At 35.0% G+C, this 57671-nt stretch carries 43 protein-coding genes and 2 pseudogenes (1 of these 45 only partly in view); 16 read left to right on the plus strand and 29 right to left on the minus strand.

Going from position 1 to position 57671, the window contains the following annotated elements; translation table 11 throughout:
- Position 1: 1 nt before the first annotated feature.
- Entirely contained in the window at positions 2-571 is a 570-nt protein-coding gene (locus SVZ03_11205; GenBank protein MDY6934770.1) for a nitroreductase family protein, read from the minus strand.
- Positions 572-966: 395 nt separating this feature from the next.
- Here SVZ03_11205 and SVZ03_11210 point away from each other — a divergent pair, with 395 nt between their 5' ends.
- From SVZ03_11210 to SVZ03_11230, 5 genes are all read left to right on the plus strand, one after another.
- Positions 967-2061 (plus strand): acyl-CoA dehydrogenase family protein, encoded by a 1095-nt coding sequence (locus SVZ03_11210; protein ID MDY6934771.1) that lies wholly within the window; start codon positions 967-969, stop codon positions 2059-2061.
- Positions 2062-2074: 13 nt separating this feature from the next.
- Positions 2075-3280: an acyl-CoA dehydrogenase family protein gene (locus SVZ03_11215; protein MDY6934772.1), complete on the plus strand. Its 1206-nt coding sequence runs from the start codon at positions 2075-2077 to the stop codon at positions 3278-3280.
- Between the two features lie 628 nt (positions 3281-3908).
- On the plus strand, positions 3909-6914 hold the full coding sequence (locus tag SVZ03_11220; GenBank protein ID MDY6934773.1) for a tetratricopeptide repeat protein: 3006 nt from the start codon (positions 3909-3911) through the stop codon (positions 6912-6914).
- A 30-nt stretch (positions 6915-6944) separates the two neighbouring features.
- Complete coding sequence (locus tag SVZ03_11225) at positions 6945-8642, plus strand: Na/Pi cotransporter family protein (protein MDY6934774.1); 1698 nt, start codon at positions 6945-6947, stop codon at positions 8640-8642.
- A 357-nt stretch (positions 8643-8999) separates the two neighbouring features.
- Complete coding sequence (locus SVZ03_11230; GenBank protein ID MDY6934775.1) at positions 9000-9740, plus strand: class I SAM-dependent methyltransferase; 741 nt, start codon at positions 9000-9002, stop codon at positions 9738-9740.
- Between the two features lie 15 nt (positions 9741-9755).
- Here the strand turns inward: SVZ03_11230 and SVZ03_11235 are convergent, their stop codons facing one another.
- The 11 genes and pseudogenes from SVZ03_11235 to SVZ03_11285 form a co-directional block, all read right to left on the minus strand.
- Positions 9756-10397: a methyltransferase domain-containing protein gene (locus SVZ03_11235; GenBank protein ID MDY6934776.1), complete on the minus strand. Its 642-nt coding sequence runs from the start codon at positions 10395-10397 to the stop codon at positions 9756-9758.
- 193 nt (positions 10398-10590) lie between these two features.
- Entirely contained in the window at positions 10591-11958 is a 1368-nt protein-coding gene (gene dnaB, locus SVZ03_11240) for a replicative DNA helicase (protein MDY6934777.1), read from the minus strand.
- Between the two features lie 3 nt (positions 11959-11961).
- The gene (rplI, locus tag SVZ03_11245) at positions 11962-12405 is read right to left on the minus strand and encodes a 50S ribosomal protein L9 (GenBank protein MDY6934778.1); all 444 of its coding nucleotides are present in this window, start codon (positions 12403-12405) and stop codon (positions 11962-11964) included.
- Between the two features lie 167 nt (positions 12406-12572).
- The gene (locus SVZ03_11250; GenBank protein ID MDY6934779.1) at positions 12573-13457 is read right to left on the minus strand and encodes a DUF2232 domain-containing protein; all 885 of its coding nucleotides are present in this window, start codon (positions 13455-13457) and stop codon (positions 12573-12575) included.
- Positions 13458-13462: 5 nt separating this feature from the next.
- Positions 13463-13669 (minus strand): annotated as a pseudogene (gene rpsR, locus SVZ03_11255) (30S ribosomal protein S18).
- A 302-nt stretch (positions 13670-13971) separates the two neighbouring features.
- Positions 13972-14424, minus strand: coding sequence for a single-stranded DNA-binding protein (locus tag SVZ03_11260; protein ID MDY6934780.1), 453 nt, complete (start codon positions 14422-14424; stop codon positions 13972-13974).
- A 20-nt stretch (positions 14425-14444) separates the two neighbouring features.
- Complete coding sequence (rpsF, locus tag SVZ03_11265; protein ID MDY6934781.1) at positions 14445-14732, minus strand: 30S ribosomal protein S6; 288 nt, start codon at positions 14730-14732, stop codon at positions 14445-14447.
- Positions 14733-15003: 271 nt separating this feature from the next.
- Complete coding sequence (locus SVZ03_11270; GenBank protein ID MDY6934782.1) at positions 15004-15447, minus strand: hypothetical protein; 444 nt, start codon at positions 15445-15447, stop codon at positions 15004-15006.
- Positions 15448-15470: 23 nt separating this feature from the next.
- Positions 15471-16760, minus strand: a complete 1290-nt coding sequence (locus SVZ03_11275) for a trypsin-like peptidase domain-containing protein (GenBank protein ID MDY6934783.1) — start codon at positions 16758-16760, stop codon at positions 15471-15473.
- Between the two features lie 179 nt (positions 16761-16939).
- Positions 16940-17701 carry a hypothetical protein gene (locus SVZ03_11280; protein MDY6934784.1) on the minus strand — a complete coding sequence of 254 codons (762 nt, stop codon included), beginning with the start codon at positions 17699-17701 and terminating at the stop codon, positions 16940-16942.
- Between the two features lie 146 nt (positions 17702-17847).
- Positions 17848-19185 (minus strand): glycerate kinase, encoded by a 1338-nt coding sequence (locus tag SVZ03_11285; GenBank protein ID MDY6934785.1) that lies wholly within the window; start codon positions 19183-19185, stop codon positions 17848-17850.
- A 262-nt stretch (positions 19186-19447) separates the two neighbouring features.
- Here SVZ03_11285 and SVZ03_11290 point away from each other — a divergent pair, with 262 nt between their 5' ends.
- The 3 genes from SVZ03_11290 to argB all read left to right on the plus strand — a co-directional run bounded on the left by SVZ03_11290 (position 19448) and on the right by argB (position 23489).
- Positions 19448-21055, plus strand: coding sequence for a carbon starvation protein A (locus tag SVZ03_11290; protein MDY6934786.1), 1608 nt, complete (start codon positions 19448-19450; stop codon positions 21053-21055).
- 59 nt (positions 21056-21114) lie between these two features.
- Complete coding sequence (locus SVZ03_11295) at positions 21115-22533, plus strand: UDPGP type 1 family protein (GenBank protein MDY6934787.1); 1419 nt, start codon at positions 21115-21117, stop codon at positions 22531-22533.
- Between the two features lie 95 nt (positions 22534-22628).
- The gene (gene argB / locus SVZ03_11300; GenBank protein MDY6934788.1) at positions 22629-23489 is read left to right on the plus strand and encodes an acetylglutamate kinase; all 861 of its coding nucleotides are present in this window, start codon (positions 22629-22631) and stop codon (positions 23487-23489) included.
- 63 nt (positions 23490-23552) lie between these two features.
- On the opposite strand, the gene SVZ03_11305 is transcribed toward argB, so the two are convergent.
- The 3 genes from SVZ03_11305 to SVZ03_11315 form a co-directional block, all read right to left on the minus strand.
- Positions 23553-23990 (minus strand): hypothetical protein, encoded by a 438-nt coding sequence (locus tag SVZ03_11305; protein ID MDY6934789.1) that lies wholly within the window; start codon positions 23988-23990, stop codon positions 23553-23555.
- Positions 23980-24414: a flagellar export chaperone FliS gene (gene fliS, locus SVZ03_11310; protein MDY6934790.1), complete on the minus strand. Its 435-nt coding sequence runs from the start codon at positions 24412-24414 to the stop codon at positions 23980-23982. The genes SVZ03_11305 and fliS overlap by 11 nt, the downstream gene beginning before the upstream one ends.
- A gap of 320 nt (positions 24415-24734) precedes the next feature.
- Positions 24735-25625, minus strand: a complete 891-nt coding sequence (locus SVZ03_11315; GenBank protein MDY6934791.1) for a phosphoribosylaminoimidazolesuccinocarboxamide synthase — start codon at positions 25623-25625, stop codon at positions 24735-24737.
- 457 nt (positions 25626-26082) lie between these two features.
- On the opposite strand from SVZ03_11315, the gene SVZ03_11320 reads away from it, so the two are divergent.
- The 4 genes from SVZ03_11320 to SVZ03_11335 all read left to right on the plus strand — a co-directional run bounded on the left by SVZ03_11320 (position 26083) and on the right by SVZ03_11335 (position 32929).
- The gene (locus SVZ03_11320; protein MDY6934792.1) at positions 26083-26592 is read left to right on the plus strand and encodes a hypothetical protein; all 510 of its coding nucleotides are present in this window, start codon (positions 26083-26085) and stop codon (positions 26590-26592) included.
- Positions 26593-26735: 143 nt separating this feature from the next.
- Positions 26736-29069 carry an MMPL family transporter gene (locus SVZ03_11325; GenBank protein MDY6934793.1) on the plus strand — a complete coding sequence of 778 codons (2334 nt, stop codon included), beginning with the start codon at positions 26736-26738 and terminating at the stop codon, positions 29067-29069.
- Positions 29070-29177: 108 nt separating this feature from the next.
- Entirely contained in the window at positions 29178-30926 is a 1749-nt protein-coding gene (locus SVZ03_11330; protein MDY6934794.1) for a methylmalonyl-CoA mutase family protein, read from the plus strand.
- 257 nt (positions 30927-31183) lie between these two features.
- Complete coding sequence (locus SVZ03_11335) at positions 31184-32929, plus strand: methylmalonyl-CoA mutase family protein (GenBank protein ID MDY6934795.1); 1746 nt, start codon at positions 31184-31186, stop codon at positions 32927-32929.
- A 119-nt stretch (positions 32930-33048) separates the two neighbouring features.
- On the opposite strand, the gene SVZ03_11340 is transcribed toward SVZ03_11335, so the two are convergent.
- Complete coding sequence (locus SVZ03_11340) at positions 33049-34284, minus strand: SAM-dependent methyltransferase (protein ID MDY6934796.1); 1236 nt, start codon at positions 34282-34284, stop codon at positions 33049-33051.
- Positions 34285-34534: 250 nt separating this feature from the next.
- On the opposite strand from SVZ03_11340, the gene hypB reads away from it, so the two are divergent.
- The gene (hypB, locus tag SVZ03_11345; GenBank protein ID MDY6934797.1) at positions 34535-35200 is read left to right on the plus strand and encodes a hydrogenase nickel incorporation protein HypB; all 666 of its coding nucleotides are present in this window, start codon (positions 34535-34537) and stop codon (positions 35198-35200) included.
- A 47-nt stretch (positions 35201-35247) separates the two neighbouring features.
- Positions 35248-36369 carry a glycosyltransferase family 4 protein gene (locus SVZ03_11350; protein ID MDY6934798.1) on the plus strand — a complete coding sequence of 374 codons (1122 nt, stop codon included), beginning with the start codon at positions 35248-35250 and terminating at the stop codon, positions 36367-36369.
- A 183-nt stretch (positions 36370-36552) separates the two neighbouring features.
- On the opposite strand, the gene SVZ03_11355 is transcribed toward SVZ03_11350, so the two are convergent.
- From SVZ03_11355 to SVZ03_11410, 12 genes are all read right to left on the minus strand, one after another.
- Positions 36553-37764: a glycoside hydrolase family 57 protein gene (locus tag SVZ03_11355; protein ID MDY6934799.1), complete on the minus strand. Its 1212-nt coding sequence runs from the start codon at positions 37762-37764 to the stop codon at positions 36553-36555.
- A 29-nt stretch (positions 37765-37793) separates the two neighbouring features.
- Entirely contained in the window at positions 37794-39068 is a 1275-nt protein-coding gene (locus tag SVZ03_11360; GenBank protein MDY6934800.1) for a glycosyltransferase family 4 protein, read from the minus strand.
- A 309-nt stretch (positions 39069-39377) separates the two neighbouring features.
- Complete coding sequence (locus SVZ03_11365) at positions 39378-40010, minus strand: response regulator transcription factor (GenBank protein MDY6934801.1); 633 nt, start codon at positions 40008-40010, stop codon at positions 39378-39380.
- Positions 40011-40068: 58 nt separating this feature from the next.
- Positions 40069-41187 (minus strand): response regulator, encoded by a 1119-nt coding sequence (locus SVZ03_11370; protein MDY6934802.1) that lies wholly within the window; start codon positions 41185-41187, stop codon positions 40069-40071.
- Between the two features lie 5 nt (positions 41188-41192).
- The gene (locus tag SVZ03_11375; GenBank protein MDY6934803.1) at positions 41193-44537 is read right to left on the minus strand and encodes a response regulator; all 3345 of its coding nucleotides are present in this window, start codon (positions 44535-44537) and stop codon (positions 41193-41195) included.
- An 18-nt stretch (positions 44538-44555) separates the two neighbouring features.
- Positions 44556-45383, minus strand: a complete 828-nt coding sequence (locus tag SVZ03_11380; protein MDY6934804.1) for a protein-glutamate O-methyltransferase CheR — start codon at positions 45381-45383, stop codon at positions 44556-44558.
- A 441-nt stretch (positions 45384-45824) separates the two neighbouring features.
- Positions 45825-46760: a hypothetical protein gene (locus SVZ03_11385; protein ID MDY6934805.1), complete on the minus strand. Its 936-nt coding sequence runs from the start codon at positions 46758-46760 to the stop codon at positions 45825-45827.
- 173 nt (positions 46761-46933) lie between these two features.
- Positions 46934-47764 carry a GGDEF domain-containing protein gene (locus SVZ03_11390; protein MDY6934806.1) on the minus strand — a complete coding sequence of 277 codons (831 nt, stop codon included), beginning with the start codon at positions 47762-47764 and terminating at the stop codon, positions 46934-46936.
- An 8-nt stretch (positions 47765-47772) separates the two neighbouring features.
- Positions 47773-48822, minus strand: a complete 1050-nt coding sequence (locus SVZ03_11395) for a DRTGG domain-containing protein (protein MDY6934807.1) — start codon at positions 48820-48822, stop codon at positions 47773-47775.
- Positions 48819-50930: an acetate--CoA ligase family protein gene (locus SVZ03_11400; GenBank protein ID MDY6934808.1), complete on the minus strand. Its 2112-nt coding sequence runs from the start codon at positions 50928-50930 to the stop codon at positions 48819-48821. Before SVZ03_11400 ends, SVZ03_11395 begins: the two co-directional genes overlap by 4 nt.
- A gap of 25 nt (positions 50931-50955) precedes the next feature.
- Positions 50956-52833, minus strand: a complete 1878-nt coding sequence (locus tag SVZ03_11405) for a GNAT family N-acetyltransferase (protein ID MDY6934809.1) — start codon at positions 52831-52833, stop codon at positions 50956-50958.
- A gap of 140 nt (positions 52834-52973) precedes the next feature.
- Positions 52974-53375, minus strand: coding sequence for a response regulator (locus SVZ03_11410; protein ID MDY6934810.1), 402 nt, complete (start codon positions 53373-53375; stop codon positions 52974-52976).
- A gap of 930 nt (positions 53376-54305) precedes the next feature.
- Between SVZ03_11410 and SVZ03_11415 the strand changes: the two genes are divergently transcribed.
- Both SVZ03_11415 and SVZ03_11420 read left to right on the plus strand, forming a co-directional pair.
- The gene (locus SVZ03_11415) at positions 54306-55988 is read left to right on the plus strand and encodes a cache domain-containing protein (GenBank protein MDY6934811.1); all 1683 of its coding nucleotides are present in this window, start codon (positions 54306-54308) and stop codon (positions 55986-55988) included.
- Positions 55981-57399, plus strand: a complete 1419-nt coding sequence (locus SVZ03_11420) for a sigma-54 dependent transcriptional regulator (protein MDY6934812.1) — start codon at positions 55981-55983, stop codon at positions 57397-57399. Before SVZ03_11415 ends, SVZ03_11420 begins: the two co-directional genes overlap by 8 nt.
- A 104-nt stretch (positions 57400-57503) precedes the next feature.
- On the opposite strand, the pseudogene SVZ03_11425 reads toward SVZ03_11420, so the two are convergent.
- Positions 57504-57671 (minus strand): annotated as a pseudogene (locus SVZ03_11425) (integrase core domain-containing protein); it runs 357 nt beyond the window's last position.

Raw genomic sequence — 57671 nt, forward strand, 5'->3', positions numbered from 1 at the left:
TCTAGGTAATGACTCTTAGAATCTGAGGCTCCTTTCTCGAGGGTATGCTTGGTATCTCTTTAGGATAACCTAATATAATCGGCGCTACTATTTTATGACCCTCAGGCAATCCGATCTCTTCTAAAAGGTCATGGGCTCTGATATCAGCGCCCAGATTGATCCAGCATGTCCCCAATCCCCTCGCACTAGCAGACAACATGAAATAGCATGCCGCAAGTGTACAATCTACATAGGTTGACCTATGATTATTAGCACCCACAATCATGATAAGGCTTGGAGAGTTATAGAAGACATTAAAATTTTTATCCTTAAGTATACCCTCATACTTTTTGGAAGGAGATGTTGGATCTTTTTCAATAGAGGAAAGGATATTCTTTTTACTATCATCAGAGAGTCTCTTAATTAAATCTTGATTATTGACAATAATAAATTTCCAGGGTTGCCCATTGCCTGAGCTTGGAGCCAGACAGCTATCCTTTATAATATCCATTATTAAATTTTGAGGAACAGTTCTTTCCTCAAAATCTCTAATGGATCGTCTAATAATTAACAGATCAAAAAAATCAGACATTCATTCCCTCCTTATTTCATAATATATCTTAATAAGAAACTATATCTCAGATTCTTGAGGATAACCTGCAAAAATAAGCTTTCACAATGCCATCCGAAGTGGGAGATAGCACCATAGTCACCTTTTATTGGAAAGTAATCCAAAAAATAATAATTCAAAACAAAAAATCATTGATTGATAAATGTCTTTGTTTACTTTAGGTCATAAGCTTGAAACTTGGTAAATATTTCGGTTTTATATTTATTGACTTATATTTAATATCATTGCTCAAATAATGAACACTATTATACCGAGTCTTAATAATGTAAACCCACTCTTTTTCTCGAAAGCGATAATATTAACTTTCAGGCTTATGCAAATATTTTTAAATTACTAATAGGAATTTGGAGGATTATATGTTTGGTTTTTCAATGTCAGAAGAACAAGCAATAATGAGAGATACCATTCAGAGCTTTGTCAAGGACAATATTCTTGATAATGCTCATGATATGGATGAAAATGGTGAAATAGATGAAAATTATCTCCAAAAGGCATGGGAGCTTGGCATCTCTATTTCGCCAGTTCCGGAAGAATATGGTGGATATGGAATGCAGCACTCTCCAATAATGAATGCTATTGTTCTAGAAGAATTGGCTAGCGGGGAGATGGCTTTTGCCGTAGCGGCTACCCTACCATCGTTATTTATTCAACCTCTTCTGGAGATGGGAACAGATGCACAGAAGAAGAAATACCTTCCAGAATGCTGCGGTGAATCATTTAAGCCCTTCACCCTTGGGATAAATGAGCCCCATTTTGGTTTTGATGTTGTCAATCTTAAGACTACGGCTTCGAAAAAGAATGGTTCCTATATTCTAAATGGAAAAAAATGTTTTGTCCCCTTTGGAGCCGAATCATCACATATGATGATTGCAGCCAATAATAATGGCAAGAATGATCTATTTATTGTAAGTAAGGATAATCCAGGATTAAAGATTGGTGAAAGAGAGAAGAATCTTGGGCTATATTGCTTACGGACATATGAGATAGATCTCGATAATTGCGAAGTGCCTGCGGAAGACCTTCTTGGTGGTGATAATGGTTGTGATTTCGATAAAGTGATTCAAAAATCGAGAGTCGCCATGTCTGCGATTGGAACTGGCATAAGCAGAGCATCATTTGAATATTCAAGAGACTATGCAAAGGAGCGTGTTCAATTTGGAGAGCCGATTGCCCATAGACAGGCAATTGCCTTTATGATAGCTGAGATGGCATATGAAGTTGATGCAATGAGACTAATGACATGGCAGGCAGCCTCAAGACTTGAGGCAGGCAAGGATGCGAAGAGGGAATCCTATTTAGCCAAGTTCTATGTAGGAGAAAAAACTATGTTTGTAGTTGATTCTGGTGTTCAGATATTAGGAGGTCATGGATTCATTAGAGACCATCCGGTTGAGAGATATTACCGAAATGGTCGAGGAATAGCTATAATTGAAGCATTAGCAATTGTATAAAGGAGGCATAAGGATGATAGGACTAGAATTACCAGATAATTTAATTGAAATGAAAAAAAACATGAACAACCTTGCCAAGGATGTTCTAAGACCCATAGCTCGAAAGTATGATGAGCAGGAGCATGTTTACCCAAAGGAATTAGATGTATTCCGTGGAATGACAGGAGCAATGGGAGGTGGCGCTAAAAAGGACAAAGGATCAGGAGAAAAGAAAGCTCCGCCACCTGAAGGTGTTATTGGTCAGAATATGAATGTAATGATTGCTGTTGAAGAGATGGGCTGGGGTGATTGCGGTCTTATGCTTACATTCCCTGGTGCTGGTCTTGGAAATGCTGCAATTGATGCTGTGGCTACTGAAGAGCAGTTGGAGCGTTTTGGGAAAAAATGGGCTGCTATGGCTATCACAGAGGCTGGTTCCGGTTCCGATTCAGGCTCAATTACAACAACTGCAAAGCTTGAGGGTGATGAGTGGGTTCTCAATGGCGAAAAAATATTCGTTACTTGCGCAGATCGCTGTGAGGTAGTTGTTGTTTGGGCAACTGTTGATAGAAGCGCCGGCAAAGCGGGTATAAAATCCTTTGTTGTTGAAAAGGGAACCCCTGGATTTGAGCTGGATCATCTTGAAGATAAACTCGGAATGCGAGCATCGGATACAGGAACAATGGTCCTTAATGATTGCCGAATACCAAAGAATAATATTCTGGGAAGCGCTGAGGTTGTTCAGAGCAAGAGCACCGCAGGCTTTAAGGGGGTTATGAAAACCTTTGATAACACCAGGCCTATGGTAGGAATAATGGCAACCGGAGTTGCAAGGGCTGGGGTCGATTTGACCAGAGAAAAGATGAAAGAGAATGGGATCGCTTTAGATTACAATGAAAATGTTAATAACATATCCAGCATGCAGAGGGAATTTTATCTTATGGAAGCGAATCTCGAGGCAATGCGCCTTCTTGCATGGAGAGCAGCATGGATGGCTGACAATAAATTAGCCAATAGCCTTGAAGCATCCATGTGCAAGGCCAAGGGCGGACGCGATGGGACTAGAATAACTCACAAGTGTTGTGAACTTCTTGGTCCCATGGGTTTTTCCCAGAAAGAACTTGCTGAAAAATGGATGAGGGATTGTAAAATTTTAGATATATTTGAAGGAACCGGGCAAATCCAACATCTTGTTGTTGCACGAAATGTCTTAGGATTATCAAGCAAGGAGTTAAAATAATAAACTTGGATTGTTCACAGTATTTATATACATAAATCCGGTTTGATTTATCAAGTAGATTCACTCAATAATCGAGTAAGAGGTAACATATCCAAAGGGGTTATTTGAAAAATTAAAATATCAAATAACCCCTTTTGTAATAATCTATCCAGTGATTATTACAAAAGAATAAAGGTTATTTCATTTATATCAAATTTCAATATAATTTTTATGATAAGTACTATATAAATGGTATAGGGGTACTCTATTCCTCCCTCCAGACTCGGATTATGCTTCTTTATGAGAAATAACTTTTTATATTATATAATTAAAAAAATGTTGTTTTTTTTCTCGTTAATTCTGTTTATAATCAGAACACAAATGATTAAATCTATATCATTGCCATAATTCATAATATAAATTTTGTTGTTTATTACAAAATAATACCATAATGCACAGAATAGACCTCTATAAGGTCGCCAACTCAACTTGGTCATTTTAGCGTACTGAATTTCTAAAAATGATTAAAATCTGTATTCATTGAAATTAACTTCGATATTTAGCGCTAAAATTCTATCCCCGTTAAAAAGGTGGAATCCAAGGAAGTTCTATTTTTTCAGATAAAAATCAATAGTAAATAATAATAAACATGAAGTTAGTGGGCAAATTCAGCTATCCCGATATCTTTCAAAGAAGAGTGATCTATTTTAATACTCTATTCACCTTTATTACTATTGGGATTATTTACTCAAATATCACTCTCTCATTAAAATACTACTTTCTATATCAACCCATTGCAAAAATTGTCCTTCTCTTGGGACTTTTAGGCCTCTTTTGGGGTATTTTTCTATGTAGAATAATATTCATAAGGATCAAAAAAACAAGACCAGTCTATATACTCTCTGATCTCCTTTTTGTTATGCTCTCATTTTTATTTATATTCAGAAATATAATTATACCTTATAAGCCGGAGGTTCTTATTCATCTTTTTTTCGAGTCAATATACATCATTCCCTTAATCATATTCTCAATAGCTTTTATGGTTGGCATCAAGGTAAACTACTTTTTAAAGATTTTATGCGGAGATTTTGTTGATGATGAGGAAGGTTCAATACTATTTCCATTATTAATTATCATAGGTATAATATCTGGAATTCTTATTGTAACACTATTTAATCATTTTAATCATATAGATCGAAATTATGTCTATGGAATCTTATTATTACTAATTTTTTCTACAATTTTTATTATTAAGCTCCAATATCATGCCTCTCATGTATTCGAGAATGAATTGGAAGGGCATGACAAGTTAGAATCCAATAAACCTGAAAACGGTAGAAGAGATGATATATTCTTCAAATATTTAAACTTTTCGTATATAATAGTCTATTTGTTTCTTGGTATTGAAAGCATTATAAAATACTATGGAAACGCTCCTTATCTCAAAACAGCCTATCTGAGTATTACTCTTTTCTCAATATTTATCGGTTTTATTATTGGAAGAATATCTCGAAAGGCATTTGGATTTATCTATGTTGAAATGATTTACCCGGCATCATTTCTGTTTTTCCTGATTCTATTAATTAAATTTAATAATCAAATTCCCTTTTATATGGGCATTCTACTTTTTGCCCCAGCATCACTCATTTTCGGCTTCTCACTCTATCATACGATTAAGCACGTTATATCACATTATGGACACATTAATAAATATAACATTATTAATATATCCCTATTCTTATTACCAATAATGATACTCATCTCCCTGAATATTATTGATATAACAAATACTTTGTATTATGCCCTTCTAATTACACTTATTTTTATGAATATAATCTTTCCAGGTATTTACTTATTACAGAGTAAAACGAAGGTGTACAAGAAGGCTATCTACATTCTGCTTTCACTAATAGTAATACCCCTGATTTTTCTACAATACTTCTCTTTCAATATTAATATCGATAATAATCTATATATCAATCAAACAACTGGCCTTAATGATGTAAAAAAAATTAATGCCAACAATGAATTCATTGAAGATACTGCTAATGTATATACTAATGGATTGAAGATTTTTACAGCTTCAGATAGCATAATAAAAAACATGAAACGCGCATTGGTACTAATTTCCATGTATTTAAACGAAAAGGATAGAATCCTATTTATCAATGGGTATAACAAATTTTTTAAAAATCCAATAATTGAATATTATAATAATCCATATTGCCTCGATTACATACCAGAAGGATATATGGGAATCCAACAGAAATTATTATCCGATATAGAAACAAATTCAGCAAAAAAGTCAGATATCCTCCTTTACTTAAAACAGAGTGAGTCACCCTTTAACATAATCGTAGACATTCCAAATCTCCTTGATCAATGCATAAATCCCTTCAGATTCTCTGAGGAATATTACAATATTATAACAAAGAATTTAACCCAAGACGGGATATTGATACAAATATATGATCTAAAAAATTGCAGATCAGATTTATTACAAACCTCGCTTCTAAACCTTAATAATACTTACGAATATGGGATAGGATTTTTCTTCTCCCAATATCTTGTTGTTCTGGTATCCCGAAGTGACAAAACCTTTAAAATAACCTGGAAAAATATTGCAGGGATCAATAAACTTATAAAAACTCGTAAGTTTTCAAATCTCTTTTATAGTAACATTCATCTCTTATCACACCTCTTCTTTACAGATATTGATGAAATTAAAGATTATTTAAAATCTGATAAGATGAAAGCCTTCTTCTTTAATTATGAAAAGGCATATGTACTAGATGAGACCTTTCATAGTAAATATATATCTAATAATTATAAATTTTTAAAACTTATTGAAGATAATAAGAGAAATAATCTATTTATTAAATTCATGAAGGAAAAAATTAAAAATGATTACACTTTTCTAACTAAATTAAAGGAAACTGAACTATTCTATACCAATGATCAATTCGAGAAAGAGATAGCATATCTCTTAAAACTTAAAAGAATCGTTGAGAAAAGATCATACTTAAAAAGATATATTTCTAAAAAATTATCACTAAAAGAAAAATATTATTACAGATCAGCATTGAAATATGAAAAAGGGAAGGAATGGGAGAGAGCTGAAACTCTATATAAAGCTATTCTTGCAATAAATAAGGACAATTTTAACGCAAACTACAGGCTGGGGAAACTCTGTATAACCCTTCAGAATCTCGATGAATCATTCCTATATCTACAACACACTATGAAATTGAGAAAGAATGATCCAAAGGTTTTATATCAGATGGGAGTACTTCTCTTCTCAAGAGATAGACCAAAGGACGCGCTTGTATATTTAGAAAGAGCTAAAGAACTTAAAGGTGGAAATCCTTCACTCTTTCTATATACAGGGCTTTGTCATGAAAAACTTGGGGATCTGGATAAGGCAAAGTTGTATTACGAAAAAGCATCTACCTCAGATCCAAACGATATTGAGATTGCATCAAATCTGAAAAGGGTTGAGGGTGAGATTAATGCAAAAAAAGAAAGATGGAAACCCAGAAAATTAAGCAATCAAACAGAAGTTGAGGAGGGGGAGAATATACCCCTTCCAATCAATGAATCTGCAATAGAAGTTCGGAATCAAAATGAGAAAAAAAACCCTACTAAGAATAAGTAAAATTGCACTATTATAATTAGATGAGGTCTTATGAACGGTTGGAGTACTACAATAACAATCCTTGGAGGACTGGGGCTCTTTCTATTTGGCATGAAGATAATGAGTGAATCACTTCAGAAATCGGCAGGAGATCGTCTTAGGATAATATTAGGAAAGGCTACCAGCAACAGATTTGTTGGAGTTATAGTAGGCACTACTGTAACCAGCATTATTCAGTCATCCAGCGCTACTACTGTAATGCTGGTCAGTTTTGTAACTGCAGGTTTGATCAGTTTACAACAATCTATTGGAATTATGTTTGGGGCCAATATCGGCACAACCTTCACAGGATGGCTTGTTGCTATTTTGGGTTTTAAGGTCAAGGTTGCAACCTTTGCTCTTCCTGCTATAGCTATAGGCTTTTTCTTAAGATTTGCAAATAAAGAAAACCTAAAATATTGGGGAGAATTTTTCCTTGGTTTTGGATTACTATTTCTTGGTTTAAATTATATAAGTGGAGCTGTTAATGATTTAAGGAATTCAGAGCAAGTCATGAATGTTATGTCTAAATATAGCGCTGATACAATCTTTTCAGCAATAATTGTAGTGCTTATCGGCGCTGTCATTACAATAATTATACAATCATCTAGCGCTACAATGGCCATGACAATGGCACTAGCTGTAAATGGACTAATAGATTTCCAAACATCATGCGCCTTAATCCTTGGTGAAAACATTGGCACAACAGTAACCGCTCAAATTGCATCAATTGGGACAACTCCAGACGCAAGGAGATGCGCATGGGCTCATCTTCTATTTAATACCTTTGGAGTATTGTGGATTTTGCTTCTTTTTCATTACTTCTTTATACCGTTAGTAGACTGGATTATACCTGGTGATCCTTACTCATCCGATATCATAGAAAGATCTACCTCAATTGCAGATCATATGGCAGCGTTTCATACAATCTTTAATGTTACAAATACACTTTTATTCTTGCCTTTTGTCCATATACTCACATGGTTCGCGAACAAGATGGTTCCTGAAGGTAAAGCGGATCAGAGGGAAGAATTTTTTCATCTAAAATATATATCAACAACCATAATGTCTACCCCTTCAATAAACATAAATCAGGCTCGACAAGAGATAAAAAGAATGATTGAAATAATAATTGATATGTTTGATAAGGTAATGAATATCTCCAGAAATCCTGATATTAAACTTGGAACTGTGGTTGAAGAGATACAGAAAAAAGAAGAAATCATAGACCTTTTAGAAAAGGAGATATCAACCTTTTTAGTTAAAGTCTCTCAACACAGTATCTCAGAGGAACATAGTCATGAAATCTCCATGATGCTTCATACAGTAAATGAACTTGAAAGGATAGGCGACCATTGTGAGATACTTTTAAAGTTACTTAGACGAAAATATGAAACTAAATTAAATTTCTCAGAAAGAGCATATCAGGAGATAGGGGAAATATCAGGAAAGGTAAAGGAATTTCTTGATCTGTTATATAAGAGCATTACTTCATCTGCTTCAAATATTTTACTTGAGGCCAGTGTTATAGAAAACAGAATAGACGAACTCAGAATGGAGATGAGGAAAAGGCATATTCAGAGATTGAATGAAGGAGCTTGTGATGTTCAGTCAGGACTCATATTTTTAGATATGCTTACAAGCTTTGAAAAGATTGGAGATCATTCCTTAAATGTAGCAGAAGGATTATCAGGATCAAGAATATTTTGACACCTCTAATTCCTCAACTCATTGTCTAATATAAATTTAAAAGAGTCATCACTTAACTTAAAGAACAGGGGCTTTCGGTTATTGTTGAGCTTATAATTTAAATTGTCCAAAAGGCAATAGAGGCCCATAGAAGAAAATAAATTGTACTTCCTTTTTTACCTCCTCTACACCCTTTTGTACTTCAACTTATTGCTTAGCTTTCAGCAGCAATTGACTTTTCCCATAATTGATTTGATTCCTCCGGATCAATTGCTGATAATTTCTATTCCTAAAAAATCAGTTTGGAGGAGACGAAATGTATGATTGAGTATGTAGGAACAATTGGAATAGGATAAACCCTCATAGAGTATACCCTTAATGGATACAAAAGGAATAATCGAGCCCTATACAGCCATTTCATCTGTATATGATCATCTACTTAAGCATGTAGATTATGATAGTTGGTATTACTATATTCGTTCCATAATGCTAAAACACATCGAGTCTCCCAAAAGAATACTTGAACTGGGTTGTGGAACAGGGAGGTTTGGTGTAAAATTCTCTAGAGATAATTTTTTAATCTATGGGATGGATAAATCCATCGATATGCTTAGGATTGCGAAACTGAGAGCCTTTAAGGGCTTCCACATTTTCTGTGGAGATATGACGAATTTTCACCTCTCAAAACCCTTTGATTTTATCTTCTCTGTACATGATACAATGAATTATCTTATTCAGTACAAAGATATTAGAATGGTTCTTAGTTCTGTAAAAAAGATCATGCATGAAAGCAGCGTATTTTTATTTGATATAACAACTGAGTATAATATAAAAAAATATTTCGATAAAAAAACATTGAAATATAAAATCAAAGATATGGGAATAGAATGGAGCAATAAATATGATGCAAGAGAAAAACTTATATACTCATATCTAAAACTTAATAAGAACAGTGGTGTTGAAGTCACTGAGAGGCATAAACAACGAATCTATACAGTAGATGAGATGCAGGGTTTAATCGAACAGGAAAATTTTCACATAATAGACGTATTTGGCGATTATTCATTCTCCCCAGTAAAGCGGGATACAATAATGATCAATTTTATAATAAAAAAATGATTCTATAATGAAAATCTAGTCTATACCATATACCCCCTTTAGGGGAGTGAATGTGCAGAAATCATGGAATGTAATCTTGAACATCTGATCAGATTCTTCATCGCCTTCATTTCTCAATATTGTTATCTGTTGCTGATGAACTGGCCCCATTGGAAAGACAATTAATCCCTTATCTTTAATATGTTCAATCAATGTTATTGGCCTTCGACTACATGCAGCCCAAATGATAACTGCGTCAAAAATTCCCATTCCTTTGTCGAATCTGGCGCCATCCCCATAAAAGACCCTCACATTATCTATTTTTAATTGTTTCAATCTCTCCTTTGCCTTCCCTGCTAACCTTTCATGATATTCAACAGTTACTATCTCTTGCACCAAAGAGGAAAGAATAGCTGTTGAATAACCGGAACCGGTGCCAATCTCAAGTATTCGAAATTTTTTTTTAGGTGAGAGATAGCTTATCATCTTCAAGAGAGTAATTAAGGGGTCACTCATCTCTCCAAACCCAATTGGAATAGATTCATTTGTATAATAGTTTTTCTTGAATATTGGATCGAAGAAATCTTTCTGCTCAAAATTCATAAAAGCATGAATAACATTCTGCTTTATCTTATCACTCTTTATTATCGAAAGAAATTGTTCCTTTGCTCTATTCATCTCAATATCACTTATCTAAATTATATTTGGCAAACATATTAACGATTGAGACTTATCCTAACATAACACAAGAGGATTAAAGAGGTTGAGAAGATAAACTCTAACTACCCATAATTTACATAAAAACGCACTTATGGTCAAAGGGATGCTGAAATAAACATTTAAATTTATACCAAATGAATATAATGATCATTTATACTGGACGGGTAGAAGACTCAATTGGAATAGCTTCTTCGTAACTGTGAATAGTGTCTAAATCGTCAAATTTAGTGTATTTCTCCCAAAACTTCAATTCAACATTCCCTATCGGACCATTTCTATGTTTTGATATCATGAGTTCAGCTCTTCCCTTTTTATCGGTCTCCTTCTTGACCCTCTCCTCACGATAGATAAAAATAACAACATCAGCGTCCTGCTCAATTGATCCGGATTCTCTGAGGTCAGATAGCTGTGGCCTCTGATCGATTCTTGCTTCTACAGCCCTGGAGAGTTGAGATAAAGCTAATACAGGGACTGATAACTCTCTTGCAAGTTGCTTCAGGGCTCTAGAGATCTCAGCTATCTGCAAATGCCTCTCTGTTTTAATTGAGCTAGTAATAAGCTGAAGATAGTCAACAACAATAAGACCAAGACTCTCCCTTTGGGCCATCCTTCTTGCCTTGGCCCTTAGCTCAAATATACTTACTGCAGGAGTATCATCAATATAGATTGGTGTTTTTTCGAGTTTTCCAGAAACGGAAAAAAGTTTATTAAATTCATCAGAACTGATATGACCAGTCCGAACCCTTTGGGAGTCTATCATTGCTTCAATACATAGAAGTCGAAGCCCCAATTGCGTAGCCGGCATCTCCAGTGAAAAAAAAAGAACAGCTCCCATCTCTTTAAGCGCTATATGATTGGCCATATTAAGGGCTAGTGAAGTCTTACCCATTGATGGTCTGCTAGCAACAATAATTAAATCTGATTTGTGTAAACCAGATAATATAACATCAAGGTCTGCAAAACCTGTGGGGATTCCAGTAATAGGCTTTTTCGTCTCGTACATCTTTCTAATATCAACCATGGTCTCATTCAAGATATCGTCAATACTCTTCAAGTCTGACGTTATCCGCCGCTCAGTTACCCTAAAAACATCATGCTCCACCTCATCGATGAGCTCATCTGTATCCCTTGCCATATCGTAGCATTTCTCAACTACATCAGTAGATACAGCGATCAGCCTTCGACGAAGGCTCAACTCCTTGACTCTTTTGGCATAATACTCGGCATTAACTGATGTAGAAGCGGAGCGGTAGAGTTCAACAATTGCAGGATCCCCCCCAATCTTATCAAAACGATTAAGATCTGACAATTGCTGCTTTAGGGTAATAAGGTCTACAGGAAGATTTCTTCTCTCCAACTCAATAATGGCCTCATAGATAATCCTATGCCTGTCGAGATAAAAATCCCCGGCACTGAGAATTCCAGTGACCTTTAATAGCGCATCTTTATTCATAAGGATTGATGCCAAGCAGGATGTTTCAGCGTCAAGATCCTGCGGTGGAAGATTGCCTACATCCATCAATCACTCCTTATCAACAATAATTGCGACCTTTGCTGTAAAACCTTCATCCAGTTTTATTGGCACCTCATATCTGCCAATATGCTTTATTGGTTCAACAAGTTGTATCTTCCTTTTATCGATCTCATATCCAAGTTCCTTAAGCTTTTTAGCGATATCAATTGAAGTTACTGAACCAAATAGCTTGCCTTCTTCCCCTACCTGAGCATTCATTGATACCTCAATGCCGGTTAGGGATTCAGCCAACTTCTCAATACGATTTCTCCTCTTCTCCTTTTTCCTTCTGATCAACCGTTTCTGATGCTCCATGGCCTTCTTGCTTACCTCGTTGGATAGAATAACCAACTTCTTCGGTAGCAGATAATTCCTTGCATAACCATCAGACACCTCTTTGATATCACCGGCTTCTCCTAAATATTGAATGTCTTGTTGAAGGATAACTTTCATTGTTAACTCCATTTAAATGTTATATAATATGTTATTATCCCTTACGGGGGGTAAAATCTCATCCCTATACAAAGCGGATAATGTCAAAATTATTTATCACAATCAATGCTATTTGGATTAAATACATACCCAGCAAAGGTGTTAATTTGCATATATTCCTCGATCAATTATTGGCCTTCATCCTTTACCATCAACTTTCTGAAATCTAACCATAGATCGAAGACACCCATACTTGATAAAATAACAGAAAAAAACAGTATATACTCAATACCTAAAAGAAAAATAATAATAAATAAAACAGACAACAAAAAAATGGGAATCCCCTTTTTAATCAAAAAAAATTTTATTATACCAATTCCCTGAATAAGATACAGGACAGACATCGCTAAGGAGACATTCAAAGAAATAACAAAGAGAATATTATTCTCCTCCCTCTTTAATAATAGGACAACCAACCATCCTAGAATAAAAATAAAAACAGAATAGTCATGAAGTCTATAATACTCTACATCCTTCACACCTATGTCAATATCTGACTGATATCGAATGAAGAAAAACTTGATTAGATAAAAACAAAACCCAGCAATAAAGATTGAATTTAGAAAATATGTAAAAGGGATTATATCACGCACTATTTCCAACAAATCATCAAATCTGTTTTGCATTACCTCAACTTCACTCTGTGAAATATTAGGAGTTTGACCAATAAGCTCAATAAATTTATCTTTTGAATTTGCGAATAGATCGATATTCTTATATATCTTTAGGATATAGTAGTTTGATGATAGTATAATTGTCAGTAAAAGAGAGGATAACAATATATAAGACTGTAATGATCTCTTATGCCGAAAAGTAATACCTGCAGAAACACCAATAGTGATTGGATATAAAACAAAAGGAAGATAATCATTATCAATTATAACAATTAGAAGAATAAATCCAATAGCAATATACAATAATATGAGCTCATTTCTAGACCACTTAAAGGAAAGGATTGCTGATCCAATTAATAAAAAAAATCCTATTAATATGAATATGAATATTGATACCACATTTCCTATTTAACTACAAATGGTAAGAGAGCTAGAATTCTTGCACGTTTTATTGCCGTGGCGAGGGATCTTTGATGCTTTGCGCATGTTCCAGTAATTCTCCGTGGAAGGATTTTCCCTCTTTCTGTAATAAATCTTTCCAGTATATCAGGATTTCTATAATGAATTACAATATCAGTATTTTGACAAAAACGGCAACCCCTTCTTCTGAATCTCGAAAACCCATGCGTCCTTTTCCTATTATCCTGATAACGCGCTGGCCTCCTGTTACTACTCGGAACACTTTTCGAATTCTGCTCATTTTCAGAGGGTTTAGTAATAGACGGTATTGAAGTCTCTTCACTTTCTCCTTGTGTATCCGCTACACTAATTGAGGTTGAATTCATGCTTTGCACTTCGTCTGTATTATCCTCACCCTTCAACTCATCACTGGATGAAGCTTTTTCAGTCTCACTCTTTATATTATCTTCACTCATTTCAACTCCTAAATTAAATGAACTCAAGTATTATCTCTTTAGAAAGGTACATCCTCATCAGAAAATGGATTTTCATTAAATGCATGCGATGAAACATTATTTGATGGCTGGGTGGAATTTTCCACAAAATCATCAATTACATTATCATCAACTGTTGACTTAGAATCCAAAAATTGAAAATTTTCAACCACTATTTCAACAGTTGAACGCTTATTGCCATCCTTATCATCCCATGAACGCTGTTGCAGTCGACCCTCAATGCCAATTCTACGGCCCTTCTTGCAATATTCAACGATTATCTCTCCCAATTTACTCCAAGCAATACAATTGAAAAAATTAACTTCCTCCCTCTTTTCACCAGATGAGGTAGTGTATGATCTATTGTTTGCAATAGAAAAATTAGCTACCGGAGATCCTGTTTGTGTATATCTCAATTCTGGATCTCTCCCTAATCTACCTATTAACATTACCCTATTCAAATCCCTAGGCATCTTAATCCTCCATAATATGATTAAGCAGATTTTTTCTCCTTAAACCTAATAAAAAGATACCGCAAGATGTCATTTTCTAGCTTAAAATTCGCTTTAACTCTATCTATAGCACTGGGTTTTGACTCAATACACATAAAAAGGTAGTAACCCTCACTCTCATTGTCAATAGAATAAGCAAGCTTTTTAATATCCCAACTATCTTCAGATAGAACCGATACCTCGTGCTTCTGTAGAATCTGATTAACTCGATCCTTCACTGTCTCAACTGAGTCTGATATTCTTAAAATAATTGTTAGCTCATAAGTCACAGTAACTTCTCCTCTATATAGATAATACACAATATTGATTTACAGCTATAAATGTCAATATATATTAATAATATATCCCCAAGTGCTCATTTTTTTTCAACAACTATTTTTTACAACATTTTAAATAGTATTAAAAAAGAGATAAAATATAACCATTACAGCAAAAAGCGATTCGAACCTCAACCACATTCATTGTTCTATTTGGGCTATGATCTAATATATTAATATCATTCAGAATTAGAATTACTGACACCTTAGCTGCTAAATTACACTATTTAACAAGTAAAGTGCCATCCTCGAGCAAAATGTCAAATATATACGAATTTCTTGCCAAGTTTAACGGTGTATATATAACCAATTGCCCCTTATACTCAAAGAGGTCGCCTTTCTGTAGAGTCTTCAGGTATTCATCATTACTTGTATAGATATATAAGCGGATATTAAGACTCACGGCATCACTATCAATAAGCACTATCCTATACTGCCTATTAAATCTCTGTAATACGTCGACTGATTCAACAAATCCCTTGCCTCGAAAGAGCTTGTTAAGTTCATCGTCTAAGAAATAGTCTCGCTTAATTGGGATTATTTCTGCTAATTTAGAATAATACTCCTTGTTAAGCGCAACGGGTTCCGTTTTTTTATCATTATTCTGAGAGAATAATGATAAAGTCAGCATAAATAGTATTATTGTTGCACTTCCCAGAGACTTCATATTCCTATTGTTCCTCAAGATAATTAGTTAAGCATATCCGATCCTAAATTGTTAATAAACTCTATTTTATATAACCTTGAGTCTCTATAAATAGCCATTTGTATAATCCTGCATCTAGACTTATAAAATACATTGACAAATTTTTCAAGTGTAGAAACATCTATTTTATTCAAGGATATGACTGAATCACCCCGCTTTAAGCCATTCTGATAGGCTATCCCCATTGGAGATAGATATGAAACAACGACATCCCCGGTTTTTGCATTCTCATCAAGCTCAATACCATAGATGGAAAAGAGACGCTTGAGTCTTCTCTGAATATTCTGATGAATACTCTTTTCTCTAAGTATCAGACAAAAATCATATAGCTCCCCATCCCTTGAAGTAGTAATCTTCAGCTTGGCTCCAACAGGTTTATTCCCTACTGCCTTTATTAACTCCGCTATATTTAAAATTCTATCCCCATCAACCTCCTTTACAATATCACCCTTACATATTCCAGCCATATCAGCAGGAGAGCCCCTGATAACTGATATCACCTCAACAAAGCCATTGCCATGCGTATTATGTATTCTCCTATCTCTGGCTAAAAATCCAAGCCATCCCCTACGAACCCGTCCATATTTAATTAACTCATGACAAACCTGTTCAACAATATTTGATGGAATCGCAAAACTAATGCCCTGATAACCACCTGAAATTGTTCGTATTGCAGTGTTGATCCCCACCAATTTACCATACAGATTGACCAATGGTCCGCCTGAATTCCCTGGATTGATAGGGACATCAGTCTGAATAAAATCTTCAATATCAGCGAAGCCTATATCATTTCTACCTTTCGATGATACAATCCCAGAGGTGATAGACTGCCTCAACCCAAATGGACTCCCTATTGCTAGCACCCATTCTCCTTCTAATAGATTGGAGGAATCCTCAAAGACAATCGGGGTTATTGAAATATTTTCAACATCCTCTATTTTAAGCAAGGCTAAATCAGTCTTTTCATCAGCAATATAGTATTTATCATGAGAAAGCTTAAGTATCTCACATTCTGTTCCATCATATAAAATAACCTGAAAAAAATTACCCTTTTTTAAAACATGGTAGTTTGTAATAACATATCCATTTTTTGATATAATGGTACCTGATCCATATCCGACCTTTGAAAGATATCTCTTCCCATTTTTTTCCAATCGTTGACTAATAATTATGCTAACAACAGAAGGTTTTGCATACTTAGCGGCATCGATAAAAAGGCTATTGAATCCATTATGCCTTCCTGCATATAAATTCAAGCACAAAAAATTAATCATAATTATAATATTAACTCGCAATCGCATAATATGATATTTTTCATAAAAAAAATGGGAGACACACCCCCATTTTCCTTGAGTAATTTGTTATTTTAATCTCTTAGTAATTCTATTATTGAAGAATCATTACATACATATTTTATCACAAAGATATAGTCATATCTATGACTAGTCTATGATTATGTCTTTGGTTTTTCAACCTTTTCAGGATTTAATATCCTATTTCGATTATCAGCCTTTTGAATATCAAATCTGCCCTTGGATTTTTCAGGATCCAATTGCTCTAGAATTGAAATCGCATAGGATTTTGCAATTCTATAATGACTAATTGATGATCTAAAAACATTTTCAATATATGAAGATTCAGCATCATCCACCTGGCCATAAGCAATCCACAATCTCATCATGTTTTTAAATAAAATTCTACTCCTATTAGGATCATATTTGTTTTTCTCCTCCAAGGAGAAATCAAGAATCTTATCCGCGCACTCCTTGAGTAAAGCATGAGTATCCTTTCTGTAGAGGGTGACCATCTTTTTATATAACTCTGATATTGCCTTCTTATTCTTTTCAAGCTCAACCCTTGAATAAACAACAATCCGTCTGTAGAATAAACTTACACCCTTTTTATAGTTTTCATAGATATCCTGATAGTCCTTATCCCACCCTTGGTCTTTAAAGTTTGATACAATAACCTTCAATATAAAGATATTCTCTAAATTCTCTTTCATAAGCTTTTCAGAAACCCTAATCCCTTCAAAACGAGCAAGATAGTTCTCTTCTGGTCTTTCGGCTTCAGTGTACTCATCTCTTGGTGACTTCTCCTCAACTGCAGTCTCGGGTGCGCCTGTTGCGCCTTGTTGTGCAAAAACATAAAATGGAACAGCAAGAAACATTACTAAATATAATATACCAATCCTTTGAAACATTTTTATATTCATAATAACACTCCTCAATAAATTAAAAATTTTTGAACAAGCATCCATGCTTTCATAAATATATTATGATTTGAATATTAAAGTACAGTTTGTAAATATGCAAGATTTTTTTTATTATATAAATTATTTTTTTAGTTACCGCTAGATAACTACACCAATAGCATTATTCTAATATCCATCACATTTGTATTGGTAGGCCCCGTAATTACCAAGCCTCCAACCTCTTTAAAAAGATTATAAGAGTCATTGTTCTCAATATACCCGTATATATCGATTCCATTTTGCGCTGCGATTCTCATAGTGTTTCCATCAACAATTGCTCCGGCAGCATCAGTAGGGCCGTCAGTGCCATCAGTGCCCACACTAGCTAATGTAATATTATTACTACCATTGATGTAAACTGCCCCATGCATGGCGAACTCCATATTCCTACCCCCAATACCACTTCCAGATACAGTAACCGTAGTCTCACCACCACTTATAACACATGCCGGTTTACTAATAGGATTTGAGGATTCTATTATCTCCTTTGCTATTGCATAATGGAAAAAAGCTACATCCTTAGTTTCTCCCTCAAAAAAGGAGGAAAGAATAATAGTATTATACCCCCTCCCTTCAGACTCCTCCCTTGCAGCCCTTAAAGCAATGATATTCGAGGCAATAATATGATTTGTTACCCTCTGAAAGACCGCGCTATCCTCACCGGGATTCTCTTCAACGTTACCCTCAATTCCTGATTTAATATAATCTAAAACCGATCCAGGCACTCTTTGATCTATGTCATATTTTTTCAGGATAGACATCGCATCATTAAATGATGAATTATCCGGCACGAAGGGACCAGAGGCAATAACATCCATATCATCTCCAACTACATCCGAGATCATAAGATTGATTACCCTTGCGGGATATGCTGCCTTGGCAAGATTTCCACCCTTCACTAAAGAAATATGTTTCCTAACGGAATTTATCTCATGTATAGAGGCCCCACTCCGAAGCAAGAGATTAGTAGTCTCCCCCTTCTCTTCAAGTAAAATTGTGTCCGGGGGCAAGGGCAAGAGCGCGGACCCACCACCTGATATAAGAGAAATAACGAGATCATCCTCCCCTGCATCCATCAACAACCCCCTTATCCTTCTAGCGCCGGCTAATCCATGATCATCTGGCAAGGGATGTGAGGCCTCGATTATTTCTATTCTCTTAAGCCCTTCTGTATAACCATACTTCACAATGATACACCCAACATCAATATTATCACCAAATATCTCTTCAATAGCCCTGGCCATTGACGCAGTGGCCTTGCCGGCTCCAACTACAAGTATCCTTTTATATTTTTCAAGAGGAAAATATTTGTATGGATCTTCACCCGAATACAGAATCAGTTTCCTATTTTCAATTCTCATCTGTTTCTTTATTGCTTGAGCAGGATTAGCTGCCTCAATAGCCTTTGTATAAATTCCCTTTATATCATCCCTTACCTTACTCATTCTCTGCTCCTATTAAGTGTTTCATTATTTCCGAAAAGGAAAATCTCGACCTATACAATAGATTGATAATATTTAAAATGATCATGCTTGTCAAGCCCCTATTACTTATTATGACTGCAACCCTTCATTTGATATAATTGAGAAGGAATAATATCAAACAATAATATCATATTTTACTTGATATTTTTGTGTATTTAATTCCAATTAATTATACTATTCTGTTTAATAGATTAACATCAAATCATCTCATAAGGAGATTGAGATGGGTTCCATGTGGCTTATTCTAACAGCAATTATAGCCTTTGTTATTGCCTATTCCCTGTATGGGAAATATGTTGGGAGAAAACTGGGCATAAACCCATTAAGGGAAACACCCGCCCATACGATACACGATGGGATCGACTATATTCCTGCAAGAGCCCCCGTTCTTCTGGGACATCACTTTGCCTCAATAGCTGGAGCCGCTCCAATTATCGGACCAATAGTAGCTGCCCTCTTTGGATGGTTGCCAGTTATGCTTTGGATATTTATTGGTAGCATATTTATGGGAGCAGTTCACGACTTTTCAGCCCTAATAGCCTCAGTCAGGCATGGTGGAAGGTCCATCGGCGAGGTCATCGAAGAGGAGATCGGATATAGGGGTAAAATACTCTTCCTTATATTCTCATGGTCAGCCCTTACCCTTGTAGTAGCGGTCTTCATTATTGTGGTTTCAAGAACCTTTGAGTCGGTCCCTTCCGCTGCAACTGCGTCTATACTCTTTATTGCTGCTGCGCTGATTATTGGCTTTCTTCTATATAAATTAAACCTGCCCCTTGCTGCAGCCACTATTATTGGGATTATTATGCTTGCTGCTTCACTCTATATAGGATATCTATTCCCAATCAATCTATCAGCATTAACATGGACTTATATATTATTGGGATACATCTTCGTCGCTTCAACTTCACCAGTCTGGGTGCTGCTTCAACCAAGGGATTATCTTAATTCTTTTATATTATATGCTCTAATGATTCTAAGCGTTATCGGGATAATCTACGTAAATCCTGAGATAAAAATTCCTGCTTTTACGTCTTTTAAGGTTGAGAAACTCGGATATCTCTTCCCAATACTCTTCGTTACTGTGGCATGCGGCGCTATCTCAGGATTCCACTCACTGGTAGCATCAGGCACCTCGGCAAAGCAACTAAACAACGAAAAGGATGCCAAACTTGTGGGATATGGATCAATGTTAATCGAATCTCTTCTGGCAATCGTTGCCCTAATAACAGCTGCCATTCTAATCCAAGATAAATATCACGAATTAAAACAGAATCCTGTTGAGGTATTTGCATATAGTCTTGGCAACATTATGACCCCCTTTGGAATCGACTTTGAGTCTGGCAAGATGTTTGCCTCCCTTGCGGTTTCAGCTTTTGCCCTAACCTCTCTGGATACTGCTGCAAGACTTTCAAGGTTTGCCTTTCAGGAATTTTTCTACAAAAAAAATTCTAAACACGAAGATCAATCGATTTTTTTTAAAAATAGATATTTGGCAACACTTATCGGTGTAGTTAGCGCTGGTCTGCTAGTTATTAGCGGTCAGGGCTTGAATATCTGGCCAATCTTTGGATCAGCCAACCAGTTGTTATCTGCCCTTGCTTTGCTATCGGTTACGGTATGGTTGACCAGGCATAATAAAAAGAAAAATATGTTTATAAAAATTCCTATGATCGTAATGTTCATTATAACGCTCTCCGCCCTTGTTTTGATGATCGTAGAAAATATCAACGAAAAGAATTTTATTCTTACACTGATTGCATCCATCCTATTTCTATTAGCAGCTATATTAGCTCTTGAGGCACGAAACAGCATTAAAGACATAAAATGACATGACAAAAAATCTATACTTGGAAATGAATTCACGTCAGCATCAAAAGGTACATAACGGTGCGAATACTCTATACTAAGGATGTCAATACAACGATGATCTCATTTACTGGTTTTGATAAAACAATTAACAATGTTTATAAATTCAATCAGGATCATGTTTTTCAATATTGGAGCGATTTAACTGATGAGGGGAAGACTACGCTGCTTAAAGAATTATCAATGGTAGATTTTGAACTCATGAACAAGCTTTATCATCAAAGAGAAATAAAAATCGCATATAATCTTGAATTTGATCCAGCTCCATATATACCCTTACCAAAGTCAAAAAGGGATATTGAGGAATTTGAGAAAGCAAGGGAGGCTGGCATTAAATATATTGGCAAGGGTAAAGTCGCTGCCCTTCTCGTATCCGGGGGTCAGGGCACAAGGCTTGGTTTTCATGGCCCTAAGGGATTGTATCCAATAGGTCCGGTGAGCGATAAATCTCTACTGAGGATTCATGCAGAAAAGATATTGAAATATTCAGAAAAGTATGGCGTTTCTATACCATGGTGCATTATGACCTCCTTGGATAATCATGATGATACTGTAAGATACTTCGATGAGAATAGATTCTTTAATCTTAATAAAGGGGATGTCATATTCTTTTCTCAAAAAATGATCCCTTCATTGAACTCAGAAGGGAAGTTGATACTAAAAAGCAAGAATTCCATATTCATGAATCCTGATGGACATGGGGGAACCCTAACTGCCCTTCATGCTTCCGGGGTCCTAGACGATCTGGATGGTCGAGGGATTGAATCCATATCATATTTTCAAGTGGACAATCCGATGATGAGGATAATCGATCCAGTCTTTATTGGATTTCATATTATAAATAATTCCGATGTATCGAGCAAAGCTGTAAGAAAGCTGACATCTACAGAAAAAGTTGGTGTATTTGTTAAATTCAATAATGGGAAACTAGGTGTAGTTGAATATTCAGATTTATCTCTAGATAAACAGAATGCCATTGATGATGACGGAGGGCTGAAGTTCTGTATGGGAAGCATAGCCATCCATATCTTTAACATATCCTTTGTAAAAGCTATAACCTCAGGGAAAACAATTTCCCTTGACTATCATCTTGCAAAAAAGAAGATCGAGGCTTATCAAATGGAAGGTAATGTAGAGATTGACGGATTCAAATTTGAAAAATTCATCTTCGATTCACTTACCTTAACAGAAAAAAATACAATATTGGAAACACTAAGAGAAGATGAGTTCGCTCCGGTAAAGAATAAAAGCGGTGTTGATTCTCCAGAGACTGCAAAGGAGTTGATGAGTAATTTATTCAGGAGATGGTTGACAAGCAAATCTTGTGAGATTCCTGATGAGACCAAGATGATTGAGATATCCCCCTTGTTAGCCGTAGAACCCGATGATCTGCATGATAACATCACTATTCCTCCAGAGGAGAAGGTCTATCTGGAATAGGGGATCAATATTGATTGTATTACTAAGGAGAGAAAAATAGGATTACAATAAAATAGAAAATCTTGAGGTTACTGAATTCAAGGACAAATAAATCTGTGAAAAAATATATTGATAAGGTAAATACCCTAATTGAGTCTTTCCCCTATATACAGGAGTTTTATGGAAAGACAATCGTGATTAAATATGGCGGCAGTGCCATGATTGAAGATAATATCAAAAATTCTTTTGCCATAGATATGGTTCTCCTAAAACATGTAGGGATAAATCCTGTAATAGTGCATGGTGGAGGTCCTCAGATCGGGAGTTTGCTCAAGCAGATTGGGAAGGAGAGTAAATTTATCAACGGACTTAGGATAACAGATAGTGAAACAATGGATGTGGTTGAAATGGTTCTGGTGGGGAAGGTTAACAAGGAAATCGTAAACAACATCAATCTAGCTGGCGGAAAAGCGGTTGGAATATCCGGAAAGGATGGAGGGCTGCTTGTTGCAGAAAAGATGTTTCATCAAAATAATGGCATTGATGTAGATATTGGTCATGTAGGCGTAATTAAGACTGTCAACTCAAAGGTAATAGAGGCTCTTGATAAAGAACAATTTATTCCAGTAATTGCGCCAATTGGATTTGATAATAAGGGGATTACATATAACATCAATGCAGATATGGCGGCAGGCAAGATGGCTGGATCATTAGGTGCGGAGAAACTGATTTTACTAACTGATGTTGAGGGTGTAAAAGTTTCGGGAGAACTTGTATCTTCCCTGAAAAAGACTGAAATTAATGAGTTAATAGAGATGGAAGAGATAACAGGGGGCATGATACCAAAGGTCAAATGCTGCCTTGACGCTTTGGAGACGGATGTCAAAAAGGCGCATATAATCGATGGAAGAGTGGAGCATGCGGTATTATTGGAAATATTTACCGATGCCGGCATTGGTACTGAGATAGTGAGGTAATAAATTATGCTATCACAATATTTTGAACATTATGCAACTGGCAGGTTAGAAGAAGGTTTTTCGTTATATTTTGATTCGTTTCACTATAGAAAGGGATTCAATATCTCCCTTTAACTTCACCCTCTTATCCTCCAAACTAGCAATTAGCATATCCCGTTCAGTGGTGAGAGCGCCTATTATCTTAGCTAATTGATCTAATATGGCCCTTAGCTCTATGAATATCTTCTCTTTCTTATTTATTATTTGATTAAAGTCCTGGGAATTCACCCCAGAAACATTGCATATCCTACTCTTTAATGCTTCAATATCACAGTCCAATACGTTTATGCTTTCATATATCTCTTTGTCTTGCTCAATTGATTCGAGCAGATCCTCAATGTTATCGGACTTGGCAAAATAACGCTTATTAATCTCCGAAATATATAATTTTTCAAATAACTTACATTTAAGGTTATACAATGATATAAGGTCACTGAAAAAATCCTTAAGATCATCCCTCAATGCTGAAGTTGCCCTTTTTATTGATGTTTACTCCATCCGAAGCGGTTTCCTTTGCAGATATCTTTTCCCATACCTCCCTTAATTCTTGCAAATGACTTACCACCTCAATTATTATCTCTTTATCCTTTTGTACATTTGCCTCTAAAAGCTTTTTTTTGAAATACATATATAAATTGAAAAGATTACCCGCAATCTCTCCACCCTCTTTCATGTTAAGAGAGAGTAATAATTCAGTTATTATATCCTGAGCCTTTACAATGTTATTATTAACAATATCATAGGTCTCAATACTCATATTCTCAAGAGCAATATTAAGGAACTTAATTGCTCCATCATAGAGCATAACAATCAGTTTACCCTGATTTGCAGTATTTATCTCTGTCTTTTTATAACTATCATAAGGATTCCTCTGTGGAAGAGCCATTTACACACTCCCGATAAATATTTTTTTTTGTTTATAATAAAGCAATGCTCATAAAAGATGAGCACCTTTTCACAGCTAATAACATGGAAGGCAGTGTTTGATATAGGTTAATGTGATCCATACTTCTTTAAATCAAATATTTTCATAGCTTTTGATGATTATAGGTAAATACATCATAATACTTGAAAAAGAATGAGGCAACACATTATTTATACACCTCAATGAGTGAAAGTTGATAAATGCTTTTTTATATATACTACTAGTATTGATGCAAAATCCTGATATTATTATCGTGTAAAGGGATTGTAAACTTGATCAAATTACTCTTGTACAAAAATAGATTTTATCCTTTGGAGTATTTCCAGGTATTTATCCCTTGTATTATATACTATTTCATCAGGAAGTGGAGGAGGCTGGGAATCCTTATCCCAATCCGTTGTTTCTAAATAATCCCTGATAAACTGTTTATCGAAACTTACTGGTGAAACACCCACCCTATATTGGTCTTTATCCCAGAATCTTGAACTGTCTGGGGTTAGAACTTCATCTATAAGTACAATCTCATTCCCGATATATCCAAACTCGACCTTTGTATCAGCCAAGACAATGCCTGCCCTATCCAGTTTTTCCCGTGCATATTCATAAATTTGAAGAGTCAATCCCCCTAGATGCTCAGCAACCCCTGTCCCAAGCTCCATTCGCATTATATCCATTGATATATTAGTATCATGTCCATCATCGGCCTTAGTGGCAGGAGTAAAAAGTGGCGCTGGTAAATCTTGAGCCAGTTTTAGGCCTGAAGGAAGCTTAATACCACATAATTCGCCTGTATTTGTGTAATCCTTCCACCCACTACCCACTATAAATCCCCTAGCAACGCATTCAAAGTCTATTCTCACCGCCCTCTTTACCAACACTGACCTCCCGTCTAATTGCTCCGGAAAATCGGAAAATGGTTTAGGGAAATTCTTAAATTCAACCTCTACAATATGATTCTTTACAAATTCTATATTTGAAAACCATATATTGGATATCTGATTTAGTACTATTCCCTTACCTGGAATACCGTTTGGGAAAACATGATCAAATGCTGAGACCCTATCAGTTGAAACCATCAATAGATGTTCCTCATCAACTCTATAAATATCCCTAACCTTACCGCTGAAGAGCTTCCTTGCTCCTGATATCTTCGTTCTTAATACCTCGTTCATTAAAATCTCCCTAATTCATCTTCCTTTATGTATGGTATAATTTTCCTTATTATATTTAAGGATTAAAATAAATAAAATCCATTTTTTCTTTTTAATTAGCTCTGCTAATAAATGCATAAAATTGTTGAAAAATAATAAAAATACACTATTGTAATTAACCAATATTAACTTGATACCCTATCAGAATGTATGATATAAATCTATTTGCTTTATATGAATAATTGAATGATTTCAAATAAATTTTCACTAATTCCTAACCTAATTTTAAGCGCATCAGAATCTCCATATATTACATGAACGCTATTAATTAACTTTTTCAAACAGCGCCAAAATAGCATGGATGAACTATTATATATATAACAATTTGTCAAGGAAAATGACATTACTATTGAATGCAAGCTTTCAACATCCAATAAACAGAATGGGACTCCTATAAATTCTATTAATATTCATATCCATGAACAGAAAACTTAAACAACAATCCCTAGGAAAAAAGACAGCTCTGCTCCTTGCTATACTCTTGCCCATTATAGGTTATTGTATTGGAAGCCATTTAGGAAAGCATATGATTGTCCATTTTCTGTCAGGTGAAAACTCACTGTTATTTTTACTCTATCAACCCGCTTTTGAGAATATTAGTAAAATCAGGCTTTTGGGTAGTAATAATGAATATAAAAGACTTGTAGGTTACCATTCTCTTATAGAAAATAGAAGAATAGATGTCGATTTTTTAATTGATAGATACACAAGTGAAGAATCAATATATCTAAGAAGATCTATCATCTGGCTGATGGGATATTCTAAAGATGAAAAGAGTATATATAATTTTCTATCTGATATTTATGAAGAAGCCCCTTGGCGGAATAAGCTTGAAGTTTTACGGACCATGAAAAGGTTAGACATAAATCTATTTAATAAATTTATCAAGTATCATAATATTGATATAGGGCAATTCAATGGGATATAATTAGCCATTCATGATATAGTAGGCTTCACAAGTATTTAGTTGTAATATTTTGTATTTCTGTATTATTTAAAAATCCCATCGTATTGGAATTTATACTCCTTCAAATTAGAAGCGATTATCTACTTGGAAGAGACTGAAAACAAATGACAAATTCTGACAGCTTAATAGAGATAATTATTTCTAGGTATAAGCATATCCTCCTAGGCATTTTAATCATTACAATCCCCCTATTTTATTACTTCCTACAACAAAAGCATGTCAATCAGATTGATATCTATTTTGATGAGGATAGTCCAGAATTGTTATTCTATAAGAGATTCCAAGAAACTTATGGGAATGAAGAACTCCTGGCTATTGCCTTCAGTGAGGAAGATATATTCACAAAGGCGAACATTGATATCATCAGGTCCATAACGAATACGATTAAGGGGATAGATGGCGTGCAGAGGGTATTCAGTCTAACGGAAGTAGAGGAGGCAGTAGGATATGATGACACCATCTCATTTAAAAAGATCATCCCAGAGGAGATGATCGCAGAGAATAAACTACACGAGATAAGGGATGATGTATTAGAGAACAACCTTCTCATTAACAGTCTGATCTCAAGAGATGGAGGTACTACAGCAATCTTAGCGGAGATACAACCGCTTATACAGAAAGAGAAAAGAGAGGTTTTAAAAAATATTGTCAGAACAATTGATCATATTTGTAGCGATAAGGTTGAAATTCATTATACTGGCATTCCATATACTGAATTGGAGATGAGTAAACTCTCTATAAGGGATTTTATCACATTTACTCCTATTATCCTGTTATGTATATTCATTATTATAACTATAATGCTAAAAAATTTCAGTCTCTCTATACTCTCTCAGTTCAATCTTCTGGTTATATTTGTATGGGGCATCGGTTTTTTTATCTTCTGTGGAGAGAGCTTCAATATTGTTACTATCATTATGGGAGCGATTCTATTAGCTATTGCCATTGCTGATACGATTCACTTACTATCACACTACAAGGATAATTATCAAATCATTGATAATGATCATAGTCTGATAGTTGAAAACACTGTTAAACAGATATGGCTTCCCTGCTTCTATACAAGCATAACAACAGCAATAGGATTCTTTTCTTTTATATTGAGTAGCATCAGGCCGGTTAAGATACTCGGAGTCTTTACCTCCATCAGTGTTTTAATTGCTTTCTTTATCACAATGACCTTTCTTCCAGCGATGCTTTTAATTTTCCATAAGAATAACTGGCTAAATACCCTTGAGGATAAGGCGTTTAAACCTTCGAATAATAATAATAACAGCCCGCTTATGAAAATATTTTGGGTAATTGGTAGTTTCGTTATAAATCATGATAGAATAATTGGAATTTCTACAATCGTGATAATAGGACTCTCCATTATTGGCATATCAAAGATAAAATTTGAGACCAACACAATAAATTATCTACCCGAAAAGAATAAATTGAGGATGGATGTCGAATTTATTGACAATAAACTCGGTGGCACGATACCCTTTGCAATGCTGATTCAGGCTAAATCCAGCGATTGTGATTTCACTCATCCCGCAAGTCTTAACCTGATCAATGACATACAGAATTATATGATGAGTAATATAGTTCATTTCTCAACCTCCTTTTCGATTGCTGATTATTGTAAAGAGATAAATAGGGCCTTTAACAACGGCAATGAAAAGTACTATAGGATTCCCAAAGAGAGAAGTGATATAGTGGATTTTTATGAGATCGGGGATTCTGAGATTCTTGACAGGGTAATTGCGCCTGACTTTATGGAGGCAAGAATATCTTTTCAATCCGTCTGGGATACAAATGAGACGGCAAGCAGATATGAAAAACTGATTTTTGATTATTTAACAGCAAAGCTGGGACAAAACTTCAGCTACAAAATGACTGGACTCTCATCCCTATATCTTACCATGGAGGAGAATCTCAAGTATAGTCAGATCAAGAGCTTTCTATTAGCCTTTGTACTTATATTTATAATGATGTTTTTTGTATGTAAAACCATATCACTTACAGTGATCAGCATGATAGCAAACATCTTCCCTATAGCCTCTATTCTTGGCATTATGGGATGGTATAATATCCCAATGGATGTTTCAACAATAATGATTGCAAGCGTTACACTCGGGATAGCTGTGGATGATACAATTCATTTTCTCACCTGGTTCAAGAGAAATATGTCTACCAGGGGAGAGATTAAGTCCGCTCTTTTGAATACCTACAAGGACGTTGGGAAGCCAATCGTTATCACATCTTTGGTCCTTTTCTTGGGGTTCTTTATTCTGATATTAGGCAGCCTTAAACCAACCCACTTTTTCGGAGTGCTTACAGCCTTTGCAATGTTGCTGGCTCTAATTGGTGATCTGGTAATACTCCCATCCCTATTGATAATCTTTAAACCTAAAATACAACTAAAAAATCAATTGAAGATTTCTTCTCACTAGTCATTATTTTCAGCATTTATACATTTTTATCTTGAAATTTCGGAGTCTCTATTTACTCTTTACAACAATCAATAGTATGTGAAATCGATTGATTAGGGAGGATTTACTATGAGTAATGAAGATATATACAACAATATTGAACAAGCCAAGAAGGAATGGGAGGAGAAGGTACTAACCCCTGCGTATCAGCGTTTTGGTCAGCAGGAATCACCAACAAAAATCTATACACCTTTGGATGTAAAGGATTTTGATTATATGAAGGATGTCGGACTCCCCGGTCAATATCCCTTCACTGGCGCAACATATCCAACAAATATCTTTGGACTAGGGATAAAGATGATGGCCATAGGAGGGGGAGATCTGCCTTTAAGAAGGGCAGCGATCTATTCAGGATATGGCACGTCTGAGGATACTAGAGATTATTACAAGGAAGAGATATCTCGTGGATTTACTGGAGGCCCAAATCTGGCCCTAGATCTCCCAACTCAATGCGGGTTGGATTCGGATAATCCAACAGTTGAGGGTGAAGTAGGAAAGGTTGGGGTAGCGATTGATACTCTTAAAGACTTCGAAATAATATTTGAACCGTTTGTAAATGGACGCGATCTGGATAAAATTGGTACTAACATTACCATCAATGCAGCATCAAATATCTTAATGGCAATGTATCTGGCGCTTGCAGATAAGAGAGGCGTAAGCTGGGATAAATTGAGGAGCACCCCTCAGAATGATATTCTAAAAGAGTTTGTATCCAGAGGAACATACATTTATCCACCCAGACCATCGATGAGGATGTTCAGAGATAGCCTTGTCTTTTTTAATAAAAACTGTCCCGGAATTAATATAACAAGTATTGGTGGTTACCACATTAGAGAGGGTGGCGCTACTCGAATTCAGGATTTAGCATTTAGTATGGCAATAGGCATAGCATACATTCAGGAAGGTATTAATGCTGGATTGGATATTGATTCCTTTGCTCCCAAATTTACATTTAATGCCTTTGGTGGAAGTATGGAGTTTTTTAAGGAAATTGGCTTCCAGAGAGCAGCAAGGAGAATGTGGGCAAGGATTTTAAAAGAAAGGTTTGGAGCAAAGAAGCAAGAGAGTATGAGAATACGCGTTCCAGCTGCAGCGCATATTGGCTGCAGCAGCACTACTAAGCAGCGTGCGCTGAATAATGTGACAAGAGCAATAGTCGGTGGAATAGCTGGAGCCCTATCAGGCGGACCGCCTGCTGCATTTCCTCCCTATGATGAGGCTTTAGGATTAGGTTGGAGCAGAGAAGCAAAGCAACTCATGATTGATGCAGTAAGAATTCTAATTCTTGAGGCCAAACTATCAGATGTGATTGATCCCTTAGCAGGATCCTATTATGTAGAATCCCTGACCAATGAGATTGAGGAGGAGGCTTGGGATGAATTGAAAAAAATCGAAGAGATGGGCGGCGCTGTCGCTGCCATTGAGGATGGATATATGCAGAGAGAGGTAGCAAAGAGCGCTGCTGAAAAACAGCGCAAGATAGATGACAGAGAAGAGTTTGTTGTTGGTGTCAATTGCTTTACAGATGACACAGAACTGGATGTTACCACAAGCAAGATTGTAGAAAATCCCTATAATCCTGAAAAAAGGGCTAAAGCTGAAGAAAAACAGAAGCAAAGGCTGTCCGAAATTAAGAGCAAGAGAGATAATAAAGAGGTGAGTAGATTACTCAAGGATCTTAAAGAGGCAGCAAAAGATGAGAGCAAAAACTTGATGCCAATCTTTATTGACTGCGCCAAGGCTTATGTCAGTGAACAGGAGCAGTGTGATGTCTTGAGAGAGGTCTTTGGCGAATGGGAGAGGGATACATATATTTAGTAAGCATAGAATAAATTCTGCTAAAATACATATTTTATTTGTGTGGATAACGACAATATAAACTAATGAGAATATATTAAAGGGATAGAAATGATGGCTAAGGGAAAAGAATTTATCCAGAGATTGAATCTCTAAACAAACATAAATTCTCAAATCACACAACAGTCGATCCATTTATCGTGATCATTTATTCACCAAGTTTCGACTCATAAAACAATAATACTAAGGGTATACTAACAAACAAAGGAGGAATTCATATGAGCAACGAAGATATGAAAAAAGAGATTGGAGAAGCCAAGAAGGTATGGGAAGAGAAGGTATTAACTCCAGCATTTCAGCGCTTTGGACAGCAGGAATCACCAACAAGAATTTATACTCCCCTTGATGTAAAAGATTTTGATTACCTGAAAAAAGTGAACTTCCCTGGACAATATCCCTTTACTGGCGGCACCTATGCCACAAACGTTTATGGTTTTGGTTTAAAGATGATGGCTGCGGGTGGTCAACTGCCAATGAGAAGGGCTGGGATGTATTCAGGATATGGCACTGCTGAGGATACGAGAGATTACTATAAGAATGAGATATCTCTTGGCATGCAGGGCGGCCCGAACCTGGCCTTAGATCTGCCTACCCAATGCGGTTACGATTCTGACGAACCATCTGTTGAGGGCGAAGTTGGCAAGGTCGGTGTTGCCATTGATACACTTAGGGATTTTGAAATTATTTATGAGCCATTCGTGAATGGCAGCGATCTGGATAAGATTGCGACAAACATCACTATCAATTCTGCATGTAACATCCTCTTTGCAATGTATCTGGCGCTGGCAGACAAAAGGAGAATAAGCTGGGATAAACTCAAGAGTACTCCACAGAATGATATTCTTAAAGAATTTGTTTCACGCGGCACCTACATTTTTCCTCCAAGACCATCGATGAGGATGTTCAGAGACAGTCTGGTTTTCTTTAATAAACATGTACCCAAGGTAAATATAACCAGCATGGGCGGTTACCACATCAGAGAAGGCGGAGCAAACCACATTCAGGATCTGGCATTCAGCATGGCCAACGGTATTGCCTATCTGCAAGAGGGAGTAAACGCAGGACTCGATGTCGATTCTTTTGCCAATAGATTTACCTTCAATGCATTTGGCGGTAGTATGGATTTCTTTAGGGAGATAGCCTTTCACAGGGCAGCCAGAAGAATGTATGCCAGAATTTTGAAAGAGAGATTTGGGGCAAAGAAGCCAGAGAGCATGAGAATAAGGGTTCCAGCAACCGCCATGATCGGACCAAGCAGCACAACCAAACAACGTGCTCTCAATAATGTCACTAGAGCTGTAGTAGGGGCAATTGCTGGCGCATTATCTGGAGGACCTCCAGCACCATTCCCACCCTATGATGAACCTCTAGGATTGGGATGGAGTAGAGAGGCAAGACAACTTGCGGATGATGCATTGAGAATACTCATATTAGAGGCAAAACTGTGTGATGTAACTGATCCATTGGCTGGATCATATTATATTGAGTCCCTAACAGATGAAATTGAAGAGGAGGCATGGGCAGAATTAAAGAAAATAGATGAGATGGGTGGCGCTGTAGCAGCCATTGAGAGTGGATACATGCAGACTGAACTTGCTAAAAGCGCAGCCGAGCGACAACGCAAGATTGAGTCCAGGGAAGAATTTGTGGTGGGCGTGAATTGCTTTACGGATGATGTAGAACTAGATGTGACAACTAGCAAATTGGTAGAGAATCCTTATAATCCACAAAAGAGGGCAGAAGCTGAAGAAAAACAGAAAAAGAAGCTAGCCGAAATCAAGAGGACAAGGGATAACACTGAAGTGAGTAGATTACTCAAGGATCTTAAAGAAGCTGCAAAGGATGAGAGTAAAAATCTGATGCCAAACTTTATTGATTGCGCTAAGGCCTATGTCACTGAGCAGGAACAGTGCGATGTATTGAGAGAGGTTTTTGGCGAATGGGAGAAGGATACATACATTTAAAAATTTTCAGATAATTGAGATATAGAATAATATTAATACTTCTTGCTATATTGAATACCCCTCATAATTGATATTATTTAGAGGGGTATTCAATCCTTCCTGTATGTCACGAAAGGTCATTATATTACCACTGCCTGAGCCATACCGAAAAAAGCGGTTATTTTACCCCCAATTGAGCCGTCTTTTTTTATCAAGAAATCTTTAGCCAACTCTTCAGCACTATGATGCCCTATTAATTGTAATCCCCTCTCCTCTAAAAAAAAATTGATTTCTCCTTCTTTTATTTTAAATTTATATGGCTCTCCAGTTGAATTAATAGATTCGATCTGCTCTTTTACACCATATCCATCCCTTAATCTTTCTGAATCAATAATATAATTGAATACAACAAAACTACCTGGCTTTGAAATACTCTTTATAGCATTGAATATTGCATTAACTGCTCCTTCAGACAGATATTGAATTAAACCCTCCAGTAGAAATGTCGTTTTTTTCCCATTATCAAATCCTGCTTTAGATAAGCGATCTTCAATAGATTCTATAGCAAAATTAATAGGAACAAAAGTCACCTGTTCTGGTATATCAACATTTGATTTAATTAGACACTCGATCTTATAACGCTGTGTAGTATGAATATCAAGTTCATAAATCCGTGTCTCCTGTATGTTGTCCTTAAAACGATATGCTCTTGAATCGAATCCTGCCCCAAGAATTACTATTTGTGGGCAATTCTCATTTAAAGCCTTTGTGAATATTTGATCAAAAAATATGGTTCTTGCGCTATGATACTCGACTATTCCTTTTGCCAGTTTATTTTCCTTTATCCATTGTAAAACATCAAGGTTTTCGAATACTGTAAGCCAGTCTAAAGGAAGAAATATCTTGGCTATATTGTCTGGTCCTGGTATTCCGTCAATCTTTTCAAAACAATGAATAGCGCGACAAAAAGCTGCTCCCATTGCTGTGACAGATGGTTTCTCTTCAACGCCCTTGGCCCCTTTTTGTTCATATATTCCTATAATATTCCCAAATGGATCATATACTGCAGCGGTACGTATTATATAATTTTCTTCGTAATTCTCAGATATATCAGTATGTTTAATTGCGCCGAATTCAATAAGTTTTTGATATACTGATTCAATATCATCAACTGACCAGTAACCAATAAAATTAGTATTTGTACCGTTTATATCTTTTCTCCTCAAATTGAGGTATAGATTTATCCCGCCAATTTCAAAAATCAATGAAAAAGGCGTTTCAGATATAGGTTCCTTATCAAGAACTCGAGCATACCAATCCCTTGCCTTTTGGATTTCATCTACTGTATATACAAGTGAATGCAAATTTTTAAACATAATCCCTCCCTTCCAACAGATGAAAAATATGATGAAATGGATTGATCAATCTTGTCAAGATAATAAACTTGCCATTAAGGCTGTTATGTGTTTGTAAAGCTTCATTAAATTTGTTTTTTTTACATACATTACATTTTTGACTTTTTTATATAGATGAATTAATGTAATAATGGAGAATAATATCGTCAAGAGATATCAACATTATTGTCTCGTTTAATGAAAAGAAAAAATCCTGGATTAGGGAGGAGACATGGAGATAAAAATTTTAAAAAATATATTTGAATCAAACGTTGAGATGGCCGGTTCTATTAGAGATTTGCTAATACAAGAGAAGGTATATATGATCGATATAATGGGCTCCCCAGGATCGGGGAAAACCACCCTGACTGATAAAATAGTAACATCACTAAAGGATGAATATAGAATTGGCATTATTGAGGGTGATATAAAGACTACAAAGGATTCGGAGAAGCTTACAAAGCATAAAGTGCCCATTGTTCAAATTGAAACTTCACTCTTTGGTGGGGATTGTCACCTCGAGAGTTCATGGATAAAGAAATCGCTGGAGGAGTTTGACCTAAGCATTATAGATTTAATAATCATCGAAAATATTGGAAATCTTGTTTGCCCTGCGGAATTTGAACTTGGAGATGATGAAAGGATTGTCGTATTGAGCGTTACAGAGGGCGAGGATAAACCAGTAAAATACCCCTTGATGTTCAATACATCAAAGACCCTGATTCTGAACAAGATAGATCTTCTGCCCTATCTCGATTACAACCTAGAAGAGGTAAAGGATAATATAAGAAGAGTCAATCCTAATATGAATCTATTTCAACTGAGCGCTACTTCGGGCGAGGGGTATAATAGGTTTATAGAATATTTGAGAACGAATATCAATAATAAATTGAAATGAGCATTATCCCCTCAAAAGGGATGCACATTATTGTATCATAAAGGGAGATGGGAATAGAAAGCCTAAGGCATAAATCCATTTTAATAATGGCATCAGTTAGATGGCATAATGCTTCAGCCTCTTATGCATTGCTCCTAGCCAAAGGATTAGAGAAGCATGGTATGCGAGTCTCATTCTTTGGGATACCACATAGTCCAATCATTAAGGAAGCACAAATGGCTGGACTTCAGGTGTATGATGAGATTGATCTGATGGATAAAAATCCAATAAAATATTTAAAAAATATAAAAAAATTAAGGCAGATTGTAAATAAAGATTATATTGATATGCTTCATCCTCATATATCGAGAGATCACACCTTTGCATATTTATCAACATTGGGTAGGTCGATTCCCATAATTAGAACCAGGACAGACAGCATCCCACCCAAGAATAATCCCATAAACAGATTTTTTTATGTAAATTCTGCAAAGCAATACATAATCTCAGCCGGATACATGTTACCTGTATTGAAAGACATGGGTATTGAGGAGAGATCTATATCTATTGTTCCTCCTGAAATCAATTACAAAATATTTTCAAACTATCATCCCAAAACTAATCTAAAGAAAGAATTGGGGATCCCTCAAAATAAAATAGTAATTTCCTTCATTGGAAGATTGGATAAAATTAAGGGAGTAGAATATTTTATCGATAGTTATTCCTTTTTAAGGAATAGAGATAAATTTCACTTTATTATCTCAGGTGAAGAGATAAATTTAACAGCCGAATATTTGAGAAAAGCTGCTGATCATCAAAAAATTGAGAATATATCATTTCTCGGAAGAGTAGATGATGTAAGGGAGATACTTTCAATAACCGATATCGGGGTTATACCATCTGTTGGTTCTGAGGCTATTTGCAGAATAGCACTTGAGATGTTATCATTTGGAATCCCAATAATTGGCAGTAATGTGAATTCTATTCCAGAGATAATATCCGAGTTTGATGGAGTAGTGGTAAATTCAGGAGAGCCTGAAGAGATTGCTGATGCCATTGAAAAATTATCTAATGTGGTTGAATATAATAAAACAAAAAATAACATTAGATCTAAAATTGAAAACAGAAATCCAGATAAATTTATAACCTCCTATCTGGATATCTACTCAAAAGTCTTTGATCAATATTGATCCATATTTACAAGCAAATATACAATGTAGTTTTTTCAGTAAAAGCAATTTATGTATACCAAGTCGTTCGATATTCTAATTTGATAATTTTATTTTTTGATTCTTTTCGAGTATTTATATAAACGACTCTTCCAATAAAGCAATAACCAAATAAAAAAATATCTAAGCTGTACAATCCGATGATTACTTATTGCTCAATTTAGAGTATAAATTACCCTTAAGAGTAGTAGTCAAATCGTTAAGCACATTCATATAAACGATATATGCATCAAAGGGAGAATTGTAAGGGTTAAAATACTTATGAACATCACCATCAGAAAACCACTTGGTGCACATATAATAAAAATGATCAGAGGTTAAAAGTTTTCTCCATACATTTATTAATTCATTATTATTTGAGGACATTACTTCCCCTTCATATCCATATGCCATCTCAAGCGCAGAATTTTGCAGAGGATTGCCCATCCATGCTGTCAGATCTCTCTCCATATCAGCCCATGAAATGTAATATGGCACATCCAGCTTTGCTATGGGAGTATAGTATTTGCCTGATTCGGAAGGAGTAATGAACTGCATATCTGGATGATTTAGTATTTTAGCCGGCAGTGCGCGCAAAAAATCAAAAATTCCAGTATCCGCCCATTGATGCTCTCCAAATGTCTCATAATCCATGAATAGGTTTATCACCTCGCCATTGCCGTTGATATTATGTATCCAACTGGCGAACTTATCTGCTGTTAAGGGGTATTCCGACCAACCTCGGTTTGAGAATCTAAAGGCAATATCATCAGAAAGCTTATAATTCTTCAAAAGTAGATTTAACTTATTACAACTCTCTGGTCGATATAAAAAATTTGGTGAACGCCATCCCATAATATGATCTACCCCATCCGCAAGAATTGTTGTAAACCCTAAATCCTCAATATGCCTTGCCAGTTCATTATTGTAAATCAGCTCTGTATTTCTAAAAGTCGTTGGTCTCTGTTGGAAAAGACCATAAATAATTTTCATATGTTTAATTATTTGCCTGTTAAATTCACTTTTCGAAAAAAGGAAGGATAGCGAATGGTAATAAGTTTCAGTAATAAATTCAACGCATCCAGTAGATGCAAGTTCTCGAAATGAAATAATTACCTCAGGATTATACTTTTCAAATTGTTCAAGCGCAATTCCGCTAATCGAATAGGAAACCTTGAATTTCCCTTTGAATTTTTCAATAAGATCAAGCATTATTCTATTTGCAGGCAAATAACATTTCCTGCTTACCTTATTACAAATCTCTCGATTCGCATCATCATCCTCGTAAAAATGATTTACTCCGATATCGAAGAATGAATAACCCTTTTTGAGTCGAAATGGTTGGTGCACCTGAAAATAAAAACATACTGAAACCATTATACTATCTCCTTTAAAAAAAATTTTTTTTATGCGGCGAGTCTACAATAAATACTTTTGATTTTTTCTCCAGCGGTATTCCATTCAACGCCCTTAATCTCTTCCTGGCATTCCTTTACAATTTCTCTGGATAACTCTTCACTGTTAAGAATAGCTACAATGCAGTCAGCAAGCCTATTCACATCCCAGAAATCTACACAGATCGCATGTTTAAGTATTTCCGAAGCCCCTGATTGTTTCGAGATTATTATTGGAATATCATAGACCAATGCCTCAAATGGAGTGAGACCGAAGGGTTCTGAAACTGAAGGCATAACATATAAATCGCTCATTGCATACATCCTTTCTACATCAGCGCCCCTTAAGAATCCTGTAAAATGAAACCTGTCCGCTATTCTCTGCTCGGCCATTTTATATATCATCTGAGGCAGAAGATCCCCATTGCCTGCCATGACAAACCTTACATTTTTCACTTTCTTCAATACCTGATTTGCTGCCGCCATAAAATAATCAGGCCCCTTCTGCATAGTAACCCTTCCAAGATAAAGCACTATCTTATCATCAATATTTTTTTTTATACCGTATCTCTCGAACTGCCTCTCCTTATTAACTGCATTATGTATAACTTCAATCTTATCAGGATTGATGCCATAATGACGGACTATTATATTCTTGGTATAACAGCTCACAGCTATAATCTTATCGGCATTATCCATGCCATATTTTTCAATATTATAAACATCCCTGTTAATATTATCTCCACTCCTGTCAAACTCAGTTGCATGGACATGAACAATAAGGGGCTTGTCACTTGCATTTTTTGTTAGTACGCCAGCCGGAAAAGTAAGCCAATCATGGGCATGGATAATGTCAAAATCCTCATAATAACTTAAGGATTCTCCTGCTAAAGAATAGTTCATTACTTCTGCTAATAAATTTTCCCCATAATTACCAGTAAATTCCAAAATCCCTGCCTGCCCTTTCCTGGTTGGCACCTCTGAGGAAAAATGTTTCAGGTATTGTCTATTAGCAATAGTTGTATAATAGGGAGAATAAGAACCCAAAGAATCAATATTAATCATTTTTAATTGTTCTCTTAGTTTTCCTATATTATTAACCAGAGGCACTTCATCCGCACCAATTATATTGACTTGACTGTTTATTCCCTTGCCTTTCTTTGTCGGAAGCACAAAGGTAATATCTACGTTGTTATCTATCAGACCTCTGGATATACCAAAACAAGCTGTGCCCAATCCCCCGCTCACATAGGGCGGGAATTCCCATCCGTACATTAATACTTTCATCAAAGCCTCCTCTCTCTGAAATCTATTTTTTATGAATAAATAATGGAAAATTCTTAAAAATTAAATTTTTCAGCTATTGTAAAAACTAATTTAAATTGTCACTTAATATAAAAATATTTATTTACGAATTTATAAGAGTTCGCACCAAATTCACTATTTAAACGGTTATAAATTATCCGAAGTTAATATTTTTACAAGTGGAGATAATCTATTTTCTAACTCAGAATTGGGATTATTTATATATAAAAAATTAAATAAGTTTAATGTAGGATTATGCTTACAAGGATGGTTACGACGGATTGAAAAAGGTTAATCCACAAGATTATTTTTTAATGCATAGCGAGTTAATTCAATCGTATTCTTCATATTCATCTTTTCAAGAATTCTACTTCTGTATGTGCTGATTGTTTTTACACTAAGATATAACTCCTTGGCAATATCTGAGACACTTTTCCCCATTACCAACTTGCAAAATACTTGATATTCACGGTCAGAAAGAGACTCATGAAGTGGTATATTGTTATCCTGAATAAGATTATCGGCTAGTTCTTCAGCGAGAGTGGGGCTGATATATTTACCTCCCTCTGATACCTTTATAATAGCTTCAATCATTTTTTCAGGCGAGGCAGACTTTGTCAGGTAGCCGGATGCCCCGGCTTTCAGTATTCTGACTGCATAATGTTTTTCCGGATACATGCTTAGAACCAAAACTGGAATATTTGGTTTCTCTATTTTTAATTGTTTCAGAATTTCTAATCCATTTCTTCCGGGCATCGAGATATCCAGCAAAACGATGTCATACATGTTTTTTCTTATTTTCTCCAGTAACTCCTGCCCATCTCTTGCCTCATCAGTAACAGCATTGAAAAGCTGTTCTGAAAAAATCTCTTTAAGACCGGATCTTACAATTGCATGATCATCGGCTATAATAATTTTTAACATTCTGACCTCTTAAGCGTGTCATCATCCATATATATAATAAAATTTAGGTAATAATTTATCAAATAGAATATGTAATTGGAAATACTACTTTTACTTTTGTTCCCACATCCCTTATGCCTCCTATATATAACCTGGCATTATAAAAATTGGCTCTTTCCTTAATGCCAATAATTCCAAAGGAGTTAGGATTATTAATCTGCTCCTCTGTTATACCTTTGCCATTATCATTTATTTCTATTTTTATTGTATTCCCTTCCTCTGCTAAAACAATATCAACCTTAGTAGCTTGCGAATGCCGCGCAACATTTGTTAAAACCTCCTGATAAATACGAAATATATTCAGCATAAGTTTATCATCCATATGATTAATTTCTTCTGGATCAAAACGAAGCACGCACTTAATTCCGGTTCTCCCCTCAATTTCCCTTGCCAACCATTCAATTGCGGCACATAATCCAAAATCATCTAATATGCCTGGTCTAAGTTCTGATGATATTCGATGTACTGATTCAATTGTATTATCTATAAGAGTTGACATTAATTCCAATCTCTGTAAAAGAACGCTTCGATCATCATCCAATTTCCTTCTTATCCAACCCAAATCCATTTTGAGAGCGGTTAATGATTGTCCCAACTCATCATGAAGCTCGCGAGCAATTCCAGTCCTCTCCTCCTCTCTTACTTCCAACAAATGTTGGGAAAGATTGCGCAATTCTCTTTCGCTATCTTTAAGCTCTTTTGTTCTCTCTACGACCATATCCTCTAACAAATTTTTCTCTTTATGCAACAAATCTTCTGCTTTCTTTATTCGCAACATTGCCTTAATCTGAGCCGCTAATTCCATTTCATCAATAGGTTTTGCACAAAATGCATCAGCCCCAATTTCCATACCCTTTACTTTGCTTTCAATATCAATATCGATGGCAGTCAACATAATAACTGGTATGTATTTTGTCTTAGAATCTGATTTCAGCCTTTCGCATACTTCATATCCATCCATGTTTGGCATTTTAATATCTAACAATATAGTATCTGGCAATTCCTCGATAGCTTTTTTCAGGCCTTCATATCCAGATTCTGCTGTAATAACCTCGCACTCAGGAATAAGATTTTTTAATAAGGCCCTGATTGATATTAAATTATCCCTTTTATCATCGATTGCTAATATCTTAGGCATAATATCTATTCTCCCAGGTTTTTTCTTATCGTTCTTAGAACCACCTCCGGCTCGACTGGTTTAGATATATAATCATCAAAACCGGCATCAAGGATTCTCTTTCTGTCTTCCGACATCGCAAATGCGGTCAATGCGATAACCGGAATATGCCTTGCAGCTTCGCTACTCTTTATTTTATTGATAATGTCAAAGCCGCTCATTTGGGGCAATGCGATATCAAGAAGAACTAAATCGGGAAGATTCTCATAAATTAAACTTAGCCCGCTTTCTCCATCAACTGCCTCTAATATATTATATCTTTTGCCAAGCACAGCCTTAATTGTAATCATATTATCCGGATTATCCTCGACTATAAGGACATTATATTTACTATTTTCCCGCTGAATTAATTTATCATTTGCTTTATTTTTAATCTCATCTTTGTCATTATTATTGGAACTGTCCAATCCCCTGTCATTGATGGACTTATTTTTAAATAATTGCTGTATTTTGAATAATAATTCTTTTTTATTGATATCTCCCTTTTGAATCAACTGCTGAATATTGTTATTAGTGAGTTTTTTCATATCCTCAGCAGTTAAATCTTTTGCGGTAAGCACAAGTACAGGAATAGATTCAGTAGATTTCTTTGAGCGTATATCATTTAAAACATCAAAGCCATCCATCCCTGGCATCATCAGGTCTAGTATAATACCATCAGGAATAGAATATTTTAAATATTCAATCGCCTCCCTCCCATCATTAGCTATATCAATAATAAATCCTTCTTTTACAAGAATTTTTTTCATCTGATTAACAGCAACCTCATTGTCCTCCACAAGCAAGATCCTTTTACCTATTACAGGATCATATATTTCTCCATTCTCAGAAGAATTATCCATAACAAAATCAATTGATTTTTCCCATTTTATTGGAAGAATTACAGTAAATGTAGAACCTTTATGTAGTTCACTCGCGACTTTGATCTCAGCACCGATTATTTCTGCTGTTTTATAAGCAATAGCAAGTCCAAGTCCTGTGCCCCCATACCTGCCTGTTAAAGAACTATCTAATTGCGAAAATTCACTGAATATAATAGGAATTTCCTCTTCCGAAATACCAATTCCTGTATCAATAATTTTAATAAATATATTCTCATCATCAGTTGAGGCATCTATTGTAACGCTTCCCTCATCAGTAAATTTTATTGCATTTCCAATAATATTTTGAAGAATCTGATTTACCCTTTTCTTATCACTCTCAATTCTCGGTAGGTCATCAGCGATATCTTTTTTTAACTCTATGCCTTTTTCATCTGCTATGGGCAAAAGGGATTCAACAATTGAATCTATTATTGCTTTCAAGGAAAAGGTATTAAGTTTTATCTCTATTTTACCTGCTTCTATTTTTGATATATCAAGGATATCATTTATTAAATATAAAAGATTTTTACCATTTCGATCAATTATATTAAGATATTCTATTTCTTCGTGTGTAAGTCTATCCTTAGTTTGCATAATTAAAACGCGTGAAAGGGCAAGAATGGAATTAAGAGGGGTTCGCAGCTCATGACTCATATTTGAAAGAAATACGCTCTTTAATCGATTTGCTTCCTCAATCTTATCTTTCTGTGTCATCAGCTCAATATTCTGATGCCGCAATTCATCCGATTGCTGAGCTAAGAGAGAGGCCTGCAAATTAAGCTCCTTTGACTGAATCTCTAGCTCACTGTTTTTGCTATTCAATTCTTCCGCCAACCTTATAGTTTCTTCATTAGCAAGCAGATTAGCTATCCCTGTATTGATGCTCTTCCAACCTATTTTAATAATTTCCATACTTTGTGCAGAATAGCGATTCAGGGCGCCAAGGGAAATAACAGCAAGCACTTCATCTTGAATAACAATTGGGATAGTAATTATCTCTTTAGGTAAATAATCCCCGGCAAATGTTTTGAATTTCAAAATACTATCTTTTGGAATCTCTTTAAGATGACTGACATTTTTAGTCTCTATTGCTTTTCCGAACTCACCCTCTAGAATTTTAGCATTAAAAGATTGCAAGGCTTCAGCGTTTAACCCAATTGAATAAAAAGGACAATATTTATCCTCTTCTCTTTCCAATACAAAATAAGCTCCAAAATCGGATTTTGTAATTTTAATTAAAATAGATAGGAGTTCCCTCCTGAAATCATAAATTCCTGTTGTGACTAATAATTTATTTATTATCTCAGCATTCCCGATTTGAACCTCAAATTGAGTCTTAATGGAATCAGCCATTTCATTAAAGATATTCCCCAAATCGGCGACCTCGTCTTCACCAACAACATCATTTCTTGCTTCCAAATCCCCTAGGCGAATTCTATTAGCGACCCTAGACATATGAATTATCTGCCTTGAAAGTCTATTTGCCAATCCCTTGGAGATAAAATATACGAAGACAAAAGATATTATTAAATATATTATTAATTGCCTCATCATTTTATAAATTGGCTGATAGACCTCATTTATATCCTGTTTGGCTACAAATCCCCATCGAGTTAGGGGAAGATACGAATATGCAGCTAATACCTTCTCTCCTCTATAATCCCTTGTTTCTATAATCCCTCGATTACCTTTTGATACCAGAGATACGGGTTCTGCTACTATTCTCCTCTTTAACATGGCATCCCTGTCCCATCTTAACTCGCTTAACACAATGCCATCGCGACTAATGATAAAGGTCTCGCCTGTGTTCACCATGCCTGTATGGTCAAGAAGCAAATCATCTTGATAATGTTTCAAATCTATTTTGCCCGCTACAATGGCGATAGGATGTCTGCCTTTACGCTCTAAACAAAACATGGGTATTGATATAACCATAACAGGTTTATTAAGTCTCTTCGAATAATAGATATCATCAATATATAAATCCTTGCTCATTAAGGGCTTAATAAAGTAGGCATTCATGGATCTGTCTTTTCCTTCAAAAGATAAATCCGAAGAAATCTCAACAATTCCTGATTGTGCATTGATGACAGAAATTTCATCATAAAACTGATAGTTATTCATATAACGCTTTAAATCATTTCTCATCATCTCGAATTTCTTTAGATCTTGAATATTTCTATCCTTTTTATTTATAATATATTCGATATTTTTACTATACAGATCATCTTTTACTGTAATTATATTTGAAATTCTATCATTTAACCAGATGTCAATGGATTTAACCTTTAAATCCATTATGGCTTTTAACTTTTCAAATTCCCTATTTTTTATTGCTTCTGATCTGCTATTATAAATATATATGCTTATAATAATGAGAGGAAGGATGGCGAGCGCAATAAACCAAAACTGCAATCTTGTTTTAATGCTTTTAAATCGAAGATTCATTTGCCCTCAGTAATGCGATCAAATTTTAGTATAAATATGACAACATTTATCTATCCGTTGAAAGCGATTAATGTATCGTAAGGTTGGCATCTCTGTTTCACCAAGAAAAAGATAACCGCCCTTTACAAGAGATCTGTATATTTTGTTGAATATAAAATCATGTGATTCAACGCTATAATATATCAACACATTTCGGCATAATACAATGTCAAAGTCTCCATATATACTTTCTTCAGGCACAGAGGTTTTTTTGTCAAGAATATCGTACAAAGAAAAATTCACTATTTTTTTTATACAGGGATGAATAATATACTGCTCATGTACTTCATCAATACATGAAAAATATTTCCTGAATAAACCATATTTTACATCAATAACGCTCTCAGGAGAATAGATACCCTTTCTGGCCTTATTCAGAGCATCTACATCAATATCAGTTGCAAAAAAATCAATATTAAATAATATTTTAGTTCTGGTAAGAAACTCATTTATTAAAATTGCTAGGCTATAGGGCTCTTCACCGGTGGAACAACAGGTTGACCATATCCTTATATTATTTTCTTTCTTCTTTATTTTATCATATATAATATTTAAAAGGATATGTTTATAAAAATATTCAAAGGTAAGGGTATTTCTGAAGAAGCTGCTTGTATTAATTATAATTTCATCGAGTAATTTACCAATCTCATCATCGTGATCTTTGAGATAATCAAGATATTCGCTAATATTTAAACATTTATACAAAAATATTCTTCTATGTATAGTATTTTCTACAATTTCTCTTCTATAATCACTGAGATCTATGTGACGTTTTTCATTTATAAATTCTAAAATAGATTGTATCAATATCTTACATTACTCTTTTATGATTATTGATAATTATGAAATAATTACCAAAACGAACTCTATATCCTAATTCAAAAGGTATAATAAAACTCAGAATATCTAGAATTCACTTGAAATTACTTTCATCCCATTTCACTTCAAATACAGACTCTTAAGATTATATTAATAAACTATATTAAAAAAATCAAATTGTAGAGGATAAAAATAAAATTATTCTCTGGAATGAGTATTGAAGAGAAGAATTATAGGAGTTATAGTTTCAAGTAAAGCCTTTTACAAGACCTAATGAGGGTATATTTATTTAATATCAATTGAATCTAAATTATATTCGAGCTTATCACCTTTTGATCCATCGGCGGAAAAACTTATTAACAACTAAAGACGATATCTCTATTATAAGTCCCCCCTTATCAATCCTCCACTATAAAATTAGAGCAACGCTTAATTTACAACCTTGTCAGCACGATAAAGCGAATACCCTGCTGATCTAATGCTCTCAAATATCTTGTAGGGGACCAAGAATCTTTCGATATCCTCAATGTTATCATGCGTGTCAGTAGCGGATAATACCATAAGGTTATTTTCTTTTGCAAGTTTTACATATATGTTCTCATTCTCCGGCTCAAAGTATGATTTGTGATAAGCCTCAATTCCATCAATCCCGGCCTCTATTAATGAACTTATAACCCTCCAGCGGAAGTTCTCTGGTATCTGATGGGGATGGGCTATTACAGCAATGCCTCCGCAATCCTTGATCAGGTCTAACGCTGTAATGCTGTCTATAGTCTCCCTCTGATGATAACAAGGACCTCCCGGGCCAATAAGTATATCCGCATCCCTCCTGTCTTTTGCCATTCCCCTTTCCACCATTGCTTGCCTCAAATAATGCCATCTTAAGGGTCCATGCTCGATTACTCTTCCATACTTGTCCTTTTTAAGGGCGCTTGGACCTATATCCCTATACAAGTCTATTGAAAGGCCCTCTTTCTCAAATAAACGGTTTAATCGTCGACAGGTGTCTTCAAAGGCTTCCACCCTCTTGAACTGCTCCTTTAACATATAATGGTATATCGAATAACATGTTGGATCAAGCTCATACCCAACAATATGCACATTAGCGCTGTCAGCGCTTATCTCAGTGCCGAAAATTAATTCAATATCATATTGGGAAGCATATTCTCTCTCCTCTTTTATTATAGATTCGCTAGGATAAAAATCATGATCAACGATGGCAAATCCCTTAATCATCATTTTCCTTTTATTTTGCAGATCGATATTTTTCTCGTGAGCTTTATCAATTAGTTCTTTAATTTGAAAAGTACCATCGGAATACATCGAATGATTATGCAAGCTGGCAAATTTTGCAATATCCGTCATTTTTCCCTCCATATTTTATACAAAATAAATCCTATTAGAAAACCGAGAAAATAACATTGCCAATAAATACTATTAACATAATTCGCATTCGAAATCTTCTTTTTGTATACTATTAACACTAATATTTTAATATTTATATGATAATTGCTATATCATATAAAATGATAAATTCCTTAATTTATTAATTTAGAGCTAATCATATTCCTACCGCTACGTTTTGACTGATACATAAGCTTGTCAGCACAATTTATCAATTCATCTACACTAGATGGGGGTGTTTCATAAGTGACAATCCCGATACTAAATGTCACAGGCCAGCCATGTTCTTTCATTAACCTTAATAAATTAGTATTAAGCTTATTGGAAATTGAAAAGGCCGCTTCCGCTCCACTTCCTATAAATAGTATCGCGAATTCATCGCCTCCTAATCTCGCAAATATATCAATAGTTCGAATATTTTTTTTTATGCTCTGAGCAACTACATTCAATAAATGATCTCCTTCATTATGTCCAAATTTATCATTTATAAACTTAAAATTATCAAGATCTATGTATGCAATAGAAAGGGGATATTTATGTCTCTGAATCCTCTTTAACTCATTCTCCGCCTGTTTATAAAAAAATCTTCTATTAGCTATCCCTGTCAAAGGATCTGTCGCAGCAATCTCTTCTTGCTTATGTAATAAATGCATCAATTTTGATACTAAAAAAACAATAAACAAAAAGACAATAAACCTAAAGGTTTCATTCAAAAAAGGGATATATTTGCCTGAAAAATTTTCCAACAACATAACATCAGCTATAAGCCATGACGCTGTGCTGAAAATGGACATAAAAATACCTGATATTCTTCCATTTACCATTGTGGTCATTGTGATCGGGATTAAATAAAATATTGAAAATGCCAGTTCCACACCTAATGAATAACGAATATACCCAATAACAACCGTAAACATGATGCACAGAATGAAACATAGTACCTTTATATATTTTTGCTTTAACATAACTCTTGTTACCTAAGGAAATTATCAATATTTACATTTTTCTCTATTAATTGAGCCAATAGCTTAATCCTATCATTACTTTCGCTTGTCAATAAAGCCTCCATCTCATCTATTCTTTTAGACACCTGATATGTATCCATGGGTACAAGAAGTAATGGGATATTATGCTCGGCCGCTTTTGAAATGATGTTCTGAGACGGCACAATATTATTAGTCAAAATTATCCCGATATTGCCGCTCTTTATCGAATTAAGTATTATATCATTTCTATCTCCGCTGGTTATCATTAGTTGATTGTCTCTAGTTATAGAATGAGACATCATCGAGTTGGTGGTTGACATTGTACCAATTAGAATGTTTTTTACGATGTTCTTCAAACCCTTTTCACCTGAAATAACCTTGGCAAAAAGACTTTCTGCCAAAAATCCAACATTAAAGTAAGTCAATTCTTCTTTATAAGGCAGAACTCCGAAAACATCTATACCAATTTTATCAATAAGGGGAATATAATTATTATAAAACTCGTCGATATTATTAACTTTGTTTATTACAATACCACCAAAATTAATATCATCCAAATTTAAATATTTATTTATAAATTGTATATCGTCTATTATCATATCACTATCGCCGCTTATAATAATAATGACTTTTCCGTCTATATATTTTGATATTGAAAGCGGATCAAGATGCGCCGATGTCCCAAAACTTAGATCTCGACCACCCTCAATAAACAACACATCATTGTCACGGCCTATATCTCCGACCATCTCAGAGAGAGTTTCCTTTATTCCCTCTTCATCATACATATATCTAAGTTTTGAATGGTCAAAGCCTATTGTAATATTTTCCGAATGACTTTCGAGATCCCCTTCATAACCTAGAAGTTTTACAATTGTATGAGAATCGTAATCCCAGCTCTTTTTTCGATAATATACAAGCCTATCACCCAAAGGCTTAATATATCCAAACCTCTTATTCACAGCAGTTACAAATCCAGCGATTATGCTGGTTTTGCCAACGCACTCACGTATCGATGAGATTACTATCTTTTTCATCTTGCCTCCATTGAGCTATAGATTAATATTCTTGCATCCAGAGCCTTTAGTCCCTTGTTTTCATCATATACAACTATGGGATTGATCTCAATATCTGATATCTTGTCACATTTTTCAATTATTGTCCCAATTTTTATTATACTATCTACTACAGCATCAATATCCTTCTTCTTTTCCCCTCTTGCTCCTAATAACAGGGAATATGCTATGGTCTCCTCCAGCATTGACATTGCTATACTTCGATTTAATGGTATAGCTCTAAAAGATACATCCTTTATAAATTCCACATATATTCCTCCAAGACCACACATTACAATAGGCCCAAATGAAGGGTCTCTTCGCGCCCCGAGAATCAGCTCTATTCCCTGGGCAGCCATCTGACAGACTTCAATACCATCAATTATTGCATTTGGATTATATGCCTTGCATTTATGTATTATTGCCTCATATGCGTCGATTACTTCATCTCGATTCAATAAATCAAGCATTACGCCTCCAACATCACTCTTGTGCAGGATGTCTCTAGATACTACCTTCATCACAATAGGATATCCAATCTCCTCAGCATATTGCAAAGCCTCATGCAAGCTGTGTGCTATTCTGTTTATAGGCATTGTTATTCTAGCGGCTTCCATTACAGAAGCCCCTTCATGGGCCAATAAAAAAGTTCTACCATCATTTATAGCATAATCGATAATATTGTTAATTTTTTGGTCATTAATTTCCGCCACCTCAATATCATCTGATCTATCATTTAAGTATCCATAAAACCTGCAGGATGCGCCTAAGCAAGATACTGCATGGTCCACTTCATTGTATACTGGAATTCTCTGGTTTTTTAATCTATTTACAGAATTTTCAACATTCACTCCTCCAACTATTACATAGACTATTGGCTTGCCTCTCTCTTTGTGCATTTTATAGGTACGGGTAATCATTTCCTCTATGCTTCCAGAATCAAAAACCGCTGTCTCACAGTATAATGCTATTGTCGAGTCAATATTTTCACTTCCAGCGTTTACAGAAAGAGCAAGATTATAATCTTCCGCTTTAGCGCCTCCGGTTATATCGATTGGATTCTTTGTTGAACCGAAAGGCGGCACTACGGATTTATATAAGTTGTGTAAATATGACTGATCGTCATAGAGACCAATCATCTGTTTTTCACACGCATCGGCTGCAAGAACGCCAATGCCGCCACCGTTTGTAAGAATAACATTTCTAAAACCCATTGGTTTAGGACTTTCAGCAAGAAACTTGCACCAATTGAAAGCCTCTTCTAAATTGTTTGCTTTGAGTACCCCGCACTGTTTCATAATCGCGCCAAAAATCTCATCAGGAACAGCAAGCGAACCGGTATGCGAAGCTGCAGCTAAAGCGCCCCTTGTTGAACCCCCGGATTTTAAAACAATAACGGGTTTTTTTTTCGTCGCATTCTTCAATGCTTCAATCAATCTTTCCCCTTTCTTTATACCCTCCATATACATAAAAATTACCTTTGTTTCTTCTTGAAGGGTCAAGTATTCTAGCAGGTCAGATTCATCAATATCACATTTATTGCCAATCGAGACAATAGCGGATAATCCTATATTCTCAACAGCGGTTTTGCCTATCATCGCAATTCCAAGAGCCCCGCTTTGAGTAAGTATGGCGACATGTCCTGGGCTAATAAGTGATGAAGAGAAGGTTGAGTTCAAAGATGAAACAGAAGAATATATACCAAACATATTTGGCCCCACAACGCGCATTCCTGAAGCCCGAGCAATAGATACAATCTTCCTTTCTTCAGCATCATTGCCAATCTCCGAAAATCCTGAGCTTAAAATTTGCAAATATTTTACCTTCTTTCTCGCGCAATCCTTAACTGCGTCAATGACAGATCTTGCTGGTAATACTAAAGAGGCGCAATCAATTGTATCATCAATATCATCAATACTTTTATATACCTTCATCCCATCGATTTCTCCGCCTTTCGGATTTATGGAATATAGTCTGCCATCGAACCCGCCTGAAATGATATTTTTCAATACTTTATATCCAATTTTATTCTCATTTTGTGAAGCGCCAATTAATGCAAAACTTCTGGGTTGAAACAGATATTTAATCACGCCGCTTATCCTTCAATTATTTAAATTATACGAATCTCATAGTTAGTTCAACAACACCAAGTTCAATTCTTTTTGATATATCAAAACCCATTGATTCGAATAGGCGTATCATAGGTCTATTCTCATAAAAAACATCTGCAGTAAATCCCTGAAGACCCTCTTTCTTTGCATGTATTGATAAATATGACAAAAGCTCTGTCCCTACTCCCTTATTATGATAATCATCCCTAACTGCAAAGGCCACTTCAGCAGTATTATTGGTTTCATTTTTATAATACTGCCCTATTCCTATCAAAATCTCTTTATCATTTTCTTTGATAATAGCGAGTATTGCCATATCCATCGTGTAATCAATAACTACAAATTTCTGCCTCATCTTATGTGGAACGCTGAACATCTTGCTTAAAAATCTTCTCTGAAGACTTTTATCCGAAAGAGAATAGAAAAAATCCTTAATTAAGGTCTCATCATTAATTTTAACCGGCCGCAAAAAAATATTAATCCCGCTTTTAGTTGTCCTATATGCTTCCAAATGTTCAGGATATTCCCCCTTCTTGCCAGGGATAAACGCCTGATCTTTATATATAAGATTTATTTTTTTTGCTTCCTCAATCAACCATGGCCTAAATTTAGGATGAGCAATAGCAATCAGATCCATTGCTCTCTCCCTGATATTCTTGCCATGAATATACGCAATGCCCAGTTCAGTAACGATATAATGAATATCTCCTCTTGTATATGTAACGCCAGCACCCGCATCTAGCAAGGGAACAATACGCGAAGCTTCGCCGTTCCTCGCAGTAGACTGAAGCACTAGCACGCTCTTGCCTCCAGTCGCCAAGACAGCGCCGCGCATAAAATTAGCGCTTCCGCCAATACCGCTGAAAAAAGTACTCCCAATTGACTCAGCCGTTGCCTGACCGGTTAGATCAACCTGCAATGCTGAATTAATTGCGGTCATATTGTTTATACTAGATATAACTAACGGATTGCTGGTATAATCTATGGTCCTAAACCTTATTATCGGATTATCATTAAGGAATTCATAGGTTTCCTTAGAGCCCATACAAAATGTCGCCACTGTCCTGCCCCAATTTCTGCTCTTCATCGAGTTATCAACAATCCCTTTTTTGATCAATTCAATTACCGAATTTGTTATAAGCTCTGTATGGATTCCAAGATGCTTCTTATCCTGCATGTTATATAGAACTGCATTTGGCAAACTGCCATAACCGACCTGTATAGTATCGCCGTCATTGACTATCTGTGAAACATACTTCCCAACCTGCTGAGCAATTTCATCCGGAACTTTAGGCGAAAACTCTAATAAAGGCTCATCATGCGGAAGGACAAAATCGATATCCTTTATATTAATAAAAGAATCCCCATGCACTCGAGGCATATTTGAATTGATCTGAGCGATAACGAGGGATGCATTTGTAATCGCAGCTGGGGCAATATCAACGCTTATGCCTAAACTCAGGTATCCATTTTTATCTGGCAAAGATGTATGAATCAGCGCTACATCAAATTGGATCAATCCTTTAGCTATTAAGCCAGGCACCTGTGAAAGAAATATAGGAGTATAATCTGCCAATCCTTTATTGACAGATTCCCTGGTGTTGTTACTAACAAAAAAGGAATTATGTCTAAAATTGTCTTTAAACTTCTCATCTGTATAAGGAGCGACACCGAGTGTCCATATATGAAAAATCTCAGCGTCAGCCACTGCTTTTGGATTTGATTCCACATACTTTATTAGCGCATTAACGAGATATTCCGGCTCGCCACATCCCGTACTTATGAATATCCTGTTACCGCGCCGAATATTTTGAAAGATAGCGTCCTCATCAATAAATTTTTCAGGATATTTATCTTTCCATATTTGTATAGTATCTTCCATTACTCTTTTATTCTATAACACAGCCTAATTATTGCATGCTTAAATATTCCTTTATAATCATGTCCTGATTGTTTTCTTCAATTTTTACAAATACTAATATTTTTATAGATAACAAATCCATTGGATTTGCATAATCTTATTTATGATAATAATTCATAAATTTTATCAAAATCTTTTGATTTATCAAAAAAATAATCTGCTCCAAGATCAATACATCTAAGCTTGTACAGGGGATAAGCATAGTTAGTTAATATAATAACTTTAGTATTCGGGCAACTAATCTTAATCTTTTTTAATACATCTATTCCACTACCTCCTTGTAGTTTGATGTCCAGTATTACGAAATCGGGTTTTTGTTTATTAATTTTTTCTATTGCATCAAATGGTATTCCTGATACACCTGAAATTTCAACTTCCTTAATATATGAAAGCATCTCTACAATTTTAGCTAAAATCAACAATGAATCCTCTACTATTACTACTTTTTTAATAGCCTTATTATTATCTGTAATCATCTCAGTTATTGGATTATTATTAAGCATTAGCGCCTCCATTGATTTACAATACAAAATATATTATACTAGTTATCTTTTTAAAATATCTCTTTGAACGACTTAAAACTTTTTTTAAGTTATCCTCAGTTAATAAAATACTATCAAAATCCCCTGTTCTTTTATTTCCACTAACAATAAACATAATTTCACTCCTTGGGTAATTAAATTATTATCAAGAAAGCTTATTCCTCTTATTGCTTATGTTTATAAAAAAGCTAAAAATAATTTATCCACTTTATTACAATATATCAATTATAGAAAACCTGATTTATAATTGAGATTATCTATATTAATTTTGTAGATAATTTCGTATAACGAATGTAGGAATATTCCTACATATGTACATATGAGCATAAGACAAATAATTTTTAGAGCTATAATTAGAAGGCTATTGATTACTTGAATTCAAATTTAAATAAAACGACAAATTGAATATAGTAACGTAAATCATAATCTGAAAAACGTAATTACCAACAGCAAACGATCATTTTTCTACTTGACTTTGCATATTGATTAAATTCTTTTAATAATTGCACTTTAGCAATATTATTTATTATGACTTATCATAAGGTAAATCTACCCTACCTTTAAATTATTCTATCTGATTAATGCGATTATATCTGTTTGTTTATTATACCTGGTTATTCAACAATTCTTACGATCTATAAATCAATATTTATAATGAAAATATATTTAAAGACAAAACTCGTAATTGTTTTTACCATAATAATTATGATGACTGGACTTATTACCTCAGTCATTGGAATATTTATTATCAATAAAGGAATGTTAAATCAAGTTCAAATTAAAATTTTAACCGATTTAAACTCAGCAAAAGAATTTATAAATAATAGAACCGATACAATTCAAAACACAATTTACTTCTCAACTTTAAGAGATTGTATTAAGATATCTCTTATGATTAAAGATATCACGTCATTGAAAGAATGTTTAGATCAAATTATTAATACTGTAAAAATGGATATAGCAGCGATTACTGATAAAAATGGTATTGTTATATACAGAGGGCATAATCCTGTAATCTTTGGAGATGATCAAAGCAATGATCAAATTATTAACAAAGTATTAGCGAGCAAAAAGATTGTTTGCGGGTTTATATTAGTACCGCAATCGGATTTAATAAATGAAGGAAGGCACATTGAGAAGCGTATAAATTATAACATAGAGAAAGCAGATAAAGGGGGATATGCTATGATACTAAAGGCAGCAGCACCGATATGGAGTGATAATGGCGATTTTATTGGCATTTTATATGGAGGAGATATCATAAACCAAAATTTCCATCTTGTCGATAAAATAAAAAAAATTGTATATAATAAACACAAAGGCATGGATATAGGGAGAGTATCGATCTTCCAGAAGGATATTCGTATTGCTACAAATGTTCCTACAGATGATGGAGAAAGAGCTGTGGGCACAAGGGCTTCAAAAGAGGTATACAAAAAAGTCATAGAAAATGGCAATCAGTACATTGGGAGAGCCTATGTTGTCAATTCATGGTATATAACAGGTTATTTACCGCTTAGAGACATTGATAAACAAATTATTGGAATGATCGGTTTGGGAATGATTGAACAACAATTTGTTGATATGAAGAGGGAAGCATTGCTTATTTTCCTTGGAGTTACAATGCTTGGTATGATCATAGTATTTCTTGTATCAAATATAATTGCCAACCGAATAACAAAACCAATAAAATTTTTAGTTAATGCATCTCAACAAATCTCAAAAGGTAATTTTACTTTAAGCGCAAAAATTGATTCAAATGATGAGATAGGAGAGTTAGAAAAATCATTTAACATAATGGCTTTTAAACTCCAGGAAAGGGACATAAAGATAGCAAAACAAACCCAACTGCAACTAATGCGTTCAGAAAAGTTGGCTGCTTTAGGTAGAATGGCAGCAGGGGTAGCCCATGAGATTAATAATCCATTAACAGGTGTTCTTATGTATGGGCACCTGCTACTAAAAAAATTCCCTGAAGACACTCAAAATTGGAAAGATATAGAAATAATCGTGAAAGAGACAACTCGTTGTCGTGAAATAATAAGCAATTTATTAAACTTTGCAAGAGAAAGCATTCCACACAAGGAATCAGCTAATATCAATGATGTTATCAAAGACACTATTTCTATTATCAAGAATCAAATATTTTTTGAGAAAATAAACCTAAAACTTAATCTATGTAACAATTTGCCTGACATTAAGATTGACATCAACCAAATTGAACAGGTTTTAATTAACATTATGCTGAATTCTGTTGAAGCCATGTCAGACGGTGGAGATCTAATTATTAAAACAAATATAAATGAAAATTATACCAATATTATTATATATATCACAGATACAGGATACGGTATTCCATATGAGTCTATAGATAAAATTTTTGACCCCTTTTTTACTACTAAAGAGATTGGGAAAGGGACAGGACTTGGACTCGCTGTAAGTTATGGAATAATTAAGAGACATGGTGGCCAGATTATTGTCGATAGCCAGGTTGAAATTGGCACAACATTTACAATAATATTGCCAATTGAATGTTTTAATAAAACTAATGATGAAGGTGTGTACGATGCATGAAAAAATGAGGATTCTTCTCATTGATGATGAACCAGTAGTATGCGGCAGTTGTGAACGCTTTCTAGGAGAAGAAGGATATGAAATAAAGACAACACTTAAGGGTAAAGAGGGTATAGAACTTATTAAAAATAATGAATTCGATATTGTTATAACAGATCTTAAGATGCCTGAGATATCAGGAATGGACATTCTGGAATTTACTAAAAAAAATTATCCAGAGATTCAGGTTATTATAATAACAGGGTATTCCACTATATCAAATGCAGTTGAAAGCATTAAAAAAGGCGCTTTTGATTATCTCCCTAAACCCTTCACACCTGACGAACTGCTTTCTGTTGTCAGAGACGCATCGATAAAAAGAATGCAATCACTGAAACATATATATAGATGTAAAGTTACTCCCCACAAATATGGACTGGATAATATAATCGGTATAAGTGATGAAATGATAAGGATATTTGAGCTAATTGAAAAAATTGCGCCTACAGATTCAACTGTTTTAATTACTGGTGAAAGCGGAACAGGCAAGGAACTGATCGCACGCGCAATATACAATCACAGTTCAAGAAAAGACATGCACTTTATTCCAGTTGATTGCAGCACCCTGGCTGAAAGTCTTTTAGAAAGTGAACTCTTTGGCCATACCAAGGGATCATTTACCGGAGCTTCCACTGGTAAACGCGGATTATTTGAAATTGCTGACAATGGTACACTCTTTTTGGATGAGGTATCCAATATACCAATGGATACCCAAAAAAAATTATTAAGGGTGCTGGAATCCCGTGAATTTAGACCAGTCGGTTCTGAGAAGGTCAAGAGGGTCGATATCAGGCTTATTGCAGCAACCAACCGTAATCTTAAAATGATGATAGAGAAAGAAAAATTTCGCGAAGACCTCTATTATAGATTAAATGTTTTTTCCATAGATGTTCCCCCTCTTAGGAAGAGACCTGAAGATATTCCAATACTAGCATATAATTTTTTAAGACAGATATGCCAAACCCTTGATAAAAGACCCAAAGAATTCTCTAAAGAAGCAATGGACATTATGATGAAATATAATTGGCCCGGGAATGTTAGAGAATTAAGGAACGCTATTGAAAGACTTGTTATTATCTCTGATGATGATCTTTTATCATCCGAAAATATAAATAATATTATAGATATTGATGAAAACAGCATTTCTAATAACACAAATAAATATTCAGCGCCTATGACAAATATCGAATTGAAAGAGAACAAAAAAAAAGCAAGGGAAAATGCAGTTATAGAAGTGGAAAAGACCTTTGTTATAGAAGCTCTAACTAGAAATAAATGGAATGTCACAAAAGCTGCCGAAGATACAGGCATGCAACGAACAAATTTTCAGGCATTAATGAAAAAATATAATATCAAACATCAAGATCCCTAAAAAATCATAACACCTAAACATTGGATTTTAACCTAAACAAGCCGAAAATAAATAAATTTAAAAGTGAGCGCCTTATAAGAAATAATGGGCGCACTTTATTTGCACTAGCCAGCATTTAATCTGACACTCTCATTTTCTTTTGTTGTCTGTAAGTTATTATCCAGCATCTTTTCTATAGCAATACTTTTCGAATCTAAAAATGTTTGCATAGGCGTTTTTCCGAAACAATATTTACCAGCATGTGTCCTCGCAACATTATATTCTTTTATCCA

The sequence above is a fragment of the Spirochaetota bacterium genome (assembly GCA_034190085.1).
Lineage (GTDB): Bacteria > Spirochaetota > UBA4802 > UBA4802 > JAFGDQ01 > JAXHTS01.

Coding starts and splice junctions, on each gene's coding strand:
- SVZ03_11365 (MDY6934801.1), bottom strand. CDS start 40,010: ATGTTAAAAATTATTATAGCCGATGATCATGCAATTGTAAGATCCGGT.
- SVZ03_11230 (MDY6934775.1), top strand. CDS start 9,000: ATGGATACAAAAGGAATAATCGAGCCCTATACAGCCATTTCATCTGTA.
- SVZ03_11210 (MDY6934771.1), top strand. CDS start 967: ATGTTTGGTTTTTCAATGTCAGAAGAACAAGCAATAATGAGAGATACC.
- rplI (MDY6934778.1), bottom strand. CDS start 12,405: ATGAAAGTTATCCTTCAACAAGACATTCAATATTTAGGAGAAGCCGGT.
- SVZ03_11275 (MDY6934783.1), bottom strand. CDS start 16,760: ATGATTAATTTTTTGTGCTTGAATTTATATGCAGGAAGGCATAATGGA.
- dnaB (MDY6934777.1), bottom strand. CDS start 11,958: ATGGATGTAGGCAATCTTCCACCGCAGGATCTTGACGCTGAAACATCC.
- SVZ03_11355 (MDY6934799.1), bottom strand. CDS start 37,764: ATGGTTTCAGTATGTTTTTATTTTCAGGTGCACCAACCATTTCGACTC.
- SVZ03_11325 (MDY6934793.1), top strand. CDS start 26,736: ATGACAAATTCTGACAGCTTAATAGAGATAATTATTTCTAGGTATAAG.
- fliS (MDY6934790.1), bottom strand. CDS start 24,414: ATGGCTCTTCCACAGAGGAATCCTTATGATAGTTATAAAAAGACAGAG.
- SVZ03_11225 (MDY6934774.1), top strand. CDS start 6,945: ATGAACGGTTGGAGTACTACAATAACAATCCTTGGAGGACTGGGGCTC.
- SVZ03_11235 (MDY6934776.1), bottom strand. CDS start 10,397: ATGAATAGAGCAAAGGAACAATTTCTTTCGATAATAAAGAGTGATAAG.
- SVZ03_11410 (MDY6934810.1), bottom strand. CDS start 53,375: ATGCTTAATAATAATCCAATAACTGAGATGATTACAGATAATAATAAG.
- SVZ03_11260 (MDY6934780.1), bottom strand. CDS start 14,424: ATGCCTAGGGATTTGAATAGGGTAATGTTAATAGGTAGATTAGGGAGA.
- SVZ03_11395 (MDY6934807.1), bottom strand. CDS start 48,822: ATGAAAAAGATAGTAATCTCATCGATACGTGAGTGCGTTGGCAAAACC.
- SVZ03_11215 (MDY6934772.1), top strand. CDS start 2,075: ATGATAGGACTAGAATTACCAGATAATTTAATTGAAATGAAAAAAAAC.
- SVZ03_11390 (MDY6934806.1), bottom strand. CDS start 47,764: ATGTTAAAGCAAAAATATATAAAGGTACTATGTTTCATTCTGTGCATC.
- SVZ03_11415 (MDY6934811.1), top strand. CDS start 54,306: ATGATTAAAGATATCACGTCATTGAAAGAATGTTTAGATCAAATTATT.
- SVZ03_11320 (MDY6934792.1), top strand. CDS start 26,083: ATGAACAGAAAACTTAAACAACAATCCCTAGGAAAAAAGACAGCTCTG.
- SVZ03_11280 (MDY6934784.1), bottom strand. CDS start 17,701: ATGAATATAAAAATGTTTCAAAGGATTGGTATATTATATTTAGTAATG.
- hypB (MDY6934797.1), top strand. CDS start 34,535: ATGGAGATAAAAATTTTAAAAAATATATTTGAATCAAACGTTGAGATG.
- SVZ03_11220 (MDY6934773.1), top strand. CDS start 3,909: ATGAAGTTAGTGGGCAAATTCAGCTATCCCGATATCTTTCAAAGAAGA.
- SVZ03_11350 (MDY6934798.1), top strand. CDS start 35,248: ATGGGAATAGAAAGCCTAAGGCATAAATCCATTTTAATAATGGCATCA.
- SVZ03_11370 (MDY6934802.1), bottom strand. CDS start 41,187: ATGCCTAAGATATTAGCAATCGATGATAAAAGGGATAATTTAATATCA.
- SVZ03_11405 (MDY6934809.1), bottom strand. CDS start 52,833: ATGGAAGATACTATACAAATATGGAAAGATAAATATCCTGAAAAATTT.
- SVZ03_11340 (MDY6934796.1), bottom strand. CDS start 34,284: ATGTTTAAAAATTTGCATTCACTTGTATATACAGTAGATGAAATCCAA.
- SVZ03_11375 (MDY6934803.1), bottom strand. CDS start 44,537: ATGAATCTTCGATTTAAAAGCATTAAAACAAGATTGCAGTTTTGGTTT.
- SVZ03_11270 (MDY6934782.1), bottom strand. CDS start 15,447: ATGAAGTCTCTGGGAAGTGCAACAATAATACTATTTATGCTGACTTTA.
- SVZ03_11205 (MDY6934770.1), bottom strand. CDS start 571: ATGTCTGATTTTTTTGATCTGTTAATTATTAGACGATCCATTAGAGAT.
- SVZ03_11285 (MDY6934785.1), bottom strand. CDS start 19,185: ATGAGTAAGGTAAGGGATGATATAAAGGGAATTTATACAAAGGCTATT.
- SVZ03_11290 (MDY6934786.1), top strand. CDS start 19,448: ATGGGTTCCATGTGGCTTATTCTAACAGCAATTATAGCCTTTGTTATT.
- SVZ03_11420 (MDY6934812.1), top strand. CDS start 55,981: ATGCATGAAAAAATGAGGATTCTTCTCATTGATGATGAACCAGTAGTA.
- SVZ03_11330 (MDY6934794.1), top strand. CDS start 29,178: ATGAGTAATGAAGATATATACAACAATATTGAACAAGCCAAGAAGGAA.
- SVZ03_11335 (MDY6934795.1), top strand. CDS start 31,184: ATGAGCAACGAAGATATGAAAAAAGAGATTGGAGAAGCCAAGAAGGTA.
- SVZ03_11360 (MDY6934800.1), bottom strand. CDS start 39,068: ATGAAAGTATTAATGTACGGATGGGAATTCCCGCCCTATGTGAGCGGG.
- SVZ03_11315 (MDY6934791.1), bottom strand. CDS start 25,625: ATGAACGAGGTATTAAGAACGAAGATATCAGGAGCAAGGAAGCTCTTC.
- SVZ03_11385 (MDY6934805.1), bottom strand. CDS start 46,760: ATGACGGATATTGCAAAATTTGCCAGCTTGCATAATCATTCGATGTAT.